Origin of the sequence: Enterobacter sp. kpr-6 (assembly GCF_900116015.1) — a bacterium.
In the GTDB taxonomy this organism is placed as follows: domain Bacteria; phylum Pseudomonadota; class Gammaproteobacteria; order Enterobacterales; family Enterobacteriaceae; genus Enterobacter_D.
In genome coordinates, this window is the sequence record NZ_FOYH01000004.1 from 286,979 (window position 1) to 344,649 (window position 57,671).

General features: G+C 55.7%; 46 protein-coding genes (2 of these 46 running past the window's edge). 19 read left to right on the forward strand and 27 right to left on the reverse strand.

The window, feature by feature from the left end; all coding sequences use genetic code 11:
* A protein-coding gene (gene ampE / locus BM373_RS12960) for a beta-lactamase regulator AmpE (RefSeq protein WP_090462032.1) crosses the window boundary here: on the forward strand, positions 1-160 show its 3' end. The gene continues 695 nt to the left of window position 1, outside the view; the window shows 160 of its 855 coding nt (coding positions 696-855); the start codon falls outside the window, past its left edge; the stop codon is at positions 158-160.
* A gap of 40 nt (positions 161-200) precedes the next feature.
* Here the strand turns inward: ampE and BM373_RS12965 are convergent, their stop codons facing one another.
* The 3 genes from BM373_RS12965 to aroP all read right to left on the reverse strand — a co-directional run bounded on the left by BM373_RS12965 (position 201) and on the right by aroP (position 4,201).
* Complete coding sequence (locus BM373_RS12965; protein WP_090462034.1) at positions 201-1,151, reverse strand: glycoside hydrolase family 43 protein; 951 nt, start codon at positions 1,149-1,151, stop codon at positions 201-203.
* Entirely contained in the window at positions 1,151-2,557 is a 1,407-nt protein-coding gene (locus BM373_RS12970; protein WP_090462036.1) for a glycoside-pentoside-hexuronide (GPH):cation symporter, read from the reverse strand. The genes BM373_RS12965 and BM373_RS12970 overlap by 1 nt, the downstream gene beginning before the upstream one ends.
* A 267-nt stretch (positions 2,558-2,824) precedes the next feature.
* Entirely contained in the window at positions 2,825-4,201 is a 1,377-nt protein-coding gene (gene aroP / locus BM373_RS12975) for an aromatic amino acid transporter AroP (RefSeq protein WP_090462038.1), read from the reverse strand.
* Positions 4,202-4,738: 537 nt separating this feature from the next.
* Between aroP and pdhR the strand changes: the two genes are divergently transcribed.
* The 4 genes from pdhR (at position 4,739) to lpdA (ending at position 11,821) form a co-directional block, all read left to right on the forward strand.
* Entirely contained in the window at positions 4,739-5,503 is a 765-nt protein-coding gene (gene pdhR, locus BM373_RS12980) for a pyruvate dehydrogenase complex transcriptional repressor PdhR (protein WP_090462040.1), read from the forward strand.
* A 119-nt stretch (positions 5,504-5,622) separates the two neighbouring features.
* Positions 5,623-8,286, forward strand: coding sequence for a pyruvate dehydrogenase (acetyl-transferring), homodimeric type (gene aceE / locus BM373_RS12985; protein ID WP_090462041.1), 2,664 nt, complete (start codon positions 5,623-5,625; stop codon positions 8,284-8,286).
* Positions 8,287-8,300: 14 nt separating this feature from the next.
* Positions 8,301-10,199: a pyruvate dehydrogenase complex dihydrolipoyllysine-residue acetyltransferase gene (gene aceF / locus BM373_RS12990; protein ID WP_090462043.1), complete on the forward strand. Its 1,899-nt coding sequence runs from the start codon at positions 8,301-8,303 to the stop codon at positions 10,197-10,199.
* Between the two features lie 197 nt (positions 10,200-10,396).
* Positions 10,397-11,821: a dihydrolipoyl dehydrogenase gene (lpdA, locus tag BM373_RS12995; protein WP_090462200.1), complete on the forward strand. Its 1,425-nt coding sequence runs from the start codon at positions 10,397-10,399 to the stop codon at positions 11,819-11,821.
* 50 nt (positions 11,822-11,871) lie between these two features.
* Here lpdA and BM373_RS13000 read toward each other — a convergent pair whose 3' ends face one another.
* Positions 11,872-12,666, reverse strand: a complete 795-nt coding sequence (locus tag BM373_RS13000; protein ID WP_090462045.1) for a DUF2950 family protein — start codon at positions 12,664-12,666, stop codon at positions 11,872-11,874.
* A 12-nt stretch (positions 12,667-12,678) separates the two neighbouring features.
* Positions 12,679-14,238 carry a DUF3300 domain-containing protein gene (locus tag BM373_RS13005; RefSeq protein ID WP_090462047.1) on the reverse strand — a complete coding sequence of 520 codons (1,560 nt, stop codon included), beginning with the start codon at positions 14,236-14,238 and terminating at the stop codon, positions 12,679-12,681.
* A 389-nt stretch (positions 14,239-14,627) separates the two neighbouring features.
* On the opposite strand from BM373_RS13005, the gene acnB reads away from it, so the two are divergent.
* Positions 14,628-17,225, forward strand: a complete 2,598-nt coding sequence (acnB, locus tag BM373_RS13010; RefSeq protein WP_090462049.1) for a bifunctional aconitate hydratase 2/2-methylisocitrate dehydratase — start codon at positions 14,628-14,630, stop codon at positions 17,223-17,225.
* Positions 17,226-17,393: 168 nt separating this feature from the next.
* Here the strand turns inward: acnB and BM373_RS13015 are convergent, their stop codons facing one another.
* Complete coding sequence (locus BM373_RS13015; protein ID WP_090462051.1) at positions 17,394-17,717, reverse strand: excalibur calcium-binding domain-containing protein; 324 nt, start codon at positions 17,715-17,717, stop codon at positions 17,394-17,396.
* A 351-nt stretch (positions 17,718-18,068) separates the two neighbouring features.
* Here BM373_RS13015 and yacL point away from each other — a divergent pair, with 351 nt between their 5' ends.
* On the forward strand, positions 18,069-18,431 hold the full coding sequence (gene yacL / locus BM373_RS13020; protein ID WP_090462053.1) for a protein YacL: 363 nt from the start codon (positions 18,069-18,071) through the stop codon (positions 18,429-18,431).
* A 32-nt stretch (positions 18,432-18,463) separates the two neighbouring features.
* Here yacL and speD read toward each other — a convergent pair whose 3' ends face one another.
* The 3 genes from speD to BM373_RS13035 all read right to left on the reverse strand — a co-directional run bounded on the left by speD (position 18,464) and on the right by BM373_RS13035 (position 20,638).
* On the reverse strand, positions 18,464-19,258 hold the full coding sequence (gene speD / locus BM373_RS13025; RefSeq protein ID WP_090462054.1) for an adenosylmethionine decarboxylase: 795 nt from the start codon (positions 19,256-19,258) through the stop codon (positions 18,464-18,466).
* Positions 19,259-19,278: 20 nt separating this feature from the next.
* On the reverse strand, positions 19,279-20,139 hold the full coding sequence (speE, locus tag BM373_RS13030) for a polyamine aminopropyltransferase (RefSeq protein ID WP_090462056.1): 861 nt from the start codon (positions 20,137-20,139) through the stop codon (positions 19,279-19,281).
* Between the two features lie 151 nt (positions 20,140-20,290).
* Positions 20,291-20,638, reverse strand: a complete 348-nt coding sequence (locus tag BM373_RS13035) for a YacC family pilotin-like protein (protein ID WP_090462058.1) — start codon at positions 20,636-20,638, stop codon at positions 20,291-20,293.
* A gap of 145 nt (positions 20,639-20,783) precedes the next feature.
* Between BM373_RS13035 and cueO the strand changes: the two genes are divergently transcribed.
* Positions 20,784-22,322: a multicopper oxidase CueO gene (gene cueO, locus BM373_RS13040; RefSeq protein WP_090462060.1), complete on the forward strand. Its 1,539-nt coding sequence runs from the start codon at positions 20,784-20,786 to the stop codon at positions 22,320-22,322.
* Positions 22,323-22,450: 128 nt separating this feature from the next.
* Here cueO and BM373_RS13045 read toward each other — a convergent pair whose 3' ends face one another.
* Positions 22,451-24,841 carry a glucose/quinate/shikimate family membrane-bound PQQ-dependent dehydrogenase gene (locus BM373_RS13045; RefSeq protein WP_090462062.1) on the reverse strand — a complete coding sequence of 797 codons (2,391 nt, stop codon included), beginning with the start codon at positions 24,839-24,841 and terminating at the stop codon, positions 22,451-22,453.
* Between the two features lie 206 nt (positions 24,842-25,047).
* Here BM373_RS13045 and hpt point away from each other — a divergent pair, with 206 nt between their 5' ends.
* Positions 25,048-25,584, forward strand: a complete 537-nt coding sequence (hpt, locus tag BM373_RS13050; RefSeq protein WP_177220152.1) for a hypoxanthine phosphoribosyltransferase — start codon at positions 25,048-25,050, stop codon at positions 25,582-25,584.
* Between the two features lie 93 nt (positions 25,585-25,677).
* Here hpt and can read toward each other — a convergent pair whose 3' ends face one another.
* Positions 25,678-26,340 (reverse strand): carbonate dehydratase, encoded by a 663-nt coding sequence (gene can / locus BM373_RS13055; protein ID WP_090462067.1) that lies wholly within the window; start codon positions 26,338-26,340, stop codon positions 25,678-25,680.
* A 107-nt stretch (positions 26,341-26,447) separates the two neighbouring features.
* Here can and BM373_RS13060 point away from each other — a divergent pair, with 107 nt between their 5' ends.
* The 3 genes from BM373_RS13060 (at position 26,448) to BM373_RS13070 (ending at position 29,559) form a co-directional block, all read left to right on the forward strand.
* The gene (locus tag BM373_RS13060; RefSeq protein WP_090462069.1) at positions 26,448-27,374 is read left to right on the forward strand and encodes an ABC transporter ATP-binding protein; all 927 of its coding nucleotides are present in this window, start codon (positions 26,448-26,450) and stop codon (positions 27,372-27,374) included.
* The gene (locus BM373_RS13065) at positions 27,371-28,141 is read left to right on the forward strand and encodes an ABC transporter permease (RefSeq protein ID WP_090462071.1); all 771 of its coding nucleotides are present in this window, start codon (positions 27,371-27,373) and stop codon (positions 28,139-28,141) included. The genes BM373_RS13060 and BM373_RS13065 overlap by 4 nt, the downstream gene beginning before the upstream one ends.
* A 170-nt stretch (positions 28,142-28,311) precedes the next feature.
* Positions 28,312-29,559, forward strand: a complete 1,248-nt coding sequence (locus tag BM373_RS13070) for a polysaccharide deacetylase family protein (protein ID WP_090462073.1) — start codon at positions 28,312-28,314, stop codon at positions 29,557-29,559.
* A gap of 1 nt (position 29,560) precedes the next feature.
* Here the strand turns inward: BM373_RS13070 and panD are convergent, their stop codons facing one another.
* From panD to thpR, 15 genes are all read right to left on the reverse strand, one after another.
* Positions 29,561-29,941 carry an aspartate 1-decarboxylase gene (gene panD / locus BM373_RS13075; RefSeq protein ID WP_090462075.1) on the reverse strand — a complete coding sequence of 127 codons (381 nt, stop codon included), beginning with the start codon at positions 29,939-29,941 and terminating at the stop codon, positions 29,561-29,563.
* 114 nt (positions 29,942-30,055) lie between these two features.
* Positions 30,056-30,910, reverse strand: coding sequence for a pantoate--beta-alanine ligase (gene panC, locus BM373_RS13080; RefSeq protein ID WP_090462077.1), 855 nt, complete (start codon positions 30,908-30,910; stop codon positions 30,056-30,058).
* Positions 30,911-30,921: 11 nt separating this feature from the next.
* Positions 30,922-31,713, reverse strand: a complete 792-nt coding sequence (gene panB / locus BM373_RS13085) for a 3-methyl-2-oxobutanoate hydroxymethyltransferase (RefSeq protein ID WP_090462078.1) — start codon at positions 31,711-31,713, stop codon at positions 30,922-30,924.
* An 88-nt stretch (positions 31,714-31,801) separates the two neighbouring features.
* Positions 31,802-32,293 carry a 2-amino-4-hydroxy-6-hydroxymethyldihydropteridine diphosphokinase gene (gene folK / locus BM373_RS13090; RefSeq protein WP_090462080.1) on the reverse strand — a complete coding sequence of 164 codons (492 nt, stop codon included), beginning with the start codon at positions 32,291-32,293 and terminating at the stop codon, positions 31,802-31,804.
* Positions 32,294-32,349: 56 nt separating this feature from the next.
* Complete coding sequence (locus BM373_RS13095; RefSeq protein WP_090462082.1) at positions 32,350-33,624, reverse strand: fimbrial protein; 1,275 nt, start codon at positions 33,622-33,624, stop codon at positions 32,350-32,352.
* Positions 33,617-34,225 carry a fimbrial-like protein gene (locus BM373_RS13100; protein ID WP_090462084.1) on the reverse strand — a complete coding sequence of 203 codons (609 nt, stop codon included), beginning with the start codon at positions 34,223-34,225 and terminating at the stop codon, positions 33,617-33,619. The genes BM373_RS13095 and BM373_RS13100 overlap by 8 nt, the downstream gene beginning before the upstream one ends.
* Before the next feature lie 12 nt (positions 34,226-34,237).
* A complete protein-coding gene (locus tag BM373_RS13105) occupies positions 34,238-34,846 on the reverse strand; it encodes a fimbrial protein (RefSeq protein ID WP_090462086.1) in 609 nt (202 codons plus the stop codon).
* Positions 34,847-37,468, reverse strand: coding sequence for an outer membrane usher protein (locus BM373_RS13110; RefSeq protein ID WP_090462087.1), 2,622 nt, complete (start codon positions 37,466-37,468; stop codon positions 34,847-34,849).
* A gap of 17 nt (positions 37,469-37,485) precedes the next feature.
* Positions 37,486-38,232, reverse strand: coding sequence for a fimbrial chaperone (locus tag BM373_RS13115; protein WP_090462202.1), 747 nt, complete (start codon positions 38,230-38,232; stop codon positions 37,486-37,488).
* Positions 38,233-38,314: 82 nt separating this feature from the next.
* Complete coding sequence (locus BM373_RS13120; RefSeq protein ID WP_090462089.1) at positions 38,315-38,920, reverse strand: fimbrial protein; 606 nt, start codon at positions 38,918-38,920, stop codon at positions 38,315-38,317.
* A 502-nt stretch (positions 38,921-39,422) separates the two neighbouring features.
* Complete coding sequence (pcnB, locus tag BM373_RS13125; protein WP_143102661.1) at positions 39,423-40,820, reverse strand: polynucleotide adenylyltransferase PcnB; 1,398 nt, start codon at positions 40,818-40,820, stop codon at positions 39,423-39,425.
* Between the two features lie 55 nt (positions 40,821-40,875).
* Entirely contained in the window at positions 40,876-41,772 is an 897-nt protein-coding gene (gluQRS, locus tag BM373_RS13130) for a tRNA glutamyl-Q(34) synthetase GluQRS (protein ID WP_090462093.1), read from the reverse strand.
* A 68-nt stretch (positions 41,773-41,840) separates the two neighbouring features.
* Positions 41,841-42,296 carry an RNA polymerase-binding protein DksA gene (gene dksA / locus BM373_RS13135; RefSeq protein ID WP_090462094.1) on the reverse strand — a complete coding sequence of 152 codons (456 nt, stop codon included), beginning with the start codon at positions 42,294-42,296 and terminating at the stop codon, positions 41,841-41,843.
* Between the two features lie 176 nt (positions 42,297-42,472).
* Positions 42,473-43,177 (reverse strand): DNA/RNA nuclease SfsA, encoded by a 705-nt coding sequence (sfsA, locus tag BM373_RS13140; RefSeq protein WP_090462096.1) that lies wholly within the window; start codon positions 43,175-43,177, stop codon positions 42,473-42,475.
* Between the two features lie 10 nt (positions 43,178-43,187).
* On the reverse strand, positions 43,188-43,718 hold the full coding sequence (gene thpR, locus BM373_RS13145) for an RNA 2',3'-cyclic phosphodiesterase (RefSeq protein WP_090462098.1): 531 nt from the start codon (positions 43,716-43,718) through the stop codon (positions 43,188-43,190).
* 77 nt (positions 43,719-43,795) lie between these two features.
* Here thpR and hrpB point away from each other — a divergent pair, with 77 nt between their 5' ends.
* The 6 genes from hrpB (at position 43,796) to fhuB (ending at position 55,264) form a co-directional block, all read left to right on the forward strand.
* Positions 43,796-46,225, forward strand: coding sequence for an ATP-dependent helicase HrpB (gene hrpB, locus BM373_RS13150; RefSeq protein WP_090462100.1), 2,430 nt, complete (start codon positions 43,796-43,798; stop codon positions 46,223-46,225).
* 299 nt (positions 46,226-46,524) lie between these two features.
* Complete coding sequence (gene mrcB / locus BM373_RS13155) at positions 46,525-49,035, forward strand: bifunctional glycosyl transferase/transpeptidase (RefSeq protein ID WP_090462102.1); 2,511 nt, start codon at positions 46,525-46,527, stop codon at positions 49,033-49,035.
* A gap of 301 nt (positions 49,036-49,336) precedes the next feature.
* Positions 49,337-51,550, forward strand: a complete 2,214-nt coding sequence (gene fhuA / locus BM373_RS13160; protein WP_090462104.1) for a ferrichrome porin FhuA — start codon at positions 49,337-49,339, stop codon at positions 51,548-51,550.
* A 47-nt stretch (positions 51,551-51,597) separates the two neighbouring features.
* A complete protein-coding gene (gene fhuC, locus BM373_RS13165; RefSeq protein WP_090462105.1) occupies positions 51,598-52,395 on the forward strand; it encodes a Fe3+-hydroxamate ABC transporter ATP-binding protein FhuC in 798 nt (265 codons plus the stop codon).
* On the forward strand, positions 52,395-53,285 hold the full coding sequence (fhuD, locus tag BM373_RS13170) for a Fe(3+)-hydroxamate ABC transporter substrate-binding protein FhuD (RefSeq protein ID WP_371261111.1): 891 nt from the start codon (positions 52,395-52,397) through the stop codon (positions 53,283-53,285). The genes fhuC and fhuD overlap by 1 nt, the downstream gene beginning before the upstream one ends.
* On the forward strand, positions 53,282-55,264 hold the full coding sequence (fhuB, locus tag BM373_RS13175; protein ID WP_090462109.1) for a Fe(3+)-hydroxamate ABC transporter permease FhuB: 1,983 nt from the start codon (positions 53,282-53,284) through the stop codon (positions 55,262-55,264). Before fhuD ends, fhuB begins: the two co-directional genes overlap by 4 nt.
* 142 nt (positions 55,265-55,406) lie before the next feature.
* On the opposite strand, the gene hemL is transcribed toward fhuB, so the two are convergent.
* Complete coding sequence (gene hemL / locus BM373_RS13180; RefSeq protein WP_090462111.1) at positions 55,407-56,687, reverse strand: glutamate-1-semialdehyde 2,1-aminomutase; 1,281 nt, start codon at positions 56,685-56,687, stop codon at positions 55,407-55,409.
* A gap of 174 nt (positions 56,688-56,861) precedes the next feature.
* Here hemL and clcA point away from each other — a divergent pair, with 174 nt between their 5' ends.
* Positions 56,862-57,671, forward strand: the 5' portion of a protein-coding gene (gene clcA, locus BM373_RS13190) for a H(+)/Cl(-) exchange transporter ClcA (protein ID WP_090462114.1). Its footprint extends 609 nt past the window's final position; only the first 810 of its 1,419 coding nucleotides appear in the window; its start codon is at positions 56,862-56,864; the stop codon falls past the right edge of the window.

The following is a 57,671-nucleotide window of genomic DNA, read 5'->3' on the forward strand; positions in this document are numbered from 1 at the left end:
ATACCAGGTGCTGACGCGTCTGGCGCAGTTCTCGCTGGCCCGTGAGCCGCACATGGATAAAGTCGAAACGCCGAAAGCCGCCGTTTCGATGGCCAAGAAAACTTCTTTTGTGGTGGTGGTCGTGGTGGCGTTGCTGACGATTTACGGCACGCTGGTGTAAATAAAAATGCCGGGTGGCGTTGCGCGACCCGGCATGGAACTTACTGACTGTCGGCTGGCGGGACGCCAAAGTCCGGCATCCCGTCATCCTGCCAGTGAATCAGTTTAAGCCGCGTGTGGCGGTTAGGGTCATACAGCGGGTCGCCTTCAATTTCCGTGTAGTTCCGCGCGTGGTAAACCAGCACGTCTTCCCCTTCCGGCGTTTGCGTAAAGCTGTTGTGTCCGGGTCCATATTGCTTATTTTCATAGCTGGTGGTGAACACCGGCTGCGGCGATTTATGCCAGTTGCCCGGGTTTTGCGGGTCGGCATGGATATCGATCCACAGCAGGCCCAGGCAGTAATTTTCATCGGTCGCACTGGCGGAGTAGGTTACAAACAGCCTGTCGCCGTGAACGATCACCGCCGGCCCTTCGTTGACCAGAAAACCCCGGCACTCCCAGTCAAACTCCGGTTTACTCAGCATCACCGGCGGGCTTTTGAGCGTCCATGGGTTTTCCAGCTCCGCCAGGTACAGGTTCGAATTCCCGGCGATCGCCGGATCTTTTTGCGCCCATAAATACCACTGCCGTCCCTGATGACGGAAGGTGGTGGCGTCCAGGCAGAACGAATCAAACGGCGTGATGACCTGGCCTTTTTCCGTCCAGCGCCCGGTGAGCGGATCGCTGTCTGCACATTCGAGCGCAAACATGCGGTGCTGGAACATATTCAGCGCATCAAGATCGTGCGTGTGGGTAGCGGCGTAATAGAGATACCATTTGCCGTCGATGTGGTGCAGTTCCGGGGCCCAGATAAGCTGGCTCATCGGCCCGGTAGCGGGTTTACGCCACACCACGACCGGGTTTGCTTCACGCAGCCCTTCAAGGGTGGCGGCGCGACGGATCTCCAGCCGGTCATATTCCGGCACCGAGGCAACGAAATAGTACGCGCCGTCATGACGTAAAATAAACGGGTCGGCGCGCTGTTCAATAAAGGGATTCGGCCAGTTTTTCATTACGCGTTCCTTACAGTTTCAGCCGCTTGCTGTGAATGGGCGTCGCCCAGTTCGCGGTAATTCGTGCGACGTTTATCCAGATCGGCCTGGATGCGCTTCATCAGTTCGCGGTCAACTTTCAGCAGACGGACCACGCCTGCGGTGATCAGATAGCCCACGCCTGGGATCACGGTAAACAGCAGCATGATGCCGTTAATGGCAGTCGCACTTTGCGACTTCGCACCGGCGTCGTAACCATACCAGGAGAGCAGGAAGCCGACCATCGCGCCGGCTACCGCCAGCCCGACTTTCAGGAAGAACAGGTTGCCGGAAAAGCTGATCCCGGTAATACGCTTGCCGGTTTTCCACTCGCCGTAATCGTCCACGTCAGCCATCAGCGACCAGTGTAGCGGGGAAGGGATCTGGTGCAGGATGTTAAGCAGGAAGTAGAGCACCACCACCAGCAGCGTGGCTTGCGGATTGACGAAATAGAAGCCAATGGAGAAAAGCGCCAGCGCGATATTCGTCCAGAAGAAGACTTTGAGTTTGCACCAGCGGTCGGTGAGCACTTTCGCCAGCATACTGCCGATCATCATGCCGACTACGCCAAGGCTGATAAACAGGGTGGCGAAATGGGTGCTTTGGCCCATTACCCAGGTGACGTAGTACATGGTCGCCGCCATGCGGATAAAGCCGGGGCATACGTTGCTGAGCGTCAGCAGCAAAATGCGCACCCACTGATCGTTCTTCCACACGTCTCTGAAGTCTTTTTTCAGATCGTCGTTGGTCGGAACGGCGGGCTTCACGCGCTCGCGCACGGTGGCGAAGCAGTACAAAAACATACACATGCCGATGAAGGCCAGTACCGTCATCGCCATCTGGTAGCCTTTGGCTTTGTCTTCACCGCCGAACCACTCCGCCATCGGCAGCAGGGTCAGCGACAGCAGCAGGGTGGCAATCCCTACCAGCACAAAGCGATAGGACTGGCAGGCAACGCGCTCTTTTGGATCGTTGGTGATAACACCGCCGAGCGAGCAATAGGGAATGTTAATGGCGGTATAGGTCAGCGACAGCAGGAAGTAGGTGATAAACGCATAGACAACTTTGCTATTGTAGGTCCAGTCCGGCGTGGTAAACATCAGCACGCTGAACACCGCATAAGGCACGGCAATCCACAGCAGCCATGGACGAAATCGCCCATATTTACTCTTTGTACGGTCAGCCAGCGCGCCCATAAGCGGGTCGGTAACGGCGTCGATTACCCGGATGGAGAGCAGTAAAATGCCCACCAGCGCCGGGGCCAGACCAAATATGTCCGTATAGAAATAATTCACAAACAACATGATAGCGCCAAAGATGATGTTACATCCGGCGTCCCCCATTCCGTAGCCGATCTTTTCTTTTACAGATAGTTTAGCGTTATCCATCGACGAGACTCCCAGTGAGATATGGAGAGAATTATTCGCGCGCGGAACGCTTTCTGCGTTGCAGGATAGAGGCGCAGGTATGGACAAAGCTGCTGTAGGGTGGAAAGTGTGAGGCAGGTAACATGTCCACCCTCACCCCGGCCCTCTCCCTGAGGGAGAGGGAGAAAGGCAGTCCGGCGCTCTTTCTGAGGGAGAGGGGGAGGGCGGAGTTATGCACATTCGGTCCCCTCTCCCGTGGGGAGAGGGTTAGGGTGAGGGGAAAAGCGATCAGTGCGCTTTAACCGCCTTGCCCGCTTTTTGCTGCTTAATAAAGTAGCCAATCCCCAGAATGATCACCCACACCGGGATCAGCCAGACGGAGATCGCCATGCCCGGCGTCATCGCCATAATCACCAGCACCGCCGCCATAAACAGCAGGCAGATCCAGTTACCCAGCGGGTAGAACAGGGCAGGGAAACGGGTTTTGACGCCCTGCATATCTTTCGCTTTGCGGAACTTCATGTGCGCCAGGCTTATCATCGCCCAGTTGATGACCAGGGCAGAGACCACCAGCGCCATCAGCAGGCCGAAGGCTTCGCCCGGTGCCAGGTAGTTAATCAGCACGCACAATGCGGTGAAGAGAGCAGAAATCAGGATGGTCGCGACCGGTACGCCACGTTTGTCTACCTTCGCCAGCGCTTTCGGGGCATTACCCTGTTGCGCGAGGCCAAACAGCATACGGCTGTTGCAGTAGACGCAACTGTTGTAGACCGACAGTGCGGCGGTCAGCACCACGATGTTTAATGCGTTCGCTACCAGCGTGTCGCCCAGTTCGTGGAAAATCAGTACAAACGGGCTGGTGTCGGCGGTCACGCGCGTCCACGGCAGCAGGGAGAGCAGCACGGCCAGTGAACCCACATAGAAGATCAGAATACGGTAGATGACCTGGTTGGTGGCTTTCGGAATGCTCACTTCCGGGTTGTCAGCTTCTGCGGCAGTAATGCCGACCAGCTCCAGCCCGCCGAAGGAGAACATGATGATCGCCATCATCATCACCAGTCCGGTAAAGCCGTTAGGCAGGAATCCGCCCTGTTCCCAGAGGTTGCGCACGGTGGCCTGCGGGCCTGCGTTATCGCTGAACAGCAGCCAGCCGCCGAACAGGATCATCGCCACGACAGCAACCACTTTAATAATGGCGAACCAGAACTCCATCTCCCCGAACACTTTTACGTTGGTGAGGTTAATGGCGTTGATGATCACAAAGAAGGCCGCCGCAGACACCCACGTCGGGATTTCAGGCCACCAGAACTGGATGTATTTCCCAACAGCGGTCAGTTCCGCCATGGCGACCAGCACGTACAGTACCCAGTAGTTCCAGCCTGAAGCAAATCCGGCAAAACCACCCCAGTATTTATAGGCAAAATGGCTGAATGACCCGGCAACCGGCTCTTCCACGACCATCTCGCCCAACTGACGCATAATTAAAAAGGCGATAAAACCGGCGATCGCATAGCCCAGAATAATCCCCGGCCCTGCAGACTGAATGACTGATGCGCTGCCCAGAAACAGGCCAGTCCCGATAGCTCCACCCAGCGCAATAAGCTGAATATGGCGGTTTTTAAGGCCGCGCTTCAGCGTTTCACCGTGCTGTTGACCTTCCATCATGAAACCTCGTGTGTGGTTATTATATGTACGCTGTTGTGTGCGTGTACGGATGTAATTCCATTTATTGTATTTTTTTGTTTACGAAGGGACTTTCCGAAATATAGGGGTAAGCCTTTCGTAAGGCTCAGAATAGTGATAAGCGCAGGCGTTTGCACCTGCTTTGTGCGGGGGTAGTGACGAGTTGCATAAAAAGAAACCAGTTGTAACAGACAGTGATTTTACCCTCCTGAGGTAATTACGAATAATTAAGCTCAGTGAATGCCTGGTTATTCATTAATTTCCATACTGAATCGGTTCAATTTGCAATGCGTGCGTTTCAAATTGGTTAAATCCACCTCTAAGGTGGTAGCGGGTTCATTTGTGCAAAGTTACATTTCTGAAACGTTATTTCTGTAAGGTTGTTAAAATGTGCAGGGTTCCCTGATTTCAATCAAAACCTGTATGGACAGAAGGTGAATACTTTGTTACTTTAGCGTCAAGAACATGAAATTGGTAAGACCAATTTACTCCGGGCAAAATGGCTTAAGACAGGGAACAATGGCCTACAGCAAAATTCGCCAGCCGAAATTATCCGATGTGATTGAGCAGCAACTGGAGTTCTTGATCCTGGAGGGGACACTGCGCCCCGGTGAAAAACTTCCGCCGGAACGTGAACTGGCCAAACAGTTCGACGTTTCCCGTCCTTCGCTGCGCGAGGCGATCCAACGTCTCGAAGCCAAGGGCCTGCTGCTTCGTCGCCAGGGCGGCGGCACCTTTGTTCAAAACAGCCTGTGGCAGAGCTTCAGCGATCCGCTGGTTGAGCTTCTGTCCGATCACCCTGAATCCCAATTTGACCTCCTCGAAACGCGTCACGCGCTGGAAGGGATCGCTGCCTATTACGCCGCATTGCGCGGCACTGACGAAGATCGCGTGCGTATCCGCGAGCTGCATCAGGCGATCGAGCGCGCGCAGGAGTCCGGGGATCTTGATGCCGAATCCGATGCCGTCGTCCAGTATCAAATTGCCGTCACCGAAGCGGCACATAATGTGGTACTGCTCCATCTGCTACGCTGCATGGAGCCGATGATGGCCCAGAATGTTCGCCAGAATTTTGAATTGCTATACGCCCGTCGGGAGATGCTCCCACTGGTGAGCAACCATCGCCGCAGTATTTTTGAGGCGATAATTGCCCGGGAACCGGAGCAGGCGCGTGAAGCGTCGCACCGTCACCTGGCATTCATAGAGGAAATATTGCTGGATCGCAGCCGTGAGCAGAGCCGTCGTGAACGCTCAATGCGCCGCTTACAGCAACGAAAGGATTAAGCGCCATACTTTAGAGCGCGGCAACTAAACGCAGAACCTGTCTTATTGTGTTTTCTGCCGAAAATACAATGGGACAGGTTCCAGATTAATCAACGAACTAGATAGATAAGGAAAACCCCATGTCAGAACGTTTCCCAAATGACGTGGATCCGATCGAAACTCGCGACTGGCAACAGGCGATCGAATCGGTCATCCGTGAAGAAGGTGTTGAGCGCGCTCAGTATCTGATTGACCAGCTGCTGTCCCAGGCCCGCAAAGGCGGTGTTAATGTGGCGGCTGGCACAGAAGCTCGCAACTACGTGAACACTATTGCCGTTGAAGATGAGCCGGAATACCCTGGCAATCTGGAGCTGGAACGTCGTATTCGTTCTGCTATCCGCTGGAACGCCATCATGACCGTGCTGCGTGCGTCTAAAAAAGACCTCGAGCTGGGCGGCCACATGGCATCCTTCCAGTCTTCTGCGACTGTTTATGATGTCTGCTTTAACCACTTCTTCCGCGCGCGCAGCGAGAAAGATGGCGGCGATCTGGTGTACTTCCAGGGCCACATCTCTCCGGGCGTGTACGCACGTGCATTCCTGGAAGGTCGTCTGACTGAAGAGCAGATGAACAACTTCCGTCAGGAAGTCCATGGCAACGGCCTGTCTTCCTACCCGCACCCGAAACTGATGCCGGAATTCTGGCAGTTCCCGACCGTATCCATGGGTCTGGGCCCGATCGGTGCGATCTACCAGGCGAAGTTCCTGAAATATCTGGAACACCGTGGCCTGAAAGATACCTCCGCACAAACCGTTTACGCTTTCCTGGGCGACGGTGAGATGGATGAGCCGGAATCCAAAGGTGCGATCACCATCGCTACCCGTGAAAAACTGGATAACCTGGTCTTCATCATCAACTGTAACCTGCAGCGTCTGGATGGCCCGGTCACCGGTAACGGCAAAATCATCAACGAACTGGAAGGCATTTTCGAAGGTGCTGGCTGGAACGTGATCAAGGTGATGTGGGGCGGTCGTTGGGATGAGCTGCTGCGTAAAGATACCAGCGGTAAACTGATTCAGCTGATGAACGAAACCGTTGACGGCGACTATCAGACCTTCAAATCCAAAAACGGCGCATACGTTCGCGAACACTTCTTCGGTAAATACCCGGAAACCGCAGCCCTGGTTGCTGACTGGTCTGACGATGAGATCTGGTCTCTGAACCGTGGTGGTCACGATCCGAAGAAAGTTTATGCTGCACTGAAAAAAGCGCAGGAAACCAAAGGCAAAGCAACTGTCATCCTGGCCCACACCGTTAAAGGTTATGGCATGGGCGACTCCGCCGAAGGTAAAAACATCGCTCACCAGGTGAAGAAAATGAACATGGACGGCGTTCGCTACGTCCGCGATCGCTTCAGTGTGCCGGTGACCGATGAACAACTTGAAAAACTGCCGTACATCACCTTCCCGGAAGGGTCTGAAGAGCACACCTATCTGCACGCACAGCGTCAGAAGCTGAACGGCTACCTGCCGTCTCGTCAGCCGAAATTCTCTGAGAAGCTGGAACTGCCGGTGCTGGAAGACTTCAGCCAGCTGCTGGATGAGCAGAACAAAGAGATCTCCACCACTATCGCTTTCGTTCGTGCCCTGAACGTGATGCTGAAAAACCAGTCGATCAAAGACCGCCTGGTGCCGATCATCGCCGACGAAGCGCGTACTTTTGGTATGGAAGGTCTGTTCCGTCAGATCGGTATTTACAGCCCGAACGGTCAGCAGTACACCCCGCAGGACCGCGAGCAGGTTGCATACTACAAAGAAGACGAGAAAGGTCAGATTCTGCAGGAAGGTATCAACGAGCTGGGCGCAGGTTCTTCCTGGCTGGCGGCGGCGACCTCCTACAGCACCAACGATCTGCCGATGATCCCGTTCTACATCTACTACTCCATGTTCGGTTTCCAGCGTATCGGCGACCTGTGCTGGGCAGCAGGTGACCAACAGGCGCGTGGCTTCCTGATCGGTGGTACTTCTGGTCGTACAACGCTGAACGGCGAAGGTCTGCAGCACGAAGATGGTCACAGCCACATTCAGTCGCTGACTATCCCGAACTGTATCTCTTACGATCCGGCTTACGCTTATGAAGTGGCAGTGATCATGCACGACGGCCTGCACCGTATGTACGGTGAAGCGCAGGAAAACGTGTACTACTACATCACTACGCTGAACGAAAACTACCACATGCCGGCAATGCCGAAAGGTGCTGAGGAAGGTATCCGTAAAGGTATCTACAAACTCGAAACCGTTGAAGGCGCGAAAGGTAAAGTGCAGCTGCTGGGCTCCGGTTCTATCCTGCGTCACGTACGTGAAGCAGCACAGATCCTGGCGAAAGACTACGGAATCGGCTCTGACGTGTTCAGCGTGACTTCCTTCACTGAACTGGCGCGTGATGGCCAGGATTGTGAGCGCTGGAACATGCTGCACCCGACCGACGAACCGCGTGTACCGTACGTGGCTCAGATCCTGAGCGATGCACCGGCAGTGGCATCTACTGACTATATGAAACTGTTCGCTGAGCAGATCCGTAACTTCATCCCGGCAAGCGATTACCGCGTACTGGGTACTGATGGCTTCGGTCGCTCTGACAGCCGTGAAAACCTGCGTCACCACTTCGAAGTTGACTCTTCTTATGTGGTTGTTGCAGCACTGGGCGAACTGGCTAAACGTGGCGAAATCGACAAGAAAGTAGTGGCTGATGCCATTACCAAATTCAACATCGATGCAGATAAAGTCAACCCGCGTCTGGCATAAGAGGTAAAAGAAGAATGGCTATCGAAATCAATGTACCGGACATCGGGTCTGATGAAGTTGAAATCACCGAGATCCTGGTCAAAGTAGGCGACAAAGTTGAAGCAGAACAGTCGCTGATCACCGTAGAAGGCGACAAAGCCTCTATGGAAGTTCCGTCTCCACAGGCTGGCGTTGTTAAAGAGATCAAAGTCTCTGTTGGCGACAAAACCGAGACGGGCAAATTGATCATGATTTTCGATTCCGCCGACGGTGCAGCTGACGCTGCACCTGCCAAGGCAGAAGAGAAAAAAGAAGCCGCGCCGGCCGCAGCACCTGCGGCGGCGGCAGCCAAAGAAGTTAACGTGCCTGACATCGGTGGTGACGAAGTTGAAGTCACTGAGATCCTGGTCAAAGTGGGCGACACCGTTGCCGCTGAGCAGTCTCTGATCACCGTTGAAGGCGACAAAGCCTCCATGGAAGTGCCGGCACCGTTCGCGGGCACTGTGAAAGAAATCAAGATCAACACCGGCGACAAAGTCTCTACCGGTTCTCTGATCATGATCTTCGAAGTTGCCGGTGCAGCACCAGCAGCAGGCGAGGCGAAACCGCAGGTTAAAGAAGAAGCGGCTTCCGCTCCGGCTGCGGCTGCGGGCGCGAAAGACGTTAACGTTCCGGATATCGGCGGCGACGAAGTTGAAGTCACCGAAGTGATGGTGAAAGTGGGCGATAAAGTTGCCGCTGAACAGTCACTGATCACCGTTGAAGGCGACAAAGCGTCCATGGAAGTTCCGGCACCGTTTGCGGGCACCGTGAAAGAAATCAAGATCAGCACCGGTGACAAAGTCTCTACCGGCTCTCTGATCATGGTCTTCGAAGTGGAAGGCGCGGCTCCGGCAGCGGCTCCTGCGGCGAAACAGGAAGCAGCACCGGCACCAGCAGCGAAAGCTGAGAAACCGGCTGCGGCACCGGCGGCGAAAGCCGAAGGCAAATCTGAATTCGCTGAAAACGACGCTTACGTTCACGCGACTCCGCTGATCCGCCGTCTGGCGCGCGAATTCGGCGTAAACCTGGCGAAAGTGAAAGGCACCGGTCGTAAAGGCCGTATCCTGCGCGAAGACGTTCAGGCTTACGTGAAAGACGCGGTGAAACGCGCTGAAGCGGCACCTGCGGCTGCTACCGGCGGCGGCATCCCGGGCATGCTGCCATGGCCGAAAGTGGACTTCAGCAAGTTTGGTGAAGTGGAAGAAGTGGAACTGGGCCGTATCCAGAAAATCTCTGGTGCGAACCTGAGCCGTAACTGGGTGATGATCCCGCACGTTACGCACTTCGACAAAACCGATATCACCGATCTGGAAGCGTTCCGTAAACAGCAGAACGCCGAAGCTGAGAAGCGCAAACTGGACGTGAAATTCACCCCGGTTGTCTTCATCATGAAAGCCGTTGCCGCTGCGCTTGAGCAGATGCCACGCTTCAACAGCTCGCTGTCTGAAGATGCACAGCGTCTGACGCTGAAGAAATACATCAACATCGGTGTTGCGGTTGATACGCCGAATGGTCTGGTTGTTCCGGTCTTCAAAGACGTGAACAAGAAGAGCATTACTGAGCTGTCCCGTGAACTGACCGTGATCTCCAAGAAAGCGCGTGACGGTAAGCTGACCGCTGGCGAAATGCAGGGCGGTTGCTTCACCATCTCCAGTATCGGCGGCCTGGGTACCACCCACTTCGCGCCGATTGTTAACGCGCCAGAAGTGGCGATCCTCGGGGTCTCCAAGTCTGCGATGGAGCCGGTGTGGAATGGTAAAGAGTTCGTTCCGCGTCTGATGATGCCGATCTCTCTCTCCTTCGACCACCGTGTGATCGACGGTGCTGATGGTGCGCGTTTCATTACCATCATCAATAACATGCTGTCTGACATTCGCCGTCTGGTGATGTAAATCAGAAAGCCGGCCTGACGGTCGGCTTTTTTCTGGTAATCTCATTCTGTTGTTGAGGTTATTGGGGCTAAGGACAACTCGTTTGCCGTTTGTTGTTTCAAAATTGTTAACAATTTTGTACTATGCGGGCGGATAGAACGTCCCGGCGAAGAAGGGCGATAAGTCCCTGGACTGCCGGAAATCAATAAGAGGTCATGATGAGTACTGAAATCAAAACTCAGGTCGTGGTACTTGGGGCAGGCCCGGCAGGTTACTCTGCGGCCTTCCGTTGCGCTGATTTAGGTCTGGAAACCGTCATTGTTGAACGTTACAACACCCTGGGCGGTGTTTGTCTGAACGTCGGCTGTATCCCTTCTAAAGCGCTGCTGCACGTAGCAAAAGTTATCGAAGAAGCCAAAGCGCTGGCCGAACACGGTATTGTTTTTGGCGAGCCGAAAACCGATATCGACAAGATTCGTACCTGGAAAGAGAAAGTTATCACCCAACTGACCGGCGGTCTGGCTGGTATGGCCAAAGGCCGTAAAGTGAAAGTGGTAAACGGTCTGGGTAAATTCACCGGGGCGAACACCCTGGAAGTGGAAGGTGAGAACGGCAAAACCGTAATCAACTTCGACAACGCGATCATCGCGGCGGGTTCCCGTCCGATCGAACTGCCGTTCATTCCGCATGAAGATCCGCGCGTGTGGGATTCCACCGATGCGCTGGAACTGAAAGAAGTACCGAAACGCCTGCTGGTTATGGGTGGCGGTATCATCGGTCTGGAAATGGCGACCGTGTATCACGCGCTGGGTTCAGAGATCGACGTGGTTGAAATGTTCGACCAGGTGATCCCGGCTGCTGACAAAGACATCGTTAAAGTCTTCACCAAACGCATCAGCAAGAAATTCAACCTGATGCTGGAAACCAAAGTAACTGCCGTTGAAGCAAAAGAAGACGGTATTTACGTTTCCATGGAAGGCAAAAAAGCCCCTGGCGAAGCGCAGCGTTATGATGCCGTGCTGGTCGCTATCGGTCGTGTACCGAACGGTAAAAACCTCGACGCGGGCCAGGCTGGCGTGGAAGTGGACGACCGTGGCTTTATCCGCGTTGACAAACAACTGCGCACCAACGTGCCGCACATCTTTGCTATCGGCGATATCGTCGGTCAGCCGATGCTGGCGCACAAAGGTGTTCACGAAGGTCACGTTGCCGCTGAAGTTATCGCGGGCATGAAGCACTACTTCGATCCGAAAGTGATCCCGTCCATCGCTTACACCGAGCCAGAAGTTGCCTGGGTAGGCCTGACCGAGAAAGAAGCGAAAGAGAAAGGCATCAGCTACGAAACCGCCACCTTCCCGTGGGCTGCTTCTGGCCGTGCTATCGCTTCCGATTGCGCAGACGGTATGACCAAACTGATTTTCGACAAAGAATCTCACCGTGTTATCGGTGGTGCGATTGTCGGTACCAACGGCGGCGAGCTGCTGGGTGAAATCGGTCTGGCGATCGAAATGGGTTGTGACGCAGAAGATCTGGCGCTTACTATCCACGCGCACCCGACCCTGCACGAATCCGTGGGTCTGGCCGCTGAAGTGTTCGAAGGTAGCATCACCGACCTGCCGAACCCGAAAGCGAAGAAAAAGTAATTTTTCTGCGATAAGAAAAAGCGGCTGAGAAGCCGCTTTTTTTATGCCCGCTATTCCGCCACCGCCTGCCACGGTGCGCTCTGGCTAAACTGGCTGATCTTTGCCGCTTCGCGTTCTGTCTCCTGACCTAAATCCGTCTGATACACCCGGTCATCCTGACTGACCATAAAGCTCATCACGCCGGTTTCACCGTATTCCACAGGCCAGGCCAACAGAGCAAAGCCGTTTTCCGCATCGCTTTTTATGATACGGAAATGGTAGCCATGATACCCGGCATTAGGCTCGCGGGGGCTGAAGGCGGGGCCGAGCGGGCTTGGCGTTTCGCCGGGCTGAATGGGCCAGTAGAGTCCGTCCTGCTGGCCTTCGCTACTTATCAGCTTGCTGGCAAAAAAACCTTTAAGGTGCCGGTAGTCTGCCTGAGCATCCACATAGGCATGCATCGCTTCGATTGCCGACAGTTCGTTGCGCCCGATATTACGCGTCAGGATCTCCTCGCGCGCGGCAGGCATATAAAAGCGCCAGCCATCCGCTTCTTTGACGATTGGAACAGGGAGTTGCCACTCCGCCTGACCGACATTCAGATGGGCGATGTTTTGCTCCTGAATAATCCGGTGGCTCACCTGCCAGTCGCGGTTAAAACGGGCGATGGCTTCGGTATCTGCACCCTCAGCGGGCAGATACTGCCGCCAGTTTTCACCGAGCAGGGCGGTCATTTGCGTTTCGTTGTGATGAGCGAGCGCGGCTGCAAATGCCGTTGCCGCCTCATCCGGTGTGTTGAATTTTTCCTGCGCGAGGCCGGTAAAAGGCAAAGCCAGCAACAGGATGCCTGACACTATTTTCTTCATCATCTGCTCCCGTTAATGGCGGCGAAGTTCACGGCCTTCAGCACGTGAATGGCGTTCAGCATGTCTTTCTCTGATCTGCGACGCGCTATGTCTGCTCTGCTGGCCGCGCTGTTGCTGGGCCTGCCAGGATGGAGAGCGGCTGTCATTGCCGCTAAGCACATTGCCACGCCGCGACGAAATGCCGGACTCGCGGCGTTGCTGAATAGCCTCACGCCGCTGCTGTTGCTTTTCGGGCGTGACATTAGCGCGGCGCTGCTGGATTGCCTCACGCCGCTGTTGTTGCTTTTCGGGAGTGACATCAGCGCGACGCTGCTGAATTGCCTCGCGCGCTGCCGTGCGCCGTGCGGTTGAACGCGTGTCGTCATAGCCCCGGTAATTATTGCGCTGCGCGATGCGGTTAAGCTGTTGTGAGGCGGCGGTACGCTGTGCATCACGCGAAGCGGTAACTCCGTGCTCCTGCAAGCGGGCTAACGCGGCCTGGCGCTGACTGTCGCGATTAACCGTGGCGCTTAATCCACCGGGCACATCGGTCGGGTGGAGGCGCTGACCAACAGCATTCCCCCGGTAAGGCAACCCATTGCGATAAGTCGGATCATGCCGCCAGGTGATGTTTTTCTCTCTCAGGTGCTGCCCGGAAATGCGATTGAAATTATTCACATCAATATTGATGTTGTCGCCATTGTGCGAGTAGCCGCCCCGGTTCCAGTCGTCATCATGGTGATGGTAATCGTCGTCGTCCCAGTCGATATGGCTGAACAGCGCGTAGGTGGTGGCAACGCCAAGACTATAGCCAAAGCCCTTCACAAAGCTGCTGGTAAATTGCTGCCCTGGCGGTGGCGGCAGGTAGACGGGCGGATAGGCCGTGTTCGGCCAGGTGCCGTATACTGTCGCCGGATTGTAGCTTGGCACATACACCACCTGCGGATCGGCAGGCTCGATTTTGATGACCGTGCTGGACGGCGCGGGTGCACCGCTGCTCTGCACCACGGTGGTGGTTGATGAGGCGTTGGCTTTCTTCGCTACGCTGGTGACTTTTTGCTGCGGCGTGGATTTTAACGCCCCCGTTTGTTCAGCCAGGGTACGCAGGCGCTGCACGGCGTCCATCACATCCTGCGGCTGCGCCAGAAACGCATCCCCCAGATTCTGCACCCACGGCGGATTCTCACCCATTAAAGCCAGCAGTTGCGGGAAGGCCACCAGCGATTTGACGCTCGCATCCCACGGCTGGCTGGTGACGGCCTGGATTGCCGCATCGCCTTGCAGGGTAGGGTTATCACGCGACCATTGAACGGCCTGGACCACATTCGCCGGGTAGGTGGAGGCCATCAGCACCTGTGAAAGTAACGCATCCGGGTAGAGGGCGATGGGGGCAACCCACTGATCGATCTGCGCGGCACTAAAGGCGGGTTTCACTTCAGGCGTTACGGGAGCGGGCGGGGGAGTCTGCGCGGCAGGTTCCACAGCCACCGGCGTTTGCGGGGTGCGGCTTTTAACGTACAGCACGCCTGAGGCCGCGAATAATCCGGCGCTGCACAGCAGGACCAGTAACGCGGGTTTGAAAGGCAGAGTCATTTTCGTAATCCCGATTGATTAACTCATCGTCATGGCTGACGCGTTCGCTGCCAGCGGACAGCAATGCCGCGTGAGTATAAGGAGACGATAGTTTAATTTTTGACTAATCTTGGGATCGGTTACGCAGAGTGATAATTAGATGGGCCAATAATGTCACTAAATATTGCAGCGATAAATCGCCCTGAACGCAGGCTGAATGTCGTATTACACCATCCTTAACGATTCAGCTAATATTTTATGTTGCTTTTTTGTAAACAGATTAACACCCCCCAGAAATCCTGCTATGCTGCCCGTCGCGGTACCGGGCTTTTACCCTACAAACTGCTGTCTCACAGGAGCGTGAAGAAACTGCCTGCCGCACTATGATAATGAGAGCGAGGAGAACCGTCGTGCTAGAAGAATACCGTAAGCATCAGGCTTCGCGTGCCGCTGAAGGGATTGCACCAAAACCCTTAGATGCTACCCAAATGGCCGGGCTGGTTGAGCTGCTGAAGTCCCCGCCACTGGGCGAAGAAGAATTCCTGTTAGATCTGTTAATTAATCGTGTTCCGCCTGGTGTTGACGAAGCCGCGTATGTTAAAGCCGGTTTCCTGGCAGCCGTTGCCAAAGGCGAAACAACCTCCCCCCTGGTCACGCCAGAAAAAGCCATCGAACTCCTGGGTACTATGCAGGGTGGTTACAACATCCATCCGCTGATTGACGCGCTGGATAACGAAAAGCTGGCTCCGATTGCCGCCAAAGCGCTCTCTCATACCCTGCTGATGTTCGACAACTTCTACGACGTGGAAGAGAAAGCGAAAGCGGGCAATACCTACGCTAAACAGGTCATGCAATCCTGGGCGGACGCCGAATGGTTCCTTAGCCGTCCTTCGCTTGCTGAAAAAATTACCGTGACCGTGTTCAAGGTGACCGGTGAAACCAACACCGATGACCTGTCTCCGGCCCCGGATGCCTGGTCGCGCCCGGATATCCCGCTGCACGCGCTGGCCATGCTGAAAAACGCCCGTGAAGGCATTGAGCCGGATCAGCCGGGTGCCGTTGGCCCGATCAAGCAGATCGAAGAGCTGAACAAAAAAGGCTTCCCGCTGGCCTACGTCGGTGACGTTGTCGGCACCGGTTCGTCGCGTAAATCCGCAACCAACTCAGTGCTGTGGTTTATGGGCGACGACATTCCGCATGTGCCGAACAAACGCGGCGGCGGTCTGGTGCTCGGCGGCAAAATCGCGCCAATCTTCTTTAACACCATGGAAGATGCCGGTGCGCTGCCGATCGAAGTGGACGTAAACAGCCTGAACATGGGCGACGTGATTGACGTTTATCCGTTTAAAGGCGAAGTGCGTAACCACGAAACGGGCGAACTGCTGGCGAACTTTGAACTGAAAACCGACGTGCTGATCGACGAAGTGCGCGCCGGTGGCCGTATTCCGCTGATCATCGGTCGTGGCCTGACCACGAAAGCGCGTGAAGCGCTGGGTCTGCCGCACTCTGACGTGTTCCGTCAGGCGAAAGACGTGGCGGAAAGCAGCCGTGGCTACTCACTGGCGCAGAAAATGGTCGGTCGCGCCTGCGGCGTGGCGGGGATTCGTCCGGGCGCGTACTGCGAGCCGAAGATGACCTCCGTGGGTTCTCAGGACACCACCGGGCCGATGACCCGTGATGAGCTGAAAGACCTGGCGTGCCTGGGTTTCTCTGCCGATCTGGTGATGCAGTCCTTCTGCCACACGGCCGCTTATCCGAAGCCGGTCGACGTGACCACTCACCACACGCTGCCGGACTTCATCATGAACCGTGGCGGCGTGTCACTGCGTCCGGGCGATGGCGTGATCCACTCCTGGCTGAACCGTATGCTTCTGCCGGATACCGTGGGCACCGGTGGTGACTCCCACACCCGCTTCCCGATTGGGATCTCCTTCCCGGCAGGGTCTGGTCTGGTGGCCTTTGCTGCCGCGACCGGCGTAATGCCGCTGGATATGCCGGAATCGGTGCTGGTGCGCTTTAAAGGCAAAATGCAGCCGGGCATCACCCTGCGCGATCTGGTGCATGCGATCCCGCTGTACGCGATCCGTCAGGGCCTGTTAACCGTAGAGAAGAAAGGCAAGAAAAACGTCTTCTCTGGCCGCATTCTGGAGATCGAAGGTCTGCCGGATCTGAAAGTCGAGCAGGCGTTTGAACTGACTGACGCCTCGGCAGAACGTTCTGCGGCGGGCTGTACCATCAAGCTCGATCGCGCGCCGATTGAAGAATATCTGACCTCTAACATCGTGCTGCTGAAGTGGATGATTGCAGAAGGTTACGGCGATCGTCGTACCCTGGAGCGTCGTGTGCAGGGCATGGAAAAATGGCTGGCGGATCCGCAGTTGCTGGAAGCCGATGCTGACGCAGAATATGCGGCGGTGATCGACATCGATCTGGCGGATATCAAAGAGCCGATTCTGTGCGCGCCGAACGATCCTGACGATGCGCGTCTGCTTTCCGACGTGGCGGGCGAGAAGATCGACGAAGTGTTTATCGGCTCGTGCATGACCAACATCGGTCACTTCCGTGCTGCCGGTAAGCTGCTGGACAGCCACAAAGGTCAACTGCCAACCCGTCTGTGGGTCGCGCCGCCAACCCGTATGGATGCCGCGCAGCTCACCGAAGAGGGCTACTACAGCGTATTCGGTAAGAGCGGTGCGCGCGTAGAAATCCCGGGCTGCTCGCTGTGCATGGGTAACCAGGCCCGCGTGGCAGATGGCGCAACAGTGGTATCGACCTCAACGCGTAACTTCCCGAACCGTCTGGGTACGGGAGCGAACGTGTTCCTGGCTTCTGCGGAACTGGCAGCGGTCGCCTCCCTGCTCGGCAAACTGCCGACGCCGGATGAGTATCAGACCTTTATGGCGCAGGTAGATAAGACGGCGGTGGATACCTATCGCTATCTGAACTTCGACAAACTGGGTCAGTACACTGAGAAAGCCGACGGCGTGATTTTCCAGACGGCGGTGTAAGTTCCCCCTCACCCTAACCCTCTCCCCATGGGAGAGGGGACGGATCGAGCGCGAACTTGCTTTTCCCCTCTCCCTCAGGGACAGATCGAGCGCGGACTTGCCTTTCTCCCTCTCCCTCAGGGAGAGGGTCGGGGTGAGGGTGAAAACCTCCTTCAGCAAGCCAAACCATTAATTAATGGTTTCATTAATATCGCCTGGCAACGTGTTTTCCCTTGCAGCAAAAAGCTGATTGAATTTATTATTTTTCTTTTCAAAAATCGATGGCGCTGAATTATATGAGGTAGCGTTGTTATGCCCACACCATTGGTTTTCACAAGGAATACCGTCTTGATCGCCATCCATTTTCGGATTGGGACAGTTTTCCAAAACCCATGTTGCTTCTTCACAGGAGTTCATTTGAGTGCAGTACTGCCGTCCATCACATTGATAAGCATAGGAATAAGAACTAAAAGCTGTTAGCAAAAGTACCGTTAATTTAATCGTTGATTTCATTTTTACGCATCCTTGAGAAAAAGAAAATTTAATTGCTCACCCTCATTGAGCACGCCAAGAATAAGGGATTTTATTATTTTTGTTAAATGTATAATATGTATGGTTTAGTGGTATAAATAATTCCCATGAATTATTTTAAGCGGTAATTTTATATTAACCCTGCGATAAATGATTTTATTAATATAAAATCATGACCCCTCTTTAGTTGAATTAACAGGCTTAATTTTTAAGCGCTCACCACCTAACGCACACGACCCTTCCAGGCTTTTTTTACTCTCTGATACTCGCTACGCTGTTATTCTTCCCCACTGCTGCGATAATTACAGCAATGCTGGATCAGAGGAAAACATCATGGATTACGAATTTTTGCGCGACATTACCGGAGGGGTAAAGGTGCGTATGTCGATGGGCCACGAAGTGGTCGGTCACTGGTTTAATGAAGAGGTTAAAGATAACCTGGCGCTGCTGGATGAAGTCGAGCAGGCCGCGCGGACGGTGAAAGGCAGTGAGCGCCAGTGGCAGCGTATCGGGCATGAATACACGCTGTGGATGGATGGCGAAGAGGTGATTGTGCGCGCCAACCAGCTGGAGTTTTCCGGCGATGAAATGGAAGAGGGTATGAACTATTACGATGAAGAAAGCCTGTCGCTGTGCGGCGTAGAGGATTTTCTTCAGGTGGTGGCAGCCTACCGCGATTTTATCAAACAGAAATAATGATTACGGAGCATCCCTGCTCCGTTTTTGCCTTACACGGCTGGAATATTGCGGCCGTAATAAATCTCGCGCATCTCTTTCCACAGCGCTTCGGTGATCACTTTACGCTCGGCGGCGCTCAGATCTTCCGGTTTGGTGTGGAACATGTAGTGCTTCAAATCGAACTCTTTCAGTAACATCTTGGTATGGAAGATGTTTTCCTGATAAACGTTCACATCCAGCATGTCATACAGCGCCTTCATGTCATCGGACAAAAAGTTCTGAATAGAGTTAATTTCATGGTCGATAAAGTGTTTTTTACCGGAAACGTCGCGGGTAAAGCCGCGCACGCGGTAATCGACGGTCACGATGTCGGACTCAAGCTGGTGGATTAAATAATTCAGCGCTTTCAGCGGTGAAATCACGCCGCACGTGGAGACTTCGATGTCGGCGCGGAAGGTGCATAACCCGCCTTCCGGGTGGCTTTCCGGGTAGGTGTGTACGCAGATGTGGCTTTTATCAAGGTGCGCGACCACGGTTTCCGGCAGCGGGCCTGGGTGTTCGGTATTGTCGATCAGGTGCGGCTCGACGGGTTCTTCACTCACCAGAATGGTGACGCTGGCACCCTGCGGTTCATAATCCTGGCGGGCAATGTTCAGGATATTGGCCCCGATAATGGAGCAGGTTTCTGACAGAATTTCAGTCAGGCGATTGGCGTTATAGAGTTCGTCGATATAGGCGATATAACCATCGCGCTCTTCTGCTGTGTTGGCATAACAGATATCGTAAATACAAAAACTCAGGCTTTTGGTCAGGTTGTTAAAGCCATGTAGTTTAAGCTTTTTCAATTTTTATCACCCCCTTAGAATCACTGCGCTGACAGTGCGTCTTGCAAATATTGTGGTAACGCGAACGCCGCCGTGTGCACCGCCGGATTGTAATAACGGCAGGTTAAATTAGCGTGATGGAAACGCGCCTGGATGATCCCGGTTGAGAGATGACGCAATGCGTCGTTATCGGTCGCCCAGGCGAAAGTCATAATGCCGCCGTAATAGGTCGGCACAGCGGCCTGGTAAAAACTCACATCGCCAAAATACTGGCTGAGTTTGCGGTGGCTGCCTACGGCTTCATCCTGCTGCAAAAAGCTGACGCCGTTTTGCGCGACGAAAATCCCGCCTTCGTTCAGACAACGTTTGCACCCTTCATAGAAGGCCGATGTGAACAGACTCTCGCCCGGTCCCACCGGATCGGTGCAGTCAGAGATGATCACATCGAAGGTTTGCGTGGTCTGGTTAACAAAGTTCACGCCATCGTCAATTACCAGATTGAAGCGCGGATCGTCATAGGCACCGGCATTGTGGTTCGGCAGATACTGACGGCAGAACGAAACGACACCGGCATCGATTTCCACCATGGTGATGGTTTCAATATTTTTGTGGCGGCTCACTTCGCGCAGCATTGCGCCATCGCCACCGCCGATAATCAGCACGTGCTTCGCGTGGCCGTGCGCCAGCAACGGCACGTGGGTCATCATTTCGTGATAAATAAACTCATCGCGCTCGGTGGTTTGCACCACGCCATCCAGCGCCATTACGCGACCAAAGGCGGCGTTTTCAAAAATGATGAGATCTTGATGATCGGTTTTTTCATGGTACAGCACATTATCAACGGCAAAGTACTGACCAAACTGGTCATGCAGCGTTTCGTGCCACATTTTGTTATCGGTCATTGCTTCCTCCTGCGTTAACACCCCTCTAAAACGGGCGTAACATCATAGCTAACTATAGCGGGGGTTGCACGGAGAGATAGCCCCTCACCCCGGCCCTCTCCCAAAGGGAGAGGGGGAAGGGCAAGGGCAGGTGTCAGGAGTAGGGGAGGGGTTACTTAACGTAAGCCAGCAGACTCAACGAATCACGCGCCAGCGCTTTGCACTTCTTATCCGTTGAAATGCCAATGCCGCTTAAATCGCGGTAGCTGTCTTCACCGAGCGATTTCATATCGAAGCTGTCGTAATTGCTGAGATCCCACTGATTTTGCTGGGCGAAAAACACCAGCGCGCGACGAATCTGGCCGTTAGGCAGGTTCTGGTAGCCGCAGTCGTTTTTCAAAAATACAAACACCGCCGTCAGATCGGCCATGTCTTCTGCCTCAGATTCACTGAGCGCATAACTATTAACGGAAACAGCCATCAGGCTGGCGAACATAACTGTTCTGAAAAACGTCTTCATTCTTTCTACCAAAACATCGCGGAAATTTAACGTTAGCATACTTGTGGGCGGGCCGACGACCTTTATTATACGCTGTTAACTTGACCTTACCGCAAGGGCAGGGTTTATGCTCAAAAGCCTGCCCGAAGAGAAAAAGGAAAGGCCCATGCAACGACGTGATTTTTTGAAATATTCTGCGGCGCTGGGTGTGATCAGCGCGTTCCCAGGCTGGCCGGGAAGCGCATTCGCCGCCTCGTTTCAGGCACTACCGATCCCGGACCTGGTGACCGCAGATGCACAAAATCGCCTTCTCCTGACGATTCAGGCCGGAAAGTCCTCTTTTGCTAATAAAACCGCTACCACCTGGGGCTACAACGGTAATCTGTTAGGGCCTGCTCTCCGGTTACGCCAGGGCACACCCGTCACCGTCGATATTCATAATCAACTCCCTGAAGAAACCACTATTCACTGGCACGGGCTTGAAGTGCCGGGCGAGGTGGATGGCGGCCCGCAGGGGATTATCAAACCAGGCGCGCGGCGAAGCGTGACCTTTACCCCGACGCAGCGCGCGGCGACCTGCTGGTTCCACCCGCATCAGCATGGCAAAACCGGGCATCAGGTCGCGATGGGTCTGGCCGGGCTGGTGCTGATTGACGATAACGACAGCCGGATGCTGCGCCTGCCCGCGCAATGGGGCATCGACGATATCCCCGTTATCGTGCAGGACAAGAAATTTACCCCGGCGGGGGAAATTGATTATCAGCTTGATGTCATGAGCGCCGCAGTGGGCTGGTTTGGCGATACGCTGCTGACCAACGGCGCGATTTACCCTCAACACGCAGCTCCGAACGGCTGGCTACGTCTGCGCCTGCTGAACGGCTGTAACGCCCGCTCACTGAATTTTGCGACCAGCGACAAGCGCCCGCTGTACGTGGTTGCCAGCGACGGCGGCCTGCTGGCGGAGCCGGTCAAACTCAGCGAATTACCCATGCTGCCGGGCGAGCGTTTTGAGGTGCTGGTGGAGACGCGCGACGGTAAACCTTTTGATCTGCTGACGCTGCCCGTCACGCAGATGGGCATGGCGGTTGCGCCGTTCGACAAGCCGCACCCGGTACTGCGCATTCAGCCGCTGCGGGTGGTTGCTTCCGGCGAACTGCCGGACTCGCTGGTGGACGTTCCGCGCCTGCCCGCGCTTGAAGACTTAACGCAGCGCACGCTGCAACTGTCGATGGACCCGATGCTGGATATGATGGGCATGCAGGCGCTCGCTGAGAAATATGGCGATCAGGCGATGGCGGGGATGCATCACGGATCGATGAACCACGGCGGTATGAACCACGGCGGTATGAATCACAGCATGGATTTCCACAGCGGCAACCGGATCAACGGCAAGGCTTTTGATATGAACACGCCGGGCTTTGCGGCGGCTAAAGGGCAGTATGAGCGCTGGGTGATTTCCGGGGAAGGCGACATGATGCTGCACCCGTTCCATATCCACGGCACGCAGTTCCGCATTCTGTCAGAGAACGGCAAGCCCCCGGCGGCGCACCGCGCAGGCTGGAAAGATACGGTGAACGTGTTTAACGCGCGCAGTGAAGTGCTGGTGAAGTTTGACCATAACGCGCCGAAAGAACACGCGTATATGGCGCACTGTCATCTGCTGGAGCATGAGGATACGGGGATGATGGTTGGGTTTACGGTGTAGGTTTCACCCTCACCCCGGCCCTCTCCCTGAGGGAGAGGGGGAAGGGCGAGCCCGTGCCCGAAGGTGAGGGGGAAAAGTCCCCTCTCCCATGGGGAGAGGGTTAGGGTGAGGGGAAAATCAGCTAACGCTTACTTCGCCTCATCCGGCAGTGCATAGGCCACAATATAGTCGCCCATCTTCGTACCAAACGAACCGTGACCCCCGGCGGAAATGATAACATACTGCTTGCCATTCACTTCATAGGTCATCGGCGTTGCCTGACCGCCCGCTGGCAGACGGCCCTGCCACAGTTTTTCACCGTTGCTCATATTGTACGCGCGCAGGTAGTTGTCTGCGGTCGCGCCAATAAACAGCACGTTACCGGCGGTAGAGATCGGCCCGCCAAGCATCGGCATACCCATGTTGAACGGCACCGGGATCGGCATCGGGAACGGCATGCTGTCCTGCGGCGTACCGATACGTTTTTTCCACACCACGTCGTTGGTTTTCAGATCGAGGGCAGAAATATAACCCCAGGCTGGCTGTTTACACGGCAGACCAAACGGTGACAGGAACGGGTTCAGCGTCACGCCATACGGCACGCCGTACTGCGGCTGAATACCGGCTTCGGTACCGCTGCCTTGTGCATCTTTCGGCTGTTCCATCGGATTGCCCGGACCACGCGGCATCAGTTTTGAAACAAACGGCAGCGCCATTGGGTTAGCGATAGCAACCTGACGGTTCGGATCGACGGAAATCCCGCCCCACTCGAACATCCCCAGGTTACCCGGGAACACCAGCGTACCCTGCTCAGACGGCGGAGTGAAAATCCCTTCGTAACGCAACTGATGGAACATGACGCGGCAGACCAGCTGGTCGAACATCGTCGCGCCCCACATATCCGCGCCACTGAGATCTTTCTTCGGACGGAAGCTCAAATCAGAGAACGGCTGGGTTTTGGTAACGTAATCGCCTTTGGCTGCACCCTGCGGCACCGGTTTTTCCGGAGCAGGCACCACCAGCTCGCCGTTACGACGATCGAGCACGAAAATGTTACCGGTTTTCGCCGGCGCGTAAATCACCGGCACGGTTTTACCGTTAACGGTAATGTCCGCCAGCGTCGGCTGGGATGGCATATCCATGTCCCACAGATCGTGGTGCACGGTCTGGTAGCTCCAGGCGAGCTTACCGGTCGTCGCGTTCAGCGCCAGTACGGAACTGGCATAACGCTCCTGCTCCGGCGTGCGGTTGCCGCCCCAGATATCCGGCGTGGTCACGCCCATCGGCAGATACACCAGATCCAGCTTCGCGTCGTAGGCCGCAGGAGCCCAGGAGTTCGGCGAGTTAAAGGTGAATTTGTGCTCGTCAGACGGGATGGCGTTTGGATCTTTCGCGCCCGGATCGAAGGCCCACAGCAGTTTGCCGGTGTTAACGTCAAAGCCACGGATCACACCGGAGGTTTCGCGGGTGGAGAAGTTGTCGGTCACAGAACCGGCAATCACGATCACTTTATCGGTGATGATTGGCGGCGACGTCGGTTCATACAGACCCGGCGTGGTATCCGGCATGTTGGTTTGCAGGTTCAGAATGCCTTTGTTGGCAAAGGATTCGCACAGCTTGCCGTTGTCGGCGTTAATGGCAAACAGACGACCATCGTTGACCGGCAGAATAATACGACGCGGGCAATCCGCGACCACATCCGGACTGGCGTTATCCGCGCGCGCTTCGTGGTAAGAGACGCCACGGCAGGTCACGTGCTGGAAAGAGGTGTTGGTGTTGAGCTGCGGATCAACGTGCCATTTCTCTTTACCGGTTGCGGCATCCAGTGCGAACAGACGCTGGTGCGCGGTACAGAGATACAGCGTGTCGCCCACTTTAATCGGCGTCACTTCGTTGGTCAGTTCACCCGGATCGTTCGGCTGTTTCAGATCGCCGGTGCGGAACACCCAGGCTTCTTTCAGATTATGCACGTTATCGGCGTTAATCTGCTTCAGCGGGGAGTAGCGCTGGCCTTCCTGGTTACGACCGTAAGCGGGCCAGTCGGCGTCAGCCACCTCAGAGATCGGTGCGGCAGGCGTAGCGTCAGCGCTCAGGGTGCCATTCACTTCCTGCGGATCGTTAAAGCCAGCCCAGGTCAGGATGCCGCCGCTGATCAGTAGCGCGACAACCAGAGCCGCCACCGCGCCACTGGACGGCACAATCAGGCGACGCCAGACGAACGGCAGGATCAGCCAGACGCCGAAGAAGACCAGGATGTCGCTGCGCGGGGTTAGCGCCCAGAAGTCGAAGCCGACTTCCCACACGCCCCAGATCATGGTGCACAGCAGCAGGGCGGCGTACAGCCATAGCGCGGCGCGTTTGCGACGCCACAGCAACCCGGTCACGCCCAGCATGACCAGCCCGGCGACGGGGTAGTACCAGGAGCCGCCAACAGCGACCAGCCAGACACCGCCGATGAGCAGGTACAGCCCGCATAGTGCAGCGAACAGGGCTGTTAGCGTCACGAGCCAGCGTGACGGTTGCGATTTATTTTCTGCCATAAAAGACACTCATCTCAATTTGTTAATATTTTAGTAGCAATTAATTATAGGATTTAACAAGTGTGACCGTCATCACATTTCTGGCTTTTATTAACTCCGTCCCCGAATAGTGGCTTTTGCTGTTATACTGGCGCGCTTATGAATTGATGCCGGGCGATGAATCATCCGCATTGAGTGATTGCTTTTTAAATCATACGGTTAGCGAAATGAAACATACTGTTGAAGTGATGATCCCGGAAGCGGAGATCAAGGCACGTATTGCCGAACTGGGCCGTCAAATTACTGAGCGTTACCAGGACAGCGGCAGCGAAATGGTGCTGGTAGGGTTACTGCGTGGGTCATTCATGTTCATGGCCGACCTGTGCCGCGAAGTGCAGGTTTCCCACGAAGTCGATTTTATGACCGCCTCCAGCTACGGCAGCGGCATGTCCACCACCCGCGATGTGAAAATCCTCAAAGATCTCGACGAAGATATTCGTGGCAAAGATGTGTTGATCGTTGAAGACATTATCGACTCCGGCAATACCCTGTCGAAAGTGCGTGAAATTCTGCGTCTGCGCGAACCTAAATCCCTGGCGATTTGCACCCTGCTGGATAAACCGTCCCGCCGTGAAGTGGACGTGCCGGTGGAGTTTGTTGGGTTTTCGATCCCGGATGAATTTGTCGTTGGCTACGGAATTGATTATGCCCAGCGCTATCGTCATCTGCCGTATGTCGGCAAAGTGGTGATGCTGGAAGAGTAGTGTGTGGGGGATACCCTCACACACAGGGAGAGGGAGAAAAGCGCCCCCTCACCCCGACCCTCTCCCTCAGGGAGAGGGAGAAGGCATAATGATTTATTTGTGGTTGATATGCTTCTGGCGCATATTGCAAATGCCCTGACGGTAACGCTGCTCCAGCGTTTCGCGGTTGGTGGCCGTCACGTCCAGATCGCGCAGCAGGCCATCGTGAATGCCATAGGCCCAGCCGTGAATCGTCACTTTCTGCCCGCGCTTCCACGCAGATTGCATAATCGTTGAGTGACCCAGGTTATAAACCTGCTCCATGACGTTCAGCTCGCACAGGGTGTCGAGACGGCGTTCCTGCGGCATTTCGCCCAGCAGTGAGCTATGTTTAAACCAGATATCACGAATGTGCAGCAGCCAGTTGTTGATAAGCCCCAGTTCCGGGTTCTCAACCGCCGCCTGCACACCGCCGCAGCCATAGTGACCGCAAATGATGATATGCTCCACTTCCAGCACGTCCACCGCGTATTGCACGACGGAAAGACAGTTCAGGTCAGTGTGGATCACCAGGTTAGCAACGTTACGGTGGACGAAAAGCTCGCCTGGCTCAAGACCGGTCAGACGTTCAGCCGGGACGCGGCTGTCGGAACATCCAATCCACAGAAAGCGCGGCTTTTGGGCCTGTGCCAGTGTTTCAAAAAATCCCGGATCTTCTTCTACCAGCATTTTTGACCATAGTGCATTGTTGCTGATGAGTGTATCTATGTCTTTCATGGAGGTTAACGACCTGTTACCAATTAAATGCGTTGGGCTAATATAGGGCAACTCCGTTTTTTTTTAAACCACACAACGATTGTAAGAAATAAGGTAAGAAAGAATTCATGACCATTGCACTGGAGCTTTCGCAGCTTACAAAAACGTATCCGGGCGGCGTGCAGGCGCTGCGCGGCATTGATTTACAAGTAGAAGCGGGTGACTTCTACGCACTCCTTGGCCCCAACGGGGCGGGCAAGTCCACCACCATCGGGATTGTCAGTTCGCTGGTAAATAAATCTTCCGGGCGGGTGAGCGTGTTCGGCTACGACCTCGAAAAAGATGTGGTTAACGCCAAACGTCAGCTTGGCCTGGTGCCGCAGGAGTTCAACTTTAACCCCTTTGAAACCGTGCAGCAGATCGTGGTTAACCAGGCAGGTTACTACGGCGTTGAGCGGGCAGAAGCCGTGGCGCGCAGTGAAAAGTATTTAAAACAGCTCGATCTGTGGGAAAAACGCAACGAACGTGCGCGGATGCTCTCCGGCGGCATGAAGCGCCGTCTGATGATCGCCCGCGCCCTGATGCACGAGCCAAAACTGTTAATTCTTGATGAGCCTACGGCGGGGGTGGATATCGAACTGCGCCGCTCCATGTGGGGCTTTTTGAAGGATCTCAACGCGCGCGGCACCACCATCATTCTGACTACCCACTATCTGGAAGAAGCGGAAATGCTGTGCCGTAACATCGGCATTATTCAGCACGGTACGCTTGTCGAAAACACCTCAATGAAAAGCCTGCTTTCCAAGCTGAAATCAGAAACCTTTATCCTCGATCTTGCGCCAAAAAGCCCGCTGCCGAAACTTGAAGGTTACCAGTACCGGCTGGTGGATACCTCGACGCTGGAAGTGGAAGTGCTGCGCGAGCAGGGGATTAACAGCGTCTTTAGTCAACTGAGCGCCCAGGGCATTCAGGTATTAAGTATGCGTAACAAAGCGAACCGCCTGGAAGAGCTGTTTGTCACGCTGGTTCACGAGAAAAAAGGAGAGCATGCATGATGCAGCTTTACTGGGTTGCGCTGAAAAGCATCTGGCATAAAGAAATTCAACGATTTATGCGTATCTGGATCCAGACGCTGGTGCCGCCGGTCATCACCATGACGCTCTATTTCATCATTTTCGGTAACCTGATCGGTTCCCGCATCGGTGAAATGCACGGCTTTACCTATATGCAGTTTATCGTCCCTGGCCTCATCATGATGGCGGTGATCACCAATGCTTACGCTAACGTGGCGTCGTCGTTTTTCAGCGCCAAGTTTCAGCGCAATATTGAAGAGTTGCTGGTGGCCCCGGTGCCGACGCATGTGATCATTATCGGTTACGTCGGCGGCGGCGTGGCGCGTGGACTGTGCGTGGGCGTGCTGGTGACGGCGATTTCGCTGTTCTTCGTGCCGTTCCAGGTGCACTCATGGCTTTTCGTCGGCCTGACGCTGCTGTTAACGGCAATACTGTTTTCGCTCGCCGGACTGCTTAACGCCGTGTTCGCCAAAACGTTTGACGATATCAGCCTGATCCCGACCTTTGTGCTGACGCCGCTGACCTATCTCGGCGGGGTGTTTTATTCGCTCACTCTGCTGCCACCGTTCTGGCAGGCGCTGTCACACTTAAACCCGATCGTGTATATGATCAGCGGCTTCCGTTTTGGCTTCCTCGGCATCAGCGATGTCCCGCTGTTTACGACCGTTGGCGTGCTGGCGGTGTTCATCGTGGTGTTTTATGCGCTGTGCTGGTATTTGATCCAGCGTGGACGCGGGCTGCGTAGCTGATCTTACACCCTCACCCTAACCCTCTCCCTGAGGGAGAGGGGACAGACCGTGCTGGTTTTGACCTTCCCCCCTCTCCCTAAGGGAGAGGGCCGGGGTGAGGGTAGTGGTGAGGGGACATCAAATCACCATTGGTATACAATGCCGTCTGGTTTCCTCACCTCTGTCAGCCCATGCTCATTCGTGTTCTCTTCATTTTTTGCCTGCTGCAAAGCGGCAGCGTATTCGCCAGTCTGCTCGGTCCGCAGAACGCGCCTGACCGCTATATGCAAACCACCGAAGATGCCGCTATCTGGGCGCAGGTGGGCGATAACGTCATTACCGTCGGGCATTTGCAGGCCGGGCAGATCATCGCCGTGGCACCGACTGCGGCGGCATACAGCGAGTTCCGGTTTGGCTTTGGCACCGGTTTTATCGACAAAGGCCATCTGGGACCGGTGCAGGGTAAGCAGCGGGTGGAAGATGGGCTCGGCGATCTCAATAAGCCCCTCAGCAATCAAAACCTGGTGACGTGGAAGGATACGCCGATCTACAACGCGCCTTCGGCGGGCAGCGCGCCCTTTGGTGTCCTGGCCGACAACCTGCGTTACCCGATCATCGCGAAACTCAAAGACAAACTGAACCAGACCTGGTTTCAGATCCGCATCGGCAACCGGCTGGCGTACATCAGCAGCCTGGATGCGCAGGAAGATAACGGCATTCCGGTGCTTACTTACCACCATATTTTGCATGACGAAGAGAACACCCGTTTTCGCCATACCTCGACCACGACATCCGTGCGCGCCTTCAGCAACCAGATGACCTGGCTGCGCGATCAGGGGTATACGACGCTTTCGATGTACCAGCTTGAAGGCTATGTCCGCAACCGCATGAACCTGCCCGCCCGCGCGGTGGTCATCACGTTTGATGACGGCCTGAAATCAGTGAGCCGCTATGCGTACCCCATTCTGAAGCAGTACGGCTTTAAGGCGACCTCGTTCACCATCTCGTCACGCATTAAGATCCACCCGCAAAAATGGGACCCGAAATCGCTGCAGTTTATGAGCATTTCCGAGATGAACCAGATCCGCGACGTTTTTGATTTTCAGTCACATACGCACTTTTTGCACCGGGTGGATGCGCACCGGCACCCGCTGTTGCTGAGTCGCAGCTATCACGTGGTGCTGTTCGACTTTATGCACTCCCGGCGCGCGCTGGCGCAGTTTAATCCGCATGTACTTTATCTCTCGTACCCGTTTGGCGGCTATGACGACAAGGCGGTGAAAGCCGCTGAAGACGCCGGATTTCATCTGGCGGTGACGACGGTAAAAGGGAAGGTGAAGCCGGGGGATAATCCGTTCTTATTAAAACGACTCTATATCTTAAGAACGGATTCGCTGGAAACAATGTCGCGGCTGATTGTGAACCAGCCGCAGGGGTAAATCAGGCGACCTGAACCGGCACGGCTTTCGCGGTGCGTTTCATGTCGTTGTCGCCGTCAAAATAGGCGACTTTCGGCTGCCAGCTACGGGCCTGCTCATCGGGCATGGTGACGTAAGAGGCGATGATCAGAATATCACCCACGTCAGCGCAGTGCGCGGCGGCACCGTTGACGGAGATGATTTTCGAACCGCGTTCACCAACGATGGCATAGGTCGAGAAGCGCTTGCCGTTGGTGACGTTATAAATATCAATGGCTTCGTATTCCAGAATACCAGCCGCCTCAAGGAAATCCTGGTCAATGGCGCAGGAGCCTTCATAGTGCAGGTCTGCCTGAGTCACTTTGACGCGGTGGAGTTTGCCTTGCAGCATAGTGCGGATCATAAGGTTAACCTTTGTGCTGTGTTGATATGTTTACCCTCACCCTAACCCTCTCCCTGAGGGAGAGGGGATTCTGGCTCCCTCTCCCTCAGGGAGAGGGCCGGGGTGAGGGTGATATTAGTGGGTCAATTCCACAATTCTGTTGTCGATCAACCGTGCCTGGCCCAGCCACGCCGCCATTAAAATCACCAGCCGGGTGCTGGTGGCGGACGCTTCCTGCAAGGTGTCGGCATCACGGATCTGAATATCATCGGCGCGAAAGCCGCTGTTATTCAGCTCAGTCTCTGCGACGGCGACCAGCTCATCAAAATCTTTCTCGCCCGCCAGCAGTTTTTCCGCCACCGTGTTCATCACTTTGCTTAAGCCCGGCGCGATTTTACGCTGCTCGGCGGTGAGATAGCCGTTGCGGGAACTCAGCGCCAGGCCATCTTTGGCGCGCACCGTTGGGACGCCGATGATCTCAATGTCGTAGCCCATGTCGGCGACCATTTTGCGGATCACCGCCAGTTGCTGAAAATCTTTCTCGCCGAAGCAGGCGACATCCGGCTGCACCAGGTTAAACAGCTTGCTGACCACGGTGGCGACACCACGGAAATGCCCCGGACGGCTTGCGCCTTCCAGCATGTCGGAGAGCCCCGGCACTTCCACCCAGGTTTGTGACGCCGTGCCCTGCGGGTAAATCTGATCCGGCGCGGGAGCAAACACAATGTCCACTTTGCGCTTGTTCAGCTTCTCGCAATCTTCCTGCAACGTGCGCGGATAGCGCGCCAGATCGTCGGCGCGGTCGAACTGCATCGGGTTGACGAAAATGGTAGCCACCACGATGTCGGCGGCGTTTTTCGCTTCATCCACCAGCTTCATATGACCATCGTGAAGGTTGCCCATCGTTGGCACCATCGCGATACGTTTACCTTCCTGATGCGCTCTGCGGATATGCTGGCGCAGCAGCGCCACGGTTTCGATAATCAACACAACGACACTCCTTAATGGAAACTGTGTTCTTCGCCGGGGTAAACGCCCGACTCAACATCACTCACATACTGACGCACCGCCGCGCGCATATCGCCCGTGCCGGTGAGGAAGTTTTTAGCAAATTTGGGAATGTGCCCGCCAGTAATGCCAAAGGCATCGTGCATCACCAGGATCTGCCCGTCGGTGACGTTACCGGCACCAATGCCAATCACCGGGATCGTCAGCGCGTCGGTAATGCGTTTTGCCAGCTCGACCGGCACGCACTCCAGCACCAGTAACTGCGCGCCCGCCGCTTCAACGGCCAGCGCATCGTCAAACAGCGTTTGCGCCGCATCGCCGCGCCCCTGCACTTTATAGCCGCCGAAAATATTCACCGACTGCGGGGTTAAACCCAGATGCCCGCACACCGGAACGGCGCGTTCGGTCAGCACCCGGATGGTGTCACACAGCCAGCGCCCGCCTTCCAGTTTGACCATGTTGGCACCCGCGCGCATCACCTCTGCGGAACTGGCAAACGCCTGCTCCGGGGTGGCATAGGCCATAAAAGGCAAATCAGCGAGCAGCAGGCAGTTCGGCGCGCCCCGGCGAACGGCGCGGGTGTGGTAAGCAATATCGGCGACCGTGACCGGCAGCGTGGAGTCATGCCCCTGCACCGTCATCCCTAACGAATCGCCCACCAGCATGACGTTAATTCCCTCTTCGGCAAAGAGTTTGGCGAAGCTGAAATCATAGGCGGTGATGGTGGCGAAGCGCTTTTTTTCCTGTTTACATTTCAGTAGCGAGGAGAGGGTGGTTGGTTTCATAACGTTTCCTGATGAAGCCTTTAAACTTCCGGCATTCTATCAGCAACATTGATACGAACAATGATTTTAGCCAGAGTTTGGTCGGGGATCACAGCGACCAGTAAGCCGGTTTTGGCGCGCCGCACTGCGCCAGCACAGAGGCGATGGGCGTACCGTCAGGGAAGCGTAATTCGGGCGCGATTTCAAACAGCGGCCATAACATAAAGCCACGGTTATGCATGTCGTAATGGGGAACGGTAAGGCGCGGGGTGGCGATGACCTCGTTACCAAACAGCATGATGTCGAGATCCAGCGTGCGCGGCCCCCAGCGTTCGTCTTTGCGCACCCGCCCCTGGGCCAGTTCAATGCGCTGGGTGTGATCCAGCAGCGCTTCCGGGGCGAGGGTGGTTTCAAGCGCTACGGCGGCGTTAAGGTAATCCGGCTGATCCTGCGGGCCAAGCGGCGGCGTGCGGTAAAAGTGCGATACGGCTACCACCCGGCTTTGGGGGATGGTGCCCAGCGCGCCGACGGCAGCATTCACCTGTTCAAGAGGGGAGGCCAGATTGCTGCCGAGGGCGATATAGCAAAGGGTCGGGGTCATTTTTACTCCAGCTTACGGGTGAACAGACTGGCCGCATTGTAAGCCCCTCCCGCCTCCTAAGGATAGTTGAACAGAATAGTACTTTTTGCCGTGAATGTTCCCGGTCCCACCGCTTTGCTGGCATCAGCCGTCACCAGTTGGGAATTAAAATCGATGTTAAAACTGCCCGGCATCCCCGTGCCAATAATCACGTTGTGGTTATAGCGGTTGATGAGTGAAGGCCCCAGCGCGCCGGGTGCACCTTGCAGGGTAAATCTCCGGCCCGGAAAAAAAGGCACTTCGTTGCCAGGAGACGATGAGAGTTCGTTGAGTCTGACCGCCACGTTTTGCGCTGCACCCGTTCCGGTACTCTTGTTGGCGAAGTAATTTGTCCCGGGGCTGGTGGTGCCATCGACCGCGACCTCCAGTTGATTGACCGCCGTGCAGCCGGATAGCTGGATCGTAAAGGGAACCTTTTTCGTCTTTTCATTGCGGACATCGGAAGGGGAGTAGTCCCCTAACGCAATGCTGTACGCGGTGCCGGTGGCATCCATTGGCGTCAGTGCGCCAGACTCCGATGAGGTCACCACTGACGAAAGGCAGGTCGGCGCAGAAACTGTAAAACCCTGAAAACTAAATGTGAGCTTTGCTGAACCATATTGAGTCCCCGATGTAATCTGCAAGGTGGCCTCAAAAAGACCTGTAAGCTGCTGGCTATTGCCGAGATAGGGGTTGAACTCATTATTAACATAAAAACGTAATCTCGATTTAAAGGTAAAATCACCGAGACGTGCATCGCTAAGCCTGCCACAACCAGAATTATCTGCTCTTACGTTCCATACCGGCGCGCCCTTTGAAAAAGGAAAATAGTAAATTTGCCGGGGATTGGTAAATACCGAGGTCGAAGGGTCTGACATGCTCAGGCTGAAAAAAAGCCCAGGGATGGTTGTTTTCAGCAGGGGTTCACCGGATGTACCCGTATAGGGGGTTTTCTGGCTATCAGACAGGTCATCTGAAACATTGGTGACCGAGGCGTTAGCCACTGTAGTACTGCCATTTTTGCAGTAAATATAGGCACCTGAGTTGAGCATCACGGGCTGGAGATCAAACGCTTCCACAAGTTGCGGCTGGTTACTTGTGCCATGCGGCAGAATAATAGCGTAACTGCTGGCCTGTTCACCGCCGGGTATTTGCAGGAATTTTATATAAACAGCATTCGTGTCGCCTGCTTCAGTTGCATCACCAAATTGAATATATTCGGCTTGCGCGCTCTGCCCGCATAACGCTAGGACGAGTGCTGCCGTGATATGACGGCTGAGGGGGGATAATTTTCGTTTCAGGGGATTAGTCATAGGACACCTCGATCAGCGCCTGGCTGTAAACCAGACCGCCGGACATAGCTTCTGCCGCCTTAATTTTCTGGTAGCGGACGTAAAAGGGATAAGTGCTGTTCAGCAAACTGGTGTTATTCACCGGGTAGGCGACGCTGGAACCGCCGCCGTTCGCCCGCTCAACGTTGCGCATGGCGGCCGGATCGCTGGCGGTGAAAACCGCAAACCCGACATTTTTTGCGCCGCCCTGCGCCGGGGAAGTTTCATTCGGCAACACCTGCTGCGTATCGCCCACGAATGCGCCGACGGCGGGCGTAAAGCGAATCGCCAGCGTGCCATTGCCCGGTTGTTGCAGATCGACATCGCAATTCACAATGGTGAGAGAAAAGTCGTGGCCGCCTGGCGCGTACTCATCTGGCCGGATGTTTTCCAGCGCGTGGGTCGGGGCGGTATCAAGCTGGATCAGCCCGCCATTGCTGACACTCACCTGGCAGGTGCCGCCGGTAATGGTGCTGTTAATATCCAGGGTGGCACTGGTATTCGCCGCGCTGTTGCAGGCGTAGCCCTGCAACGCCAGGCCGAAAAGTAGCGAAACGAAGGGCCATCCTTTGACGCTGTTCATCTTTCCCTCCGGTTATCGATAATCAAAATTGAACACTACCTGCGCGGCAAATTTGCCTTTCCCACCCTGATTCGCCGCGGTTTCAGCCAGTTGCGCCGTCAGCCAGACGCCGTTACTGATTTCCGTCAGGCTGTAGCGGAAGGCGTCGGGTTGGGTGTTAAATTTCAGCCAGGTTTTACTGGCATCATCACGCAGGTAAAACCCCACGGCGATATTGGCCGCGCCGCTGCTGTCGGTGATGCGGTTGAGCACCAGTTCGCCCGCGCTGTTTAGCGTATTGCGGGTGGTGAGGGTAATTCCCACGTCGTTGAGATTGCTGCTGCACTGCTGGCGGGCGTCGTCACGCAGGATCAGTTTGAAATCGCTTTTTGCCAGCCCGCTTTTTATCGCGTTGAGCGTGGTTTCACCCTGGGCGTTGCCCAGCGTCAGCGTGTACTTATCGCCACCGTTATCGATGATCTGCGCGCCTTCGATGACCACCGTGCAGGTGGGCATAATGACGTTGGCGGTGTAATAGATATCGATGCTGTCGACGCCTATGGTTTTTTCCTCTTTCCCGGCCAGCGCCGGGGTTGCCGTCAGCAGGCTGAGGGCCGCCAGCACGCAGGTAAGTCCTCTCATTTACGCGCCTCCCGCCATCTGGCACACGACGTGGCTCAGAATGATCGACTTGTTCACTTTGAGCGGGTCTGCGGGAACCTGATAATTCGCCACACAGCGCTCGTTTGCCGCATCACCCCAGCGAATGGTTAGCGTGCCCGCCTCTTTTATGCCGCGCACAAAAGCCTGACCGCCCTGGCCGACATTGCCGATGTGCGTCTGTTTTTCGTCATACACTTCGGCGCTGAAAGGCAGCGGCTGGTTATCACTGCGCGCGATGTTGATGACGGCGGAGCGGCCTTCATCGGTTTCGAAATTGAGCAGCATGACGGAGCCCTGGCGGGGGATGACCATGCCGCTGGTGTTTTTCAGCTCGATGTCGTTTTCCATTGAAAAGGTGTTAATCGACACGCTGTTTTCGCGGTAGGGCGAGAGCGAGGACGCGACGCCGTAGCCCCAGCGGTCAATCTGATTGCTGCCGGAACTGATACGCGCGCCTTTCGCCCCCGGCGCTTTAATCACAGCCAGCGTATCCGCATCGTTAAAACTGTTGTTACTGAAGGTCAGGCCGCCGCTGTGCAGCACAAAGCCACCGTCGGTGCTGAGAGAGTACTGGCGCGAATGGTTACTGGAGGCGGTTGCCGATCCCGCCAGGGTGCCAACCGGTGATTCCCATGAGAGGAACCCGCCGGTGGTGGAGAGATCTTCGCCTTCTTTCGCCACGTTGTAGCTGGTGTTCAGGCCGTAGCTCCACTCACCGTTTTCGGTGTTTCCACTGCTGCTGAGCATCATCTGGTGGGTGCCATTGAGATCGCTGCCTGCGGTCACTTCCACCGAGCGGAAGCCGGATCGCACGGTTTCCTGGTTATGACTGAATATGCTGAAGGGGATGCTGACGCTCAGGCTGATGCTGTCGTTGCTTTCGCCCCACATGTCATAGCTGCGCATCATGTTGACGCTGTAGCTGACCTCGTTCCAGGTGTTGTTATAGCCGAGCGAGTAATCATGCGAGGTGCCGTCCTCTCCCCAGTAATCGGACCAGGAGGCATTGGCGTAAAGCGATCCCCAGGCGTTATCGTCACTGCCTAACGGCTGGCTGATATTGATGTTAAAGCGGTTGCGCAGGCGCTGGTAATTACTGATGTTTTGTTCATCGTCCGTGTCCGGGTGGTTTGCTTTATCGATCAGCCGCACCGCGTCATTCAGTCCCAGATAATTGCGCGTTGAGTAGCGGTAGGCCGCAAGTGAAATCGACGTGCTGGTTTCCGGGATCATCGTTGACCAGGAGAGGCGATAGCTCTGCCCGCTGTAGGTCGAATCATTGGGGATGTCGGTGCGCGAGTGGGTAACGTCCACAGAAAATGCGCCCACTGGCGTGTTGATCCCAAGGCCAAGCATACCCGCCAGATAATGATTGTCGGTCGCCTGTATCCCCGTATAGCCGGTGAAATAGTTGTTCAGGCCGTAGTAAACCGTGCCCTGCACGACGTTGGGTTCCTCGTGCAGATCGTCATTACTGACCCGCCCGGCTGCCAGATCCCAGCGTGCGACGCCCGGACGCATCATTTGCGCCACGCTGTTATAGGGAATGCTGAATGATTTTTTCGAGCCGTCCGCTTCTTCGATGGTCACGTAAATATCGTTGCCGTAGCCGGAGGGGGCAAAATCGTCGAGGGCAAACGGGCCGGGCGGTACGGTCGTTTCATAAATGGTATAGCCGCCCTGACTGATAGTGACTTTCGCATTGCTGTACGCGACGCCGCGCACAACCGGCGCGTAATTGCTCAGGGTAGGGGGCAGCATCCGCGAGTCGCTGTAAAAACGTGCGCCTTTAATATTGATGGAGTCGAAGGTTTCACCCGTAGTCCAGGTTTCACCCAGCACCAGTTGCGAGCGAAGAGAGGGAAAATCCCGCTGCAAATAGCGGTTCTGAAATTCAAACTTGCCGGCATCGCTGTCGGTGGCGGACCAGGAACCGTTGCTGCGCAAACGCCACGCGCCCAGATTTGCGCCCATAACAAGACTGGCATAATAGCTGGTGCTATTTTGCTGGTCGTATTCGCTGCGCCAGGCGTTAGCATTATAAGAAAGCATGGCCGCATTAATGCCGTTTTCCCACAGCGTGGGATCGACATAATTGCGGTATTTTTTTAATTGCCAGGCCTGCGGAACGGTGATTTTCAACTGACGATCGCCACTGTCAAAATGTATGCGGGCCTCCGGGATCATGGCCGCCAGATCCAGACAGTTCTCTTCTGCGTCAGATTGTTTTTTCAAAATAAAATCTTCATCAAGGGCGTTACCCGGCAGGCGAATATAAAACTGCGCCATATTTTTCGTCGTCAGGCAGGGCTGGGCGCTTTTGCCATCAATATCAATAAAGGTAATGTCCATCTGGCCCATGGGTTCGTCATTAACCCAGACTTTTACCTGAAAGGTGCCTGCCTGGGCCGGGTTGCCCTCGGCATAGCGGCTAAGATCCAGGCCCGCGGACTGGCTGCCCATTAAAAATCCATTATCGAAAACGATTTTTTCAGCATCATCACTGGCAGCATAAACGGAGGAATGAATAATCGATGAAAGCGTGACGGCCAGTAATGTTTTGTTTAACCCTGCGGTGAGTGAAATCCTTTTTACTCGCATGGTATGAAATTATCCTTTTATAATACGACGTTACCTTTTATTAATCCGCCATAGTCATTTATCGCGTTATAGTCGAGGCGCGAGCCGGACGGGATCGTATTTAAACCTTCAACGGAGAACGTGCTCTGGCTAAATGGACGCACCATATCCACCTTCACATCATATTTTTTTCCCTGCACGGTGAGCGTTGCGGAAGAATATGAAACATGGAACGGGCTATTATTTGCGGCCTGCAAGCCTGCTTTTCCGCTTTCTCTGACAGCCGACCATTTTATTTTTTCAATGGCGCTGGCAGACGCCAGGTCACCGCCAATGCCTTCCGGTCGCCAGAAGAATTTAATGCGCGTTCTGAAGGCCATTTGCAGGATGCTGGCGTCCTGGCGCTGCGCGTCGGAGGGCTTAGGCGGAACCTCCAGCGCGTTAAACCAGAAGACGCTTTCGCGATCTTTAGGCAGCGCCTGGCTTCCCGTGTAGACAAAGGTGACGGTCTGCCCGCGCTTAGGATCGAGACGCGAAATAGGCGGCGTGATGGTGAAGGGCACCACAATTTTGCTGGGGTCCTCATTCTTATCGCCGGTATCCATCCAGGTCTGAAGTAACAGCGGACTTCTTCCCCGGTTTTCGATTCGGACATCAACGTTTTTACTGTTTTCTTTATAAATAATGCGCGTGGTGGCAATAACGATTTCTGCCTGAGCCTGCTGGCAAATAAACATGCCCGCCAGGGCAAATCCTAAAAGCTTTAAGTGTGATTTTAAATACATAATAATGTCGTGATTAAAGAGACTGGAATGGATAACAAACTTTTTCAGTTTGTTATCCACGGGTTAATTTAAAAAATAATAATTACTGATATTCAACGGTGTACTGCGTCATGGTATCAACGACCCCTGCTTTGGCATCTTTCGGATCTGTGGTTCCTTGAGCCAGAATATAAGAGGCCTGCATATCAAAGAGTGCCATTTCGTCTTTGAATTTAGAGGCCAGCAGTGTTGAGCCGACAGCAACCTGCGTTGTTTCAGTATCCGCACGGTGAATAGCGATGCTAACGTTTTCGGCGGCAACGGCATTACCCTGATAGGTGTTTTTCAGCGTTCCCTGAGTATCCTGAACGGGGGAGGAAAGTGCCAGGGTGACATCCGTTTCATCATCGACACTATTACCTGTACAGTCCACTTTAATCTGGAATTTTTCCGGGCCAGCGCCGGGTTGAGATGTATTTAAAGTGGTAAGCGTTGACTTAAGCGTGGTCGGCAAAATAATGGTGCCGTCTTTGTCGTAAGTTTTTTCGCCGCTGCTGTTATTATTACCCTTATCAATGACTGATACTTTACAGGTTGCTTCCGTAACCTGACCGTTAAACGTAATTTTACCGCTTTCTTTGGCCGCAAAAGCAGAGTTTGCGGACACTGTGAGTATGGCAATGAGTACAGCATGAGAGACATGTTTCACAGGAATATCCTTATAATAGAAAATATGAATAAAACTTTATAATCCATTCATCCGAATGAAGCGTAATCATCATAGGTGACGAGGAAAAAAATGTGAAATAGGAGGGCTGAATGTCAAATCATTATATATAGATGTGGATTATAGTATGCGTTTTGAAACAGTTTTGATGCGGATTTTCTTATGTTTTATTTTCGATGGAAAAAGTGATTTTGGTTGTAAGTGATTGATTGATTGTTTTTTATTTTTATTTTGTGAATTTCTTAGCTTGTTGAATTATTTATTAAATATAATATATTTATAATGATTCTTGTGCTCTTTTAAAAATTTTTCATGCAAAAATAAATAATTCTAACAAGGTGTGTGACAGGCGATTATTTCAAAAGATTACATCTCAATATAGAATGTAAGGTTTTATTTTGTTTTGCAGGGGATTTAAATGCGCCAGGTAACGTTAATATTACCTGGCGAAATAACAAAGGAAAAATACAGGACGATTAGGCTGTTACGCGTTGCTCTCACGGCGCGGGGCGCGTTTACGCGGGCGACGATGACGGCGGCGTTCCGGTTCTTCATCCAGCACGTCCAGCATCCCTTTCTGAGCCGGTGGCGCGGAAACCTGGAATTCACCCCACCACTGCGCAAGGCGTTGCAGTTCGTGGTTGTTTTCGGCTTCGGCACGCAGCGCCAGCAGATCGTACGCAGCGCGGAATTTAGGATGCTCCATCAGCTTCCATGCGCGTTTACCCTGACGGCGCGACATACGCAACTGCAACTGCCAGATGTCACGTACCAGCGACGTAATGCGTTTAGGGATCGCCAGCGTGCGGCACGCTTCGTCCAGCACATCATTCATGGCCAGCGCAAACGCATCGTGATAGGTCAGCCCGCTTTCCTGAGCAATTCGCTGCGCGGTTTCCAGTTGCGGATACCACAGCATAGTGGCAAACAGGAATGCCGGGTTAACGCGCATGTCGTTGTGAATGCGGTTATCGGTATTTTTTAGCACCTGGTCGATGATGCGCTCCATCGGCGTATCGCCACCTTCGGTGAAGTAACGGGTGATGGTCGGGAACAGCGGCTGGAACAGGCTGCATTCGCGCAGCAGCTTATAGGTTTCATACCCGTAGCCTGCCTGTAACAGTTTGAGCGACTCTTCAAACAGGCGTGCGGGCGGCACGTCGTTAATCAGGGTTGCCAGACGCGGGATCGGCTCGGCGGTTTCCGGGCTGATGGTCATACGCAGCTTGGCAGCAAAACGCACCGCGCGCAGCATACGCACCGGATCTTCGCGGTAGCGCGTTTCCGGAGTACCGATCAGGCGGATCACACCGTCTTCCAGATCGCGCATCCCACCCACATAATCACGCACCGTAAAATCAGCCACGCTGTAATAAAGGCTGTTGATGGTGAAATCGCGGCGCTGAGCGTCTTCTTCTATGGAACCGAAAATGTTATCACGCAGCAGCATACCGTTCTGGCCGCGCTGGGAGGTGGTGCGATCGGACGGTTGCTGATCGTCGTGATGACCACGGAAAGTGGCAACCTCGATGATTTCAGGACCGAACATCACATGTGCAAGGCGGAAACGACGGCCTACCAGACGGCAGTTGCGGAACAGCTTACGAACCTGATCCGGCGTGGCGTTGGTCGTGACGTCAAAATCTTTTGGCTTATTGCCCAGCAGAAGATCGCGCACCCCGCCGCCAACAAGGTATGCTTCATAGCCCGCTTTATTCAGGCGGTAGAGAACCTTGAGGGCATTTTCACTGATATCTTTGCGGGAAATCGTGTGCTGCTCACGCGGGATAACCGTCATACGTGGTTGGGCGATGACTTCTTCGGCCATGCTCTCCTCGCGGCTTAGCACCTTGCGGCAAAAATTAGCGACTCGGGTAAAAATAGTGCACCTCGGTTGTGTCAGTCTTCAGGACAAAAAAATAGCGGCTAATCATAGCTCAGCGCAGGGCATTTGAGAATGCCGGATTGCTGCTGGCTGTTTTCGGCACGCTCTGAAGGTGCCAGTTTTTTACCGCATGCTGGAGCAGGGCGTCTACAGAGAGATCCTGCCATTCACTTGTTACATCCTGATTTAAAAATTGTAAAGCACTGATAAGTATGGGACGCACATCGCCTTCCGGCAACGGCGGCGCGTGATTCTGCTTGGAGAGCTTTTCACCCCCGGCATTGCGCGCCAGCGGCAGGTGGATGTAACGCGGAGCCTGCCAGCCCAACTGCTGATACAGCGAAATTTGCCGCACGGTCGGTTCAATTAAATCGGCACCGCGCACGATTTCATTAACCCCCTGGAAATGATCGTCCACGACGACCGCCAGATTATAGGCAAATAACCCATCACGACGATGAATAATAAAATCTTCCTGCGCGGTCGCGGCATCGGCAACGACAGTGCCGTTAAGCAGGTCATCAAACCGGGTGACTGGATGGTGCTGACGCAGACGCAGCGCGGCGTTTTCCGGGCCAAGATGCAGCGTGCGGCAATGTCCATCGTAGATACCGCCGATGCTCTGAATGCGTGCACGGGTGCAGGTGCAGTAGTAGCAAAGATCCTGCTGCTGCAAGGTATGCAATACCTCACGATACGCGTCGTGACGCTGCGACTGCCATAGCACCTCGCCGTCCCATTGCAGGCCGTAATGTTCAAGTTGACGCAGAATGGTGCTGGCGGCACCGGGGACTTCACGCGGGGGATCGATATCTTCAATACGTACAAGCCAGGTTCCGGCATGGGCGCGAGCCTGAAGATAGCTGCCGAGCGCGGCAATCAGCGATCCAAAATGGAGTTCACCGGAAGGTGATGGCGCAAAGCGCCCAATATAATGTGATTCAGACATGGCGGCTGGCAAAAAAACAAGGCGGGAGAGACTCCCGCCAGAGGGAACAGAACGAAAGCGCTGGAGGGTTAACCCGCCATCTGTTTTTCGCGGATTTCTGCCAGTGTTTTGCAGTCAATGCACAGATCGGCAGTCGGACGCGCTTCAAGGCGACGAATCCCAATCTCCACACCGCATGACTCACAGAAACCGAAATCTTCGTCTTCCACTTTTTTCAGTGTTTTTTCGATCTTTTTAATCAGTTTACGCTCGCGGTCACGGTTACGCAGTTCGAGGCTGAATTCTTCTTCCTGAGCGGCACGATCGACCGGATCCGGGAAGTTTGCAGCTTCGTCCTGCATATGGGTGACGGTGCGATCGACTTCATCCCTAAGTTGATTACGCCACGCTTCAAGAATCTGCTTGAAGTGCGCCAGCTGGGCTTCGTTCATATACTCTTCGCCCGGCTTCTCCTGATAAGGCTCCACGCCAGCAATGGCGAGAATACTCAGGGACGATGTTTTACGGTTTTGCCCTTCTTGCATGTTGCTTCTCCTTAACACGCACTATCGATCCCCGTGTTCGGGGGAAAAATCAGGCCGCTATAAATAGCAGATGCTTTTCCGGATAGCAATTATCTAAACGTAACACTTGACAACCCTGTGAGGAAAAGCGTATTTGCGCACGTAGACCAGAACACTTTTTAGTCAGCCGCGGCCCGTTAAATTACAATAGGTAACGGCATCCTCAGAGTCATATTTTCGGCAGAAAGTTCCGCTTTGTAAGCCAGAATTTCTACCCCCTTTCGCTGAGCTTCCTTTAAAAGCTGTGCGTATTTAGCATCAATATGGCGTGCCGGAGAAAAACGTTCAATGGCTGAATGCAAAATAGCAAACAGCAGCACGGCCCGATCGCCTGAAGCCGCCACGCTCATTAACTCCCGCAGATGTTTTTGCCCGCGAAGCGTGACCGCATCAGGAAAATAGCCCTGCTCGTTTTCAGCGAGCGTGACTGATTTCACTTCAATATAGCAGTTGCGGCATCCTTCTGCCTGGAGCAGAAAATCAATGCGACTTTGCTCATCGCCATATTTCACTTCACTTTTCAAAGAGCTATAACCGGTAAGTCCCGGCAGGCGTTGTTCAATTATTGCTTCTTTCGCTAATATATTTGCACGTAAGGTATTTACACAAATTATTGCTCCCTGCTGCGTTTGCGTTAATTCCCAGGTGTGCGCATATTTGCGTTTAGGATTTTCTGATGTGGAATACCAGACGGTGTCTCCTGGCGTGGCACAACCGGTCATTGCTCCGGTATTTGGACAATGCAAAGTGAGCGTTTCACCGGTGGGAGTTACCACATCAGCGAGAAAGCGTTTATAGCGTTGAATTAAAAGGGCGGATTGGAGCGGTGGAGAAAACTGCATCTGTTCTTCCTTATTCGCCGAGCGTCCAGCGCTTCAGTGGCGTGTAGCGCGTGCGTCCCTGAATAAACTGCGATTCGTACAGCACAAATTCGTTAACGGTAAACGACCAGCGAAAGCCCGGCGGCGGGATCTTCACCGCCTGCCCGGCGTCGCGCAGCAGCGTAATATGCGGGTGAAAAGGCTGCGGGCTTTGATAACAGCCGCTGCGGGCGGCCTGCGAGCGCAGCAGGTTTGCCAGTTGCAGCAGTCCGCGCGGCGGCTGACGCGTACCGAGCCAGACCACCCGCGAGCGTAGCCACTGCCCGGCATCGTCAAGCGTCAGCGTAAACCCCGGCTGACGGATGCGTCCGGCCAGCTCGCACAGCGCACGCTGTTTTTCCTCGCTGACGTCCCCTAAAAATGCCAGCGTCAGGTGCAGATTTGCTGCGGCAATCGGGCGTCCGGCGTCCGGGGCAAACTGCGCGGCGCGCCAGTGGATCACTTCCTGCTGAATGGCGGCGGGAATGTCGACTGCGAAAAACAGCCTTTTTGCGTCTGACATAAGCGATACTCGGTAATGATTTCCGGCGATGCTACAATGCACGTCGATGAAATGAAAGTTAGCCCACTGGAGTCTTTGTGTCCTCTTTGCCGGTTGCCGCCGTACTGCCCGACCTTCTCGCCGCGCTAAAACGCGCCCCCCAGGTGTTACTCACCGCCCCCACGGGCGCGGGGAAATCCACCTGGCTGCCGCTGGAAATTCTCAGGCAGGGCGGGATCAGCGGGCGTATTTTACTGCTGGAGCCGCGCCGTCTTGCCGCCCGCAACGTCGCTCAACGGCTGGCTGAATTAATAAATGAAAAGCCCGGCGAAACGGTGGGCTACCGGATGCGCGCCGAAACCTGCGTCGGGCCGCACACCCGGCTGGAAGTAGTCACCGAAGGGATACTGACGCGGATGATCCAGCGCGATCCCGAACTCACCGGCGTCAGCCTTGTGATTCTCGATGAATTCCATGAGCGCAGCCTGCAGGCGGATCTGGCCCTGGCGCTGCTGCTTGATGTGCAATCCGGGCTGCGGGACGATCTTATCCTGCTGATTATGTCCGCGACGCTGGACAATGACCGCCTCTCGCGCCTGTTGCCTGACGCCCCGGTCATTACCTCTGAAGGACGCGCCTTCCCGGTTGAGCGGCGCTATCAGCCGCTACCGGCACATCAGCGTTTTGAGGAAGCGGTCGCCATGGCGACGGCGGAACTGCTGCGCGCCGAGCGCGGATCGCTGCTGCTGTTTCTGCCGGGCGTGGGCGAAATCCTGCGGGTGCAGGAGCATCTGGCGGCGCGCGTCGGCACAGATGTGCTGCTCTGCCCGCTGTATGGCGCATTGCCGCTTAACGAGCAGCGAAAGGGGATCCTGCCTGCACCAGAAGGCAAGCGCAAAGTGGTGCTGGCGACCAATATTGCGGAAACCAGTCTCACCATTGAAGGCATCCGGCTGGTGGTGGACTGCGCCCAGGAGCGCACCGCGCGGTTTGATCCGCGCACCGGGCTGACGCGGCTTATTACCCAGCGCATCAGCCAGGCCTCCATGACCCAGCGCGCGGGCCGCGCCGGGCGACTGGAACCGGGGATCTGCGTGCATCTGCTGGCAAAAGATCAGGCGGAGCGGGCGGCAGCGCAAAGCGAGCCGGAGATCCTGCAAAGCGATCTGTCCGGGCTGCTGCTGGAGCTTTTACAGTGGGGCTGCCAGGATCCCGCACAGCTGGCGTTTCTCGATGCGCCACCGGCGGTGAATCTGGCGGCGGCTAAAAGTTTATTAACTCAGTTGGGCGCGCTTGACGGGGATCGTCTGAGCGCGCGCGGGCAGAAAATGGCGCAACTGGGGGCCGATCCGCGTCTGAGTGCGATGCTCGTCGCGGCGCAAAATGCCGATGAAATCGCCACCGCGACCCGGCTGGCGGCGATCCTGGAGGAGCCGCCGCGCGGGGCCAACACCGATTTAAGCGTGGCGTTTTCCCGCACGCAGCCGCACTGGCAGCGCCGCAGCCAGCAACTGGCAAAACGCCTGAATGCACGGGCAGGCGAGGCGGACAGCGCCCTGATCCCCGGCTTACTCGCTAGTGCTTTTGCCGATCGCATTGCCCGCAGGCGCGGGCTGGAAGGGCGCTACCAACTGGCGAACGGCATGGGCGTGATGCTCGACCGTGACGACGCGCTGGGCCGCCACGAGTGGCTGATCGCGCCGCTCTTGCTTCAGGGCAGTAATACCCCGGATGCGCGGATTTTGCAGGCGCTGGCGCTGGATATTGACACGCTCATCGCCCATAAACCGGCATTGCTGCGCCAGAGTGATTCTGTGGAATGGGATGACGTGCAGGGCACGCTGAAAGCGTTTCGCCGCACGCAGATTGGCCAGTTGACGGTCAGCGTTAAACCGCTGGCAAAGCCGTCAGAAGAAGAACTGCATCAGGCGATGCTTAACGGCATTCGTGATAAAGGCTTACAGGTGCTGAACTGGACGCCGGAAGCAGAGCAGCTACGGCTGCGTCTGCACTGTGCGGCAAAATGGCTGCCGGAAGTGGAGTGGCCTGCGGTTGATGATGCCTCGCTTTTGGCTGCGCTTGAGCTATGGTTACTTCCCGAAATGCACGGCGTCCACTCGCTGCGGGCGCTAAAAGCGCTCAACGTCAGCCGGGCGCTGCAAAATTTACTGACGTGGTCATTACGGCAACGGCTGGATAGTGCGTTGCCGGAGCATTACACTGTGCCGACGGAAAGCCGGATTGCTATCCGTTACCACGAAGACAACGCCCCGGTTCTGGCGGTGAGAATGCAGGAGATGTTCGGTGAAGCGACGACCCCTGTTATTGCCGACGGACGTGTACCGCTGGTGCTGGAGCTGTTATCGCCTGCGCGACGACCGCTGCAAATCACCCGCGATCTCAGCGCCTTCTGGCAGGGCGCGTACCGTGAAGTACAAAAAGAGATGAAAGGGCGTTACCCCAAACACGTCTGGCCGGACGATCCGGCTAATACCGCGCCGACCCGGCGCACCAGGAAGTATTCGTAACGCGTGGGCTGAACCCCTCACCCTAACCCTCTCCCTAAGGGAGAGGGAATGGATCGAGCAGCGACTCGCCTTTCTCACTCTCCCTCGGGAGAGGGAATGGAGCGAGTAGGAACCCGCCTTTCTCCCTCTCCCTTTGGGAGAGAGAATGGAGCGAGCATGAACCTGCCTTTCTCCCTCTCCCTTTGGGAGAGGGCCGGGGTGAGGGGAAACCCCCACGATTTTGAGAGATTTCTTCTATCGGCCTGATGCCGAAGAACTGAGAATCGGGCCTTTGCGCCTGAATGTAGCGGAGAGAAAGCATGGCGGGGAATGACCGCGAACCTATTGGACGCAAAGGCCGACCAGCGCGTCCGGTAAAAGAGAAAGTAAGCCGTCGTCGTCCTCAGGAAGACGACTATGACGATTATGAGGATGACGAACCGATGCCGAAAAGCAAAAAAGGCAAAGGGCGTAAGCCTCGTGGCAAGCGTGGCTGGTTCTGGCTGCTGGTAAAAATCGCGATTGTCGGCATCCTGCTGATGGCGATGTACGGTCTTTATCTCGACCAGAAAATCCGCAGCCGTATTGATGGCAAAGTCTGGCAGTTGCCCGCCGCCGTGTATGGCCGGATGGTCAACCTTGAGCCGGACATGGCCATCAGCAAAAACGAGATGGTGAAGCTGCTCGAAGCAACGCAGTATCGCAAAGTGACGGCGATGACGCGGCCTGGCGAATTTACCGTGCAGGCGAACAGCATTGAGATGATCCGCCGTCCGTTCGACTTCCCCGACAGTAAAGAAGGGCAGGTGCGCGCGCGTCTGACGTTCAATGGCGATCGGCTGGACACTATCGAGAACATGGAGAGCAACCGCCAGTTCGGTTTCTTCCGTCTCGATCCGCGCCTGATCACCATGCTGTCGTCGCCAAACGGCGAACAGCGCCTGTTTGTGCCGCGTAATGGCTTCCCGGATCTGCTGGTGGATACGCTGCTGGCAACCGAAGACCGCCATTTCTACGAGCATGACGGGATCAGCTTCTACTCGATTGGTCGTGCGATGCTGGCGAACCTGACGGCAGGGCGCACGGTGCAGGGAGCGAGTACCCTCACTCAGCAGCTGGTGAAAAACCTGTTCCTGTCGAGCGAGCGCTCTTACTGGCGTAAGGCGAATGAAGCGTACATGGCGCTGATCATGGATGCGCGCTACAGCAAAGATCGCATCCTTGAACTCTATATGAACGAGGTCTATCTCGGTCAGAGCGGTGACAATGAAATTCGCGGCTTCCCGCTGGCGAGCCTGTACTATTTTGGCCGTCCGGTGGAAGAACTGAGCCTCGACCAGCAGGCGTTGCTGGTGGGCATGGTGAAAGGCGCGTCCATTTACAACCCGTGGCGTAACCCGAAACTGGCGCTGGAACGTCGTAACCTGGTCCTGCGTTTGCTGCAACAGCAGCAGGTAATCGATCAGGAGTTGTACGACATGCTGAGTGCCCGTCCGCTGGGCGTGCAGCCGCGTGGTGGGGTTATCTCTCCGCAGCCAGCGTTTATGCAGATGGTGCGCCAGGAGTTGCAGGCGAAGCTCGGCGATCAGGTGAAAGATCTCTCCGGCGTGAAGATCTTCACCACCTTTGATTCCGTGGCGCAGGACGCCGCCGAAAAAGCCGCTGTGGAAGGTATTCCGGCGCTGATCAAACAGCGCAAGCTCTCCGATCTGGAAACCGCGATGGTGGTGGTTGACCGCTTCAGCGGTGAAGTCCGTGCGATGGTCGGCGGTGCGACGCCGCAGTTCGCCGGGTACAACCGCGCGATGCAGGCGCGACGTTCGATTGGTTCCCTGGCGAAGCCGGCGACCTATCTGACCGCGCTGAGCCAGCCGAATCAGTACCGTCTGAACACCTGGATTGCCGATGCGCCGATTTCGCTGCGTCAGCCGAACGGCCAGGTCTGGTCGCCGCAGAACGACGATAAACGTTTTAGCGGTCAAGTGATGTTAGTGGATGCGCTGACGCGTTCAATGAACGTGCCGACGGTCAACCTGGGGATGGCGCTCGGCCTGCCCGCCGTGACCGACACCTGGCTGAAACTGGGTGTGCCGAAAGATCAACTTCATCCGGTGCCTTCCATGCTGTTAGGGGCGCTGAACCTGACGCCGGTAGAAGTGGCGCAGGCGTTCCAGACCATCGCCAGCGGCGGTAACCGTGCGACGCTTTCTTCACTACGTTCGGTGATCGCTGAAGACGGTAAAGTGCTGTATCAGAGCTTCCCGCAGGCGGAACGTGCTGTTCCGGCGCAGGCGGCCTATATGACGCTGTGGACGATGCAGCAGGTTATCCAGCGCGGTACCGGTCGCCAGCTTGGCGCGAAGTATCCGGGCCTGCATCTGGCGGGTAAAACCGGCACCACCAACAATAACGTGGATACCTGGTTTGCCGGTATCGACGGGCGTGAAGTGACGATCACCTGGGTGGGTCGCGACAATAACCAGCCGACGAAACTGTACGGTGCCAGCGGCGCGATGGCGATTTATCAGCGCTATCTGGCGAACCAGTCGCCTATTCCGCTGGATCTGACGCCGCCGGAAGATATCGTCGATATGAGCGTGGATGAGTCGGGCTACTTTATCTGTGGCGGCGGCGGAATGCGTACCGTGCCTGTCTGGACGACTAACCCGGATTCGCTGTGCCAGCAGGCACCGCCGCCTGCGGAAACGGGTAACCCGTTTGACCAGACACCGCAGCAGCAACCGCAACAACAGCAGCAACAGCCGCCGAAGCAGGAAGAGAAGAGCGACGGCGTCGCGGGCTGGATCAAGGATATGTTCGGCAGTAATTAATCTGCGTTCCCCCTCACCCTAACCCTCTCCCGCCGGGAGAGGGAACAGCCCGAGTGCGGACTCGCCTTTCCCCCTCTCCCCTGGGGAGAGGGCCGGGGTGAGGGGGAAATCCCCCAATCCCTAACAACTTTTTAACCCCTTTCTAACCACACATTCTCTGTCAGGTTATTTCCTGTACCCTCAAACCTTGTAGGGGCGCATATCCCTTGCTATGGGTTCGGCGTTTCGCATATTATGCTGCGGTCATAATAATAATTCTCGTTTACGTTATCATTCATCACTTATTCCATAGAGAAAAACAATGGCGCGTCTACATTCTCTCCAGCCAGTTAATACCTCTCTGCGTAAAATCGCAGTCGTTGTCGCTACGGCGATCGGCGGGCTTTCTTTTAATGCGCATGCAGCACCAGAAGACACCATTACCGTTACCTCAGCGGCCGCACCAGCGGAAAGCGCGTGGGGACCAGCTCCTACCATTGCGGCAAAACGTACCGCGACGGCGACCAAAACTGACACCCCGATTGAAAAGACTCCGCAATCTGTTTCTGTGGTGACCAGTGAAGAGATGCAAATGCATCAGCCAAAATCGGTTAAAGAAGCACTTGGTTATACGCCGGGTGTCGTCGTTAGCAATCGTGGTGCATCCAGCACTTACGATTTCGTCAGTATTCGTGGTTTTACCTCTGTAGGGCTGAGCCAGAATAACTACCTGGATGGTATGAAGCTCCAGGGTAACTTTTATAATGATGCCGCGATCGACCCCTATATGCTTGAACGCGTTGAACTTATGCGCGGGCCTACTTCTGTTCTTTACGGTAAAAGCAACCCTGGCGGTATTATTTCCATGGTCAGTAAGCGTCCGACAACTGAACCTTTACGGGAAGTTCAGTTCAAGATGGGTACAGACAGTTTCTACCAGACGGGTTTTGATTTCAGCGATGCGCTGGATGATAACGGGGAATTCTCGTACCGCTTAACTGGCCTTGCTCGCTCTAATAATGAGCAGCAAACCAATGCAGAACAGCAGCGCTACACCATTGCGCCGTCATTCTCCTGGCGGCCGGATGACAAAACCAACTTTACCTTCCTGTCCTATTTCCAGAACGAGCCGGAAACCGGTTATTACGGATGGCTGCCGAAAGAAGGCACCGTTCAACGTTTGCCAAACGGTTCCCGTGTATCCACCAGCTTCAATGAAGGCGCGAATAACAACACCTATTCTCGCAATCAGAAGATGGTTGGCTACAGTTTTGAGCATGGTTTCAACGATACCTTTACCGTGCGCCAGAATCTTCGTTTTGTTGAAATGAAAACCGCTCAACAGAGTGTCTACGGTACGGGCATTTGTTCGGCGAATGCGTTTAATGCGCCTTGCCAGGCTATTGCACCAGTCGATCGCGATCATTATTTGGGGCGTGGCACTGTCGTAGATAACGAACGTTTGCAAAACTTCAGCGTTGATACGCAACTGCAAAGTCAATTTGCCACTGGCGCGATGGATCATACCTTGCTGACGGGTGTGGACTTTATGCGTATGCGTAACGACATCAATGCCACTTTTGGCACCGCACCTGTGGTTGATCTGTACAACCCGCAAACCCTGGAAGATTTTGATTTCGGTGACGCTGCGCCTTATCAGCTTAACGAAACTAAACAGACCGGCATTTATGTTCAGGATCAGGCCGAATGGGAAAAATGGGTCTTCACCCTCGGCGGCCGTTATGACTGGGCTCAGCAGGGGACGACGGTTCGCGCCGATGGTGGTTCCATTGAACGTAACGATCATCAGTTTACGTGGCGTGGTGGGGTGAATTACCTCTTTGACAACGGTGTCTCACCGTACATCAGCTACAGCCAGTCGTTTGAACCTAACGCATTCGATCTTTACAGCACGCCGCGCATGGCCTTTGCGCCATCGAAAGGTGAGCAATATGAAGCGGGCGTGAAATTCGTGCCGAAAGACATGCCTGTCGTAATGACTGCGGCGGTCTATCACCTGACGAAAACCAACACGTTAACCACCGATCCGAATAATTCGAATCTGCAAGTTCCATCAGGTGAAGTGCGTTCTCAGGGCGTTGAGCTTGAAGCTAAAGCTGCCGTAAATGCCAACGTCAACGTAACGGCGTCTTATACCTATATCGACGCTGAATACACTAAAGATACCAATCTGAAGGGTAACAGTGTTGAGCAAGTGCCGGAGCACATGGCTTCTCTGTGGGGCGATTACACCTTTAACGACGGCCCTCTGTCTGGTCTGACATTAGGTACTGGCGGGCGCTTTATTGGTTCAAGCTATGGCGATCCGGCGAACACCTTCAAAGTGGGCAGCGCGGCTGTTATGGACGCGGTCGTGAAGTATGATTTGGCGCGTTTCGGTCTGGCAGGTTCAAATCTGGCTGTTAACGTGAATAATCTGCTGGATCGTGAATACGTCTCCAGTTGCTTCCAGACTTACGGCTGCTTCTGGGGTGCTGAACGCCAGGTTGTCGCAACCGCTACCTTCCGCTTCTAATTTCCTTTTGGGCACGGTTCGCCGTGCCCTTTTGACAAGTTGGCTTTATGCAGGATAACAAACCGCATCCCGATACCACTTTTCAACTCTCCGATGTCTCTTTTCGTGTGCCTGGCCGCACGCTGCTGCATCCTCTCTCGCTGACCTTTCCGGTGGGCAAAGTGACGGGCCTTATTGGTCACAACGGCTCCGGGAAATCCACGCTGCTTAAAATGCTGGGCCGTCATCAGCCGCCTTCAGAGGGCGATATTTTGCTCGACGGACAACCGCTGGAAAGCTGGAGCAGCAAAGCCTTTGCGCGCAAAGTCGCTTATCTGCCGCAGCAGTTGCCGCAGGCGGAAGGGATGACCGTGCGTGAACTGGTGGCGATTGGGCGCTATCCGTGGCACGGCGCGCTCGGGCGGTTTGGCGCAGCCGACCGCGATAAAGTCGAAGAAGCGATTACGCTGGTGGGATTAAAACCGCTGGCGCACCGGCTGGTGGACAGTCTCTCCGGCGGCGAACGTCAGCGTGCCTGGATCGCCATGCTGGTGGCGCAGGACAGCCGCTGCCTGCTGCTTGATGAACCGACCTCCGCGCTGGATATCGCTCATCAGGTGGACGTGCTGGCGCTGGTGCATCGCCTGAGCCAGCAACGCGGTCTGACGGTGATCGCCGTACTGCACGATATCAACATGGCGGCGCGTTATTGCGATTTTCTGGTGGCCCTGCGCGGCGGTGAAAAGATCGCCGAAGGCACGCCGGAAGCGCTGATGCGCGCCGAGACGCTGGAACACATTTACGGTATCCCGATGGGCATTCTGCCGCATCCGGCAGGTGCCGCACCGGTGAGCTTTGTGTACTGATGGATTGCTTACCTTCAATTAGCCGCCGTCGCCTGCTGACGGCCATGGCGCTCTCGCCGCTGCTGCTCAACATGGGCACCGCGCGTGCCGCCCGCGTCGATCCGCACCGCATCGTCGCCCTCGAATGGCTGCCGGTCGAACTCCTGCTGGCGCTGGGCATCATGCCTTACGGCGTGGCCGACGTACCCAATTACAATCTGTGGGTGAATGAGCCGTCACTGCCCGATTCGGTGATTGATATCGGACTGCGCACGGAGCCGAATCTTGAACTGCTCGCCCAGATGAAGCCGTCTTACATGGTCTGGTCTGCCGGCTACGGCCCGTCGGCGGACGTGCTGGCCCGCATCGCGCCGGGTCGCGGCTTTACCTTTAGCGACGGCAAAAAGCCGCTCACCACCGCGCGTCATTCGCTCAATGAAATGGCGGAACTTCTGGATATGCGGGCGGCGGCAAAAGCGCATCTCGATACGCTCGACAGCTTTATGGAATCAATGAAGCCGCGCTTTGCCACGCGCGGCAGCCGACCGCTGCTGATGCTGACCCTGCTGGATGCCCGTCATATGCTGGTGTTTTGCCCGAACTGCCTGTTCCAGGAACCGCTGAACGCGTTTGGTATTCCCAACGCCTGGCAGGGAGAAACCACCTTCTGGGGCAGCACGACGATCGGAATCGATCGGCTGGGCGAGTTTAAAGACGCCGATGTGATCTGCTTCGATCACGGCAACGAGCGCGAGATGCAGAGCCTGCTGGCAACCCCGCTCTGGCAGTCGATGCCGTTTGTGCGCGCCGGGCGGTTTTATCGCGCGCCTGCGGTGTGGTTCTACGGGGCGACGCTTTCCGCGATGCATTTTGTGCGCGTGCTGGATAAAGTGCTGGGAGGCAAAGCATGAGCAAACGCATCGCAGCGCTTCCCGCCGTTTTACTGAGCGTGTTGTTTATTGCCGCCGCCTGGCTTGGCTGGATCAACCTCAACGCCGCGCTGCCGCGTGCGCAGTGGGGCGAGGCGCTCTGGCAGCCCGATATTAATTCCGTTGAGCAAATGCTGTTTCATTACAGCCTGCTGCCGCGCCTGGCGATCGCGTTGCTGGTCGGGGCCGGACTGGGGCTGGCGGGCGTGCTGTTCCAGCAGGTGCTGCGAAACCCGCTGGCGGAACCGACGACGCTTGGCGTCGCTACCGGTGCGCAACTGGGGATCACCGTCACCACGCTGTGGGCGCTGCCGGGCATGCTGGGTACCCAGTTTGCGGCGCTGACGGGAGCCTGTGCGATCGGGGCGCTGGTGTTTGGCGTCGCCTGGGGCAAACGCCTCTCGCCCGTCACGCTGATCCTCGCAGGGCTGGTGGTCAGTCTCTACTGTGGCGCTATCAATCAGCTACTGGCACTGTTTCACCACGACCAGCTACAAAGCATGTTCCTGTGGAGCACCGGCACGCTGACGCAAACCGACTGGAGCGGAGTGCAACAGCTCTGGCCGAAACTCATTGGCGTGGCGTTGCTGACGCTGCTGTTGCTGCGTCCGTTGACCCTGATGGGACTGGATGATGGCGTGGCGCGTAACCTGGGCCTGGCGCTGTCGCTGGCGCGTCTGGGCGCGCTGCTGCTGGCGATTGTGCTCAGTGCGCTGCTGGTTAACACAGTCGGGATCATCGGCTTTATCGGCCTGTTTGCGCCGCTGCTGGCGAAAATGCTCGGCGCGCGTCGTCTGCTCTCGCGCCTGCTGCTCGCGCCGCTGATTGGCGCGCTGATTTTATGCCTCTCCGATCAGATTGTGCTCTGGCTGACGCGCGTATGGATGGAAATTTCCACCGGGTCGGTCACCGCGCTGGTCGGCGCACCGTTGCTGCTGTGGTTGCTGCCACGCTTGCGGAGCATGAGCGCGCCGTCGATGGACGCGGGCGACCATGTGGCCGCCGAGCGTCAGCATGTGCAGTGGTTTGCACTGGCGGGCGCGATCGTCCTGCTGCTGGGTATGACGGCGGCGCTGTCGCTCGGGCGTGACGCGCAGGGCTGGCACTGGGCAACGGGTTCGCTGCTGGATGAATTAATGCAGTGGCGCGCACCGCGCATTCTTGCCGCCCTGACCGCAGGCGTGATGCTGGCGGTCGCCGGGTGCATTATCCAGCGGCTGACCGGCAACCCGATGGCCAGCCCCGAAGTGTTAGGCATCAGTTCCGGCGCGGCGTTTGGCGTGGTGGTGATGCTGTTCTTCGTGCCTGGCAACGCCTTCGGCTGGCTGCTGCCTGCCGGGAGTCTGGGGGCGGCGTTAACGCTGATGATTATTATGCTGGCGGCCGGACGTGGCGGGTTCTCGCCGCACCGGATGCTGCTGGCGGGGATGGCGCTCAGTACCGCCTTCACCATGCTGCTGATGATGCTACAGGCGAGCGGCGACCCGCGTATGGCGCAGATCCTGACCTGGATTTCTGGTTCAACCTATAACGCGACGATGCAACAGGTGACGTGGGCGATGATCGCCACGGTAGTCCTGCTGGCGATAACCCCGCTGTGCCGCCGCTGGCTGATGATTTTACCGCTCGGTGGAGAAACCGCCCGCGCGGTGGGCGTGGCGTTAACCCCGTCACGCGTGGGGCTGCTCCTGCTGGCGTCGTGCCTGACCGCTGCGGCGACGATGACCATCGGCCCGCTGAGTTTTGTTGGCCTGATGGCTCCGCACATCGCGCGGATGATGGGCTTTCGCCGCACGATGCCGCACATGGTGATGTCGGCATTAACCGGGGGATTGTTGCTGGTGTTCGCCGACTGGTGCGGGCGGATGATTATGTTCCCGTATCAGATCCCGGCGGGGCTGCTGTCGACGTTTATCGGCGCGCCGTATTTTATTTATTTGCTGAGAAAGCAGAGTCGGTAGGGGGCACCCTCACCCTAACCCTCCCCCTGAGGGAGAGGGGAAAGATCGTGCACAGACTCGTCTTTCTCCCCTCTCCTGGGGTAAGGGGACTGGTTTGCTCCCTCTCCCCGGGGGAGAGGGCCGGGGTGAGGGGACATTACAATTACAGCTGCGCAAACACCTTCCGCGCGGCATCAATCGTTTTATTAATATCTTCCTCGCTGTGCGCCACGGACATAAAGCCCGCTTCAAACGCAGACGGCGCGAAGTACACGCCTTCCTCCAGCATCAGATGGAAGAAGCGCTTGAAGCGCTCAACGTCGCATTTCACCACGTCCTGATAGCAGGTCACTTCTTTGGCGTCGGTAAAGAAAATCCCGAACATGCCGCCGACGTGATTCACCACCAGCGGGATACCGGCGTCGGCTGCAGCTTCCAGCAGGCCATTTGCCAGACGGGTGGTCAGATCGGTCAGCGTTTCGTGAATGCCCGGCTGCGCGACTTCGGCTAAACAGGCGTAACCGGCGGCCATCGCAATCGGGTTACCGGAGAGCGTGCCCGCCTGGTAAACCGGCCCGGTCGGGGCGAGGGCATCCATCACTTCACGACGTCCGCCAAATGCGCCTACCGGCATACCGCCACCGATGATTTTGCCGAGGCAGGTCAGATCCGGTACCACATCGTAGTAAGCCTGTGCGCCCGCCAGTGCCACGCGGAAGCCGGTCATCACTTCGTCGATGATCAGCAGCGCGCCGAACTCATCGCACAGCGCGCGCAGACCCTGCAGGAAGCCCGGCTGCGGCGGAATACAGTTCATATTGCCCGCGACCGGCTCAACGATAATGCAGGCGATCTCCTGCGGGAACTCTTCAAACGCTTCGCGCACGGACGCCAGATCGTTATAGGTGCAGGTCAGGGTGTGCTTCGCGAAATCAGCCGGTACGCCCGGTGAGTTTGGCTGGCCCAGGGTCAGCGCGCCGGAACCCGCTTTCACCAGCAGACAGTCAGCGTGACCGTGGTAGCAGCCTTCGAATTTGATGATTTTGTCGCGCCCGGTAAAGCCACGCGCCAGGCGGATTGCGCTCATGGTCGCTTCGGTCCCGGAGTTCACCATGCGGACCATATCCATCGTGGGCACCAGTTCGGTCACCAGTTCGGCCATTTTGACTTCCATTTCCGTTGGCGCACCAAAACTCAACCCGCGATGCGCCGCTTCGATCACCGCATTACGGATCGTCGGATGGTTATGGCCCAGCACCATCGGCCCCCAGGAACCGACGTAATCGACGTAGGCCTTTCCGTCGGCGTCGTACAGGTAAGCCCCGTCCGCCCGCTCAATAAACAGCGGCGTCCCGCCTACGCCGGTAAACGCGCGCACCGGCGAGTTTACGCCGCCGGGGATGAGCTTACGTGCCGCGCTGTAGAGGTTTTCAGACTTACTCATGGATGTATTCCTGGTTGTAAAGAGGATAGGCGGACCATTGTAAGGTATTCGCGGAATGTTATGAAAGTTTTGCCCAATTGAAACGACACATTTTCAGGCATTTTTATTGCGACGGGGGCAGCGGCAATGCGTAGAATAACGCTCCCCTTTGTGTGACTTATCTTTGTTAAGGCCATGAAAGCAGAAACTCCTTCCTTTGAAGTTCAGCAACTGGTGCGGCTGCGCCGGGGCGATCTGATCCGCCGACTGCTGCAACGCGATAAAACGCCGCTGGCGATCCTTCTGATGGCCGCCGTGGTCGGTACGTTAGCGGGGCTTATCGGCGTGGCCTTTGAAAAAGCGGTCAACGCCGTCTCTGGCCTGCGTCTGGGTACGCTGGCGCAGGTGGCGGATAGCAGCCTGGTCTGGCCGCTGGCGTTTGTGTTCTCGGCGGGACTGGCGATGCTGGGCTATTTTCTGGTGCGCCGCTTTGCCCCGGAAGCGGGCGGGTCGGGAATACCTGAAATTGAAGGTGCACTGGAGGAACTGCGCCCGGTGCGCTGGTGGCGCGTGCTGCCCGTGAAGTTTATCGGCGGGATGGGCACGCTCGGCGCGGGGATGGTGCTGGGGCGTGAAGGTCCCACGGTGCAGCTCGGCGGTAACGTCGGGCGCATGGTGGTGGATATTTTTCGCCAGCGCAGCGCGGAAGCCCGGCATACGCTGCTGGCGACCGGGGCGGCGGCGGGGTTGTCCGCCGCGTTTAACGCGCCGCTGGCGGGGATCCTGTTTATCCTCGAAGAGATGCGCCCGCAGTTTCGCTATAACCTGATCTCCATAAAAGCCGTGTTCACTGGCGTGATCATGTCGAGCATTGTGTTTCGCCTGTTTAACGGCGAAGGGGCGGTGATCGAAGTCGGCAAACTGACTAACGCGCCGGTGAATACCTTATGGCTGTATCTGGTGCTGGGAATGGTGTTTGGCTGCGTTGGCCCGCTGTTTAACACG

Bases quoted from the DNA above. Each gene is read 5' to 3' on its own strand.
- BM373_RS13070 (WP_090462073.1), top strand. From the start codon at position 28,312: ATGCTCATTCGTGTTCTCTTCATTTTTTGCCTGCTGCAAAGCGGCAGC.
- pdhR (WP_090462040.1), top strand. From the start codon at position 4,739: ATGGCCTACAGCAAAATTCGCCAGCCGAAATTATCCGATGTGATTGAG.
- BM373_RS13060 (WP_090462069.1), top strand. From the start codon at position 26,448: ATGACCATTGCACTGGAGCTTTCGCAGCTTACAAAAACGTATCCGGGC.
- BM373_RS13045 (WP_090462062.1), bottom strand. From the start codon at position 24,841: ATGGCAGAAAATAAATCGCAACCGTCACGCTGGCTCGTGACGCTAACA.
- aceE (WP_090462041.1), top strand. From the start codon at position 5,623: ATGTCAGAACGTTTCCCAAATGACGTGGATCCGATCGAAACTCGCGAC.
- speE (WP_090462056.1), bottom strand. From the start codon at position 20,139: ATGACCGATAACAAAATGTGGCACGAAACGCTGCATGACCAGTTTGGT.
- panB (WP_090462078.1), bottom strand. From the start codon at position 31,713: ATGAAACCAACCACCCTCTCCTCGCTACTGAAATGTAAACAGGAAAAA.
- dksA (WP_090462094.1), bottom strand. From the start codon at position 42,296: ATGCAAGAAGGGCAAAACCGTAAAACATCGTCCCTGAGTATTCTCGCC.
- aceF (WP_090462043.1), top strand. From the start codon at position 8,301: ATGGCTATCGAAATCAATGTACCGGACATCGGGTCTGATGAAGTTGAA.
- cueO (WP_090462060.1), top strand. From the start codon at position 20,784: ATGCAACGACGTGATTTTTTGAAATATTCTGCGGCGCTGGGTGTGATC.
- BM373_RS13015 (WP_090462051.1), bottom strand. From the start codon at position 17,717: ATGAAATCAACGATTAAATTAACGGTACTTTTGCTAACAGCTTTTAGT.
- BM373_RS13110 (WP_090462087.1), bottom strand. From the start codon at position 37,468: ATGCGAGTAAAAAGGATTTCACTCACCGCAGGGTTAAACAAAACATTA.
- BM373_RS13095 (WP_090462082.1), bottom strand. From the start codon at position 33,624: ATGACTAATCCCCTGAAACGAAAATTATCCCCCCTCAGCCGTCATATC.
- lpdA (WP_090462200.1), top strand. From the start codon at position 10,397: ATGAGTACTGAAATCAAAACTCAGGTCGTGGTACTTGGGGCAGGCCCG.
- BM373_RS12965 (WP_090462034.1), bottom strand. From the start codon at position 1,151: ATGAAAAACTGGCCGAATCCCTTTATTGAACAGCGCGCCGACCCGTTT.
- mrcB (WP_090462102.1), top strand. From the start codon at position 46,525: ATGGCGGGGAATGACCGCGAACCTATTGGACGCAAAGGCCGACCAGCG.
- panD (WP_090462075.1), bottom strand. From the start codon at position 29,941: ATGATCCGCACTATGCTGCAAGGCAAACTCCACCGCGTCAAAGTGACT.
- BM373_RS13065 (WP_090462071.1), top strand. From the start codon at position 27,371: ATGATGCAGCTTTACTGGGTTGCGCTGAAAAGCATCTGGCATAAAGAA.
- BM373_RS13115 (WP_090462202.1), bottom strand. From the start codon at position 38,232: ATGTATTTAAAATCACACTTAAAGCTTTTAGGATTTGCCCTGGCGGGC.
- BM373_RS13005 (WP_090462047.1), bottom strand. From the start codon at position 14,238: ATGACTCTGCCTTTCAAACCCGCGTTACTGGTCCTGCTGTGCAGCGCC.
- BM373_RS13035 (WP_090462058.1), bottom strand. From the start codon at position 20,638: ATGAAGACGTTTTTCAGAACAGTTATGTTCGCCAGCCTGATGGCTGTT.
- aroP (WP_090462038.1), bottom strand. From the start codon at position 4,201: ATGATGGAAGGTCAACAGCACGGTGAAACGCTGAAGCGCGGCCTTAAA.
- gluQRS (WP_090462093.1), bottom strand. From the start codon at position 41,772: ATGTCTGAATCACATTATATTGGGCGCTTTGCGCCATCACCTTCCGGT.
- fhuD (WP_371261111.1), top strand. From the start codon at position 52,395: ATGGATTGCTTACCTTCAATTAGCCGCCGTCGCCTGCTGACGGCCATG.
- yacL (WP_090462053.1), top strand. From the start codon at position 18,069: ATGGATTACGAATTTTTGCGCGACATTACCGGAGGGGTAAAGGTGCGT.
- fhuC (WP_090462105.1), top strand. From the start codon at position 51,598: ATGCAGGATAACAAACCGCATCCCGATACCACTTTTCAACTCTCCGAT.
- BM373_RS12970 (WP_090462036.1), bottom strand. From the start codon at position 2,557: ATGGATAACGCTAAACTATCTGTAAAAGAAAAGATCGGCTACGGAATG.
- sfsA (WP_090462096.1), bottom strand. From the start codon at position 43,177: ATGCAGTTTTCTCCACCGCTCCAATCCGCCCTTTTAATTCAACGCTAT.
- fhuA (WP_090462104.1), top strand. From the start codon at position 49,337: ATGGCGCGTCTACATTCTCTCCAGCCAGTTAATACCTCTCTGCGTAAA.
- BM373_RS13000 (WP_090462045.1), bottom strand. From the start codon at position 12,666: ATGAAGAAAATAGTGTCAGGCATCCTGTTGCTGGCTTTGCCTTTTACC.
- hpt (WP_177220152.1), top strand. From the start codon at position 25,048: ATGAAACATACTGTTGAAGTGATGATCCCGGAAGCGGAGATCAAGGCA.
- hemL (WP_090462111.1), bottom strand. From the start codon at position 56,687: ATGAGTAAGTCTGAAAACCTCTACAGCGCGGCACGTAAGCTCATCCCC.
- folK (WP_090462080.1), bottom strand. From the start codon at position 32,293: ATGACCCCGACCCTTTGCTATATCGCCCTCGGCAGCAATCTGGCCTCC.
- fhuB (WP_090462109.1), top strand. From the start codon at position 53,282: ATGAGCAAACGCATCGCAGCGCTTCCCGCCGTTTTACTGAGCGTGTTG.
- can (WP_090462067.1), bottom strand. From the start codon at position 26,340: ATGAAAGACATAGATACACTCATCAGCAACAATGCACTATGGTCAAAA.
- thpR (WP_090462098.1), bottom strand. From the start codon at position 43,718: ATGTCAGACGCAAAAAGGCTGTTTTTCGCAGTCGACATTCCCGCCGCC.
- BM373_RS13100 (WP_090462084.1), bottom strand. From the start codon at position 34,225: ATGAACAGCGTCAAAGGATGGCCCTTCGTTTCGCTACTTTTCGGCCTG.
- BM373_RS13105 (WP_090462086.1), bottom strand. From the start codon at position 34,846: ATGAGAGGACTTACCTGCGTGCTGGCGGCCCTCAGCCTGCTGACGGCA.